General features: G+C 72.2%; 53 protein-coding genes (1 of these 53 only partly in view). 12 read left to right on the top strand and 41 right to left on the bottom strand.

Annotated features, from left to right (window positions below; genetic code table 11):
* Positions 1-526 precede the first annotated feature (526 nt).
* From trpC to hisI, 6 genes are all read right to left on the bottom strand, one after another.
* Complete coding sequence (trpC, locus tag ABZ135_RS13735; RefSeq protein WP_356695141.1) at positions 527-1,336, bottom strand: indole-3-glycerol phosphate synthase TrpC; 810 nt, start codon at positions 1,334-1,336, stop codon at positions 527-529.
* A 133-nt stretch (positions 1,337-1,469) separates the two neighbouring features.
* Entirely contained in the window at positions 1,470-2,033 is a 564-nt protein-coding gene (locus ABZ135_RS13740; protein WP_356695143.1) for a DUF2752 domain-containing protein, read from the bottom strand.
* Between the two features lie 77 nt (positions 2,034-2,110).
* Positions 2,111-2,371: an HGxxPAAW family protein gene (locus ABZ135_RS13745; protein ID WP_356695145.1), complete on the bottom strand. Its 261-nt coding sequence runs from the start codon at positions 2,369-2,371 to the stop codon at positions 2,111-2,113.
* Between the two features lie 117 nt (positions 2,372-2,488).
* Positions 2,489-3,142, bottom strand: coding sequence for a TIGR02234 family membrane protein (locus tag ABZ135_RS13750; protein WP_356695146.1), 654 nt, complete (start codon positions 3,140-3,142; stop codon positions 2,489-2,491).
* 80 nt (positions 3,143-3,222) lie between these two features.
* Positions 3,223-4,716 carry an anthranilate synthase component I gene (locus ABZ135_RS13755; RefSeq protein WP_356695148.1) on the bottom strand — a complete coding sequence of 498 codons (1,494 nt, stop codon included), beginning with the start codon at positions 4,714-4,716 and terminating at the stop codon, positions 3,223-3,225.
* A gap of 11 nt (positions 4,717-4,727) precedes the next feature.
* Entirely contained in the window at positions 4,728-5,096 is a 369-nt protein-coding gene (gene hisI, locus ABZ135_RS13760; protein ID WP_356695150.1) for a phosphoribosyl-AMP cyclohydrolase, read from the bottom strand.
* A gap of 84 nt (positions 5,097-5,180) precedes the next feature.
* Between hisI and ABZ135_RS13765 the strand changes: the two genes are divergently transcribed.
* Positions 5,181-5,822: a TIGR03085 family metal-binding protein gene (locus ABZ135_RS13765; RefSeq protein ID WP_356695152.1), complete on the top strand. Its 642-nt coding sequence runs from the start codon at positions 5,181-5,183 to the stop codon at positions 5,820-5,822.
* Between the two features lie 74 nt (positions 5,823-5,896).
* Here the strand turns inward: ABZ135_RS13765 and ABZ135_RS13770 are convergent, their stop codons facing one another.
* From ABZ135_RS13770 to hisD, 10 genes are all read right to left on the bottom strand, one after another.
* Positions 5,897-7,219 (bottom strand): MFS transporter, encoded by a 1,323-nt coding sequence (locus tag ABZ135_RS13770; RefSeq protein WP_356695154.1) that lies wholly within the window; start codon positions 7,217-7,219, stop codon positions 5,897-5,899.
* Positions 7,216-7,815: a helix-turn-helix domain-containing protein gene (locus ABZ135_RS13775; RefSeq protein ID WP_356695156.1), complete on the bottom strand. Its 600-nt coding sequence runs from the start codon at positions 7,813-7,815 to the stop codon at positions 7,216-7,218. Before ABZ135_RS13775 ends, ABZ135_RS13770 begins: the two co-directional genes overlap by 4 nt.
* A gap of 119 nt (positions 7,816-7,934) precedes the next feature.
* Positions 7,935-8,690, bottom strand: coding sequence for an imidazole glycerol phosphate synthase subunit HisF (hisF, locus tag ABZ135_RS13780; protein WP_356695158.1), 756 nt, complete (start codon positions 8,688-8,690; stop codon positions 7,935-7,937).
* A complete protein-coding gene (locus tag ABZ135_RS13785; protein ID WP_356695160.1) occupies positions 8,687-9,115 on the bottom strand; it encodes a RidA family protein in 429 nt (142 codons plus the stop codon). The genes hisF and ABZ135_RS13785 overlap by 4 nt, the downstream gene beginning before the upstream one ends.
* Positions 9,112-9,843 carry a bifunctional 1-(5-phosphoribosyl)-5-((5-phosphoribosylamino)methylideneamino)imidazole-4-carboxamide isomerase/phosphoribosylanthranilate isomerase PriA gene (gene priA, locus ABZ135_RS13790; RefSeq protein ID WP_356695162.1) on the bottom strand — a complete coding sequence of 244 codons (732 nt, stop codon included), beginning with the start codon at positions 9,841-9,843 and terminating at the stop codon, positions 9,112-9,114. Before priA ends, ABZ135_RS13785 begins: the two co-directional genes overlap by 4 nt.
* A complete protein-coding gene (gene hisH / locus ABZ135_RS13795) occupies positions 9,843-10,490 on the bottom strand; it encodes an imidazole glycerol phosphate synthase subunit HisH (protein ID WP_356695164.1) in 648 nt (215 codons plus the stop codon). Before hisH ends, priA begins: the two co-directional genes overlap by 1 nt.
* On the bottom strand, positions 10,487-10,651 hold the full coding sequence (locus ABZ135_RS13800; protein ID WP_356695166.1) for a hypothetical protein: 165 nt from the start codon (positions 10,649-10,651) through the stop codon (positions 10,487-10,489). Before ABZ135_RS13800 ends, hisH begins: the two co-directional genes overlap by 4 nt.
* A gap of 2 nt (positions 10,652-10,653) precedes the next feature.
* Positions 10,654-11,247 carry an imidazoleglycerol-phosphate dehydratase HisB gene (gene hisB / locus ABZ135_RS13805; RefSeq protein WP_030492957.1) on the bottom strand — a complete coding sequence of 198 codons (594 nt, stop codon included), beginning with the start codon at positions 11,245-11,247 and terminating at the stop codon, positions 10,654-10,656.
* Positions 11,244-12,374, bottom strand: a complete 1,131-nt coding sequence (locus ABZ135_RS13810) for a histidinol-phosphate transaminase (protein WP_356695168.1) — start codon at positions 12,372-12,374, stop codon at positions 11,244-11,246. Before ABZ135_RS13810 ends, hisB begins: the two co-directional genes overlap by 4 nt.
* Entirely contained in the window at positions 12,371-13,705 is a 1,335-nt protein-coding gene (gene hisD, locus ABZ135_RS13815; RefSeq protein ID WP_356695170.1) for a histidinol dehydrogenase, read from the bottom strand. The genes ABZ135_RS13810 and hisD overlap by 4 nt, the downstream gene beginning before the upstream one ends.
* 172 nt (positions 13,706-13,877) lie before the next feature.
* Here hisD and ABZ135_RS13820 point away from each other — a divergent pair, with 172 nt between their 5' ends.
* The 4 genes from ABZ135_RS13820 to ybaK all read left to right on the top strand — a co-directional run bounded on the left by ABZ135_RS13820 (position 13,878) and on the right by ybaK (position 17,910).
* On the top strand, positions 13,878-15,479 hold the full coding sequence (locus tag ABZ135_RS13820; protein ID WP_356695172.1) for an oxidoreductase: 1,602 nt from the start codon (positions 13,878-13,880) through the stop codon (positions 15,477-15,479).
* Between the two features lie 134 nt (positions 15,480-15,613).
* Positions 15,614-16,651 carry a hypothetical protein gene (locus tag ABZ135_RS13825; protein ID WP_356695174.1) on the top strand — a complete coding sequence of 346 codons (1,038 nt, stop codon included), beginning with the start codon at positions 15,614-15,616 and terminating at the stop codon, positions 16,649-16,651.
* A gap of 11 nt (positions 16,652-16,662) precedes the next feature.
* Positions 16,663-17,400, top strand: a complete 738-nt coding sequence (locus ABZ135_RS13830; RefSeq protein WP_356695176.1) for an LON peptidase substrate-binding domain-containing protein — start codon at positions 16,663-16,665, stop codon at positions 17,398-17,400.
* A 12-nt stretch (positions 17,401-17,412) separates the two neighbouring features.
* Positions 17,413-17,910, top strand: a complete 498-nt coding sequence (gene ybaK / locus ABZ135_RS13835) for a Cys-tRNA(Pro) deacylase (RefSeq protein ID WP_356695178.1) — start codon at positions 17,413-17,415, stop codon at positions 17,908-17,910.
* A gap of 29 nt (positions 17,911-17,939) precedes the next feature.
* Here the strand turns inward: ybaK and ABZ135_RS13840 are convergent, their stop codons facing one another.
* The 4 genes from ABZ135_RS13840 to ABZ135_RS13855 form a co-directional block, all read right to left on the bottom strand.
* Complete coding sequence (locus ABZ135_RS13840) at positions 17,940-18,572, bottom strand: DUF2567 domain-containing protein (RefSeq protein WP_356695180.1); 633 nt, start codon at positions 18,570-18,572, stop codon at positions 17,940-17,942.
* Positions 18,573-18,606: 34 nt separating this feature from the next.
* A complete protein-coding gene (locus ABZ135_RS13845) occupies positions 18,607-19,335 on the bottom strand; it encodes an ABC transporter permease (protein WP_356695335.1) in 729 nt (242 codons plus the stop codon).
* A gap of 133 nt (positions 19,336-19,468) precedes the next feature.
* A complete protein-coding gene (locus ABZ135_RS13850) occupies positions 19,469-20,440 on the bottom strand; it encodes an ABC transporter ATP-binding protein (protein WP_356695337.1) in 972 nt (323 codons plus the stop codon).
* A gap of 20 nt (positions 20,441-20,460) precedes the next feature.
* Positions 20,461-21,888: an NYN domain-containing protein gene (locus tag ABZ135_RS13855; RefSeq protein ID WP_356695182.1), complete on the bottom strand. Its 1,428-nt coding sequence runs from the start codon at positions 21,886-21,888 to the stop codon at positions 20,461-20,463.
* Between the two features lie 250 nt (positions 21,889-22,138).
* Between ABZ135_RS13855 and ABZ135_RS13860 the strand changes: the two genes are divergently transcribed.
* Positions 22,139-22,309, top strand: a complete 171-nt coding sequence (locus ABZ135_RS13860) for a hypothetical protein (protein ID WP_356695184.1) — start codon at positions 22,139-22,141, stop codon at positions 22,307-22,309.
* Positions 22,310-22,398: 89 nt separating this feature from the next.
* On the opposite strand, the gene dnaE is transcribed toward ABZ135_RS13860, so the two are convergent.
* The gene (gene dnaE, locus ABZ135_RS13865) at positions 22,399-25,938 is read right to left on the bottom strand and encodes a DNA polymerase III subunit alpha (RefSeq protein ID WP_356695186.1); all 3,540 of its coding nucleotides are present in this window, start codon (positions 25,936-25,938) and stop codon (positions 22,399-22,401) included.
* A gap of 180 nt (positions 25,939-26,118) precedes the next feature.
* Between dnaE and ABZ135_RS13870 the strand changes: the two genes are divergently transcribed.
* The 3 genes from ABZ135_RS13870 (at position 26,119) to ABZ135_RS13880 (ending at position 29,157) form a co-directional block, all read left to right on the top strand.
* Entirely contained in the window at positions 26,119-27,444 is a 1,326-nt protein-coding gene (locus ABZ135_RS13870) for a DUF2252 domain-containing protein (RefSeq protein ID WP_356695188.1), read from the top strand.
* 81 nt (positions 27,445-27,525) lie between these two features.
* Positions 27,526-28,266, top strand: a complete 741-nt coding sequence (locus ABZ135_RS13875; protein WP_356695190.1) for a hypothetical protein — start codon at positions 27,526-27,528, stop codon at positions 28,264-28,266.
* A gap of 75 nt (positions 28,267-28,341) precedes the next feature.
* The gene (locus tag ABZ135_RS13880) at positions 28,342-29,157 is read left to right on the top strand and encodes a DsbA family protein (protein ID WP_356695192.1); all 816 of its coding nucleotides are present in this window, start codon (positions 28,342-28,344) and stop codon (positions 29,155-29,157) included.
* 63 nt (positions 29,158-29,220) lie between these two features.
* Here ABZ135_RS13880 and ABZ135_RS13885 read toward each other — a convergent pair whose 3' ends face one another.
* Positions 29,221-30,813 (bottom strand): PQQ-binding-like beta-propeller repeat protein, encoded by a 1,593-nt coding sequence (locus tag ABZ135_RS13885; protein ID WP_356695193.1) that lies wholly within the window; start codon positions 30,811-30,813, stop codon positions 29,221-29,223.
* 160 nt (positions 30,814-30,973) lie between these two features.
* Here ABZ135_RS13885 and ABZ135_RS13890 point away from each other — a divergent pair, with 160 nt between their 5' ends.
* Together ABZ135_RS13890 and ABZ135_RS13895 are read left to right on the top strand one after the other, a co-directional pair.
* The gene (locus ABZ135_RS13890; protein ID WP_356695195.1) at positions 30,974-32,623 is read left to right on the top strand and encodes an alkaline phosphatase D family protein; all 1,650 of its coding nucleotides are present in this window, start codon (positions 30,974-30,976) and stop codon (positions 32,621-32,623) included.
* A gap of 359 nt (positions 32,624-32,982) precedes the next feature.
* Positions 32,983-33,963, top strand: a complete 981-nt coding sequence (locus ABZ135_RS13895) for a zinc metalloprotease (protein WP_356695197.1) — start codon at positions 32,983-32,985, stop codon at positions 33,961-33,963.
* An 83-nt stretch (positions 33,964-34,046) separates the two neighbouring features.
* Here ABZ135_RS13895 and ABZ135_RS13900 read toward each other — a convergent pair whose 3' ends face one another.
* The 6 genes from ABZ135_RS13900 to ABZ135_RS13925 all read right to left on the bottom strand — a co-directional run bounded on the left by ABZ135_RS13900 (position 34,047) and on the right by ABZ135_RS13925 (position 39,288).
* Positions 34,047-34,616, bottom strand: a complete 570-nt coding sequence (locus ABZ135_RS13900; RefSeq protein ID WP_356695199.1) for a dienelactone hydrolase family protein — start codon at positions 34,614-34,616, stop codon at positions 34,047-34,049.
* A 38-nt stretch (positions 34,617-34,654) separates the two neighbouring features.
* Positions 34,655-36,241: a Na+/H+ antiporter gene (locus ABZ135_RS13905; protein WP_356695201.1), complete on the bottom strand. Its 1,587-nt coding sequence runs from the start codon at positions 36,239-36,241 to the stop codon at positions 34,655-34,657.
* Positions 36,242-36,310: 69 nt separating this feature from the next.
* Positions 36,311-36,829: a GNAT family N-acetyltransferase gene (locus ABZ135_RS13910; RefSeq protein ID WP_356695203.1), complete on the bottom strand. Its 519-nt coding sequence runs from the start codon at positions 36,827-36,829 to the stop codon at positions 36,311-36,313.
* The gene (locus tag ABZ135_RS13915) at positions 36,826-37,767 is read right to left on the bottom strand and encodes an RluA family pseudouridine synthase (protein WP_356695205.1); all 942 of its coding nucleotides are present in this window, start codon (positions 37,765-37,767) and stop codon (positions 36,826-36,828) included. The genes ABZ135_RS13910 and ABZ135_RS13915 overlap by 4 nt, the downstream gene beginning before the upstream one ends.
* A 78-nt stretch (positions 37,768-37,845) precedes the next feature.
* A complete protein-coding gene (gene lspA / locus ABZ135_RS13920) occupies positions 37,846-38,412 on the bottom strand; it encodes a signal peptidase II (protein ID WP_356695207.1) in 567 nt (188 codons plus the stop codon).
* Between the two features lie 63 nt (positions 38,413-38,475).
* Positions 38,476-39,288 carry a TraR/DksA C4-type zinc finger protein gene (locus tag ABZ135_RS13925; protein WP_356695209.1) on the bottom strand — a complete coding sequence of 271 codons (813 nt, stop codon included), beginning with the start codon at positions 39,286-39,288 and terminating at the stop codon, positions 38,476-38,478.
* Between the two features lie 550 nt (positions 39,289-39,838).
* On the opposite strand from ABZ135_RS13925, the gene ileS reads away from it, so the two are divergent.
* Complete coding sequence (gene ileS / locus ABZ135_RS13930; RefSeq protein WP_356695211.1) at positions 39,839-42,979, top strand: isoleucine--tRNA ligase; 3,141 nt, start codon at positions 39,839-39,841, stop codon at positions 42,977-42,979.
* A 670-nt stretch (positions 42,980-43,649) separates the two neighbouring features.
* Here the strand turns inward: ileS and ABZ135_RS13935 are convergent.
* The 13 genes from ABZ135_RS13935 to ABZ135_RS13995 form a co-directional block, all read right to left on the bottom strand.
* Positions 43,650-44,711 carry a DivIVA domain-containing protein gene (locus ABZ135_RS13935; RefSeq protein ID WP_356695213.1) on the bottom strand — a complete coding sequence of 354 codons (1,062 nt, stop codon included), beginning with the start codon at positions 44,709-44,711 and terminating at the stop codon, positions 43,650-43,652.
* Between the two features lie 67 nt (positions 44,712-44,778).
* Positions 44,779-45,069, bottom strand: coding sequence for a YggT family protein (locus ABZ135_RS13940; RefSeq protein WP_345489237.1), 291 nt, complete (start codon positions 45,067-45,069; stop codon positions 44,779-44,781).
* 82 nt (positions 45,070-45,151) lie between these two features.
* Entirely contained in the window at positions 45,152-45,772 is a 621-nt protein-coding gene (sepF, locus tag ABZ135_RS13945; protein WP_265861641.1) for a cell division protein SepF, read from the bottom strand.
* 137 nt (positions 45,773-45,909) lie between these two features.
* Positions 45,910-46,629, bottom strand: coding sequence for a YggS family pyridoxal phosphate-dependent enzyme (locus ABZ135_RS13950; RefSeq protein WP_356695216.1), 720 nt, complete (start codon positions 46,627-46,629; stop codon positions 45,910-45,912).
* 8 nt (positions 46,630-46,637) lie between these two features.
* The gene (gene pgeF / locus ABZ135_RS13955) at positions 46,638-47,366 is read right to left on the bottom strand and encodes a peptidoglycan editing factor PgeF (RefSeq protein WP_356695218.1); all 729 of its coding nucleotides are present in this window, start codon (positions 47,364-47,366) and stop codon (positions 46,638-46,640) included.
* Complete coding sequence (gene ftsZ / locus ABZ135_RS13960) at positions 47,363-48,577, bottom strand: cell division protein FtsZ (protein ID WP_356695220.1); 1,215 nt, start codon at positions 48,575-48,577, stop codon at positions 47,363-47,365. The genes pgeF and ftsZ overlap by 4 nt, the downstream gene beginning before the upstream one ends.
* Positions 48,578-48,857: 280 nt before the next feature.
* Entirely contained in the window at positions 48,858-49,655 is a 798-nt protein-coding gene (locus ABZ135_RS13965) for an FtsQ-type POTRA domain-containing protein (protein WP_356695222.1), read from the bottom strand.
* Between the two features lie 27 nt (positions 49,656-49,682).
* A complete protein-coding gene (murG, locus tag ABZ135_RS13970; protein ID WP_356695224.1) occupies positions 49,683-50,777 on the bottom strand; it encodes an undecaprenyldiphospho-muramoylpentapeptide beta-N-acetylglucosaminyltransferase in 1,095 nt (364 codons plus the stop codon).
* 6 nt (positions 50,778-50,783) lie between these two features.
* Positions 50,784-52,124: a putative lipid II flippase FtsW gene (ftsW, locus tag ABZ135_RS13975; RefSeq protein WP_356695226.1), complete on the bottom strand. Its 1,341-nt coding sequence runs from the start codon at positions 52,122-52,124 to the stop codon at positions 50,784-50,786.
* Positions 52,125-52,179: 55 nt separating this feature from the next.
* Entirely contained in the window at positions 52,180-53,601 is a 1,422-nt protein-coding gene (gene murD, locus ABZ135_RS13980; protein ID WP_356695228.1) for a UDP-N-acetylmuramoyl-L-alanine--D-glutamate ligase, read from the bottom strand.
* A complete protein-coding gene (mraY, locus tag ABZ135_RS13985) occupies positions 53,598-54,668 on the bottom strand; it encodes a phospho-N-acetylmuramoyl-pentapeptide-transferase (RefSeq protein ID WP_352078048.1) in 1,071 nt (356 codons plus the stop codon). Before mraY ends, murD begins: the two co-directional genes overlap by 4 nt.
* The gene (gene murF, locus ABZ135_RS13990; RefSeq protein ID WP_356695231.1) at positions 54,665-56,107 is read right to left on the bottom strand and encodes a UDP-N-acetylmuramoyl-tripeptide--D-alanyl-D-alanine ligase; all 1,443 of its coding nucleotides are present in this window, start codon (positions 56,105-56,107) and stop codon (positions 54,665-54,667) included. Before murF ends, mraY begins: the two co-directional genes overlap by 4 nt.
* Before the next feature lie 4 nt (positions 56,108-56,111).
* Positions 56,112-57,282 carry the 3' portion of a UDP-N-acetylmuramoyl-L-alanyl-D-glutamate--2,6-diaminopimelate ligase gene (locus ABZ135_RS13995; protein ID WP_356695233.1) on the bottom strand. It continues 428 nt past the right edge of the window, so 1,171 of the gene's 1,599 nt are visible here — the last part of the coding sequence; the start codon falls outside the window, past its right edge; its stop codon occupies positions 56,112-56,114.

The raw sequence follows: 57,282 nt of genomic DNA on the forward strand, positions 1-57,282 counted from the left end.
GCGCGCGTCGCCTGTACGTCCGCAGGCCCCCGCCCCCATGTGGGCAATCGTCCCGCAGGGCGGTGCCCGCCCTCGCGCCGGTGCGGGCCTGTGGCCCGCCCGTGTGGGCAATCGTCCCGCAGGGCGGGACGGGTGGGCACACGGGACGGCGCCCATGCGGGCGCGTTCCGCACCTGTTCCTAGCCGCACCACGACGGCACCGCACTCGCGGTGCGGGTCAAAGCAACAGGAGCCTAGGCCCGGCAAGGGGCGCCGTCCGTTGTGCCCACCCGTTCCGCCCCAGCGGAACGAATGCCCACAACGGGAGGCGACGGGCGGGCCGCAGGCCCACGCGGGCGCCGGGGCGCTACGGAGAAGACGTCAGGAGACGCGCGCTTGGCGCGGGCGCCATCGCATGCCGTTGACCTGACCCGGCTCGTCGCCGATCACGTACCGCACGCGACGCCCGTGCACCCGGCGCGCCGGCGCGCGGCAGCCGCGGGGGCGGCAGCCACGGGCGAGGCGGGCGGCGATGGGCATGGTGCGGTCAGCTCCGGCCGTGCCGGAGGGCCGGGTGGGCGCCGGCGGCGACGAGGTCGGCGACGGCGGCCTTGGGGTCGCGCCCGGTGACCAGCGACTCGCCCACCAGGACCGCGTCGGCCCCGGCGTTGGCGTAGGCGATCAGGTCGTGCGGGCCGCGGATGCCGGACTCGGCGATCTTGACGATGCCGGCCGGGATCTCGGGGGCGACGCGCTCGAAGGTGGAGCGGTCCACCTTGAGGGTCTTCAGGTTACGGGCGTTGACGCCGATGACACGGGCGCCCGCCTCGACGGCCCGCTCGACCTCTTCCTCGTCGTGGACCTCGACCAGCGGCGTCAGACCGATGGACTGGGCCCGCTCGATGAGGGAGACCAGGGCCTCCTGCTCCAGGGCGGCGACGATGAGCAGCGCGAGGTCCGCGCCGTACGCCCGCGCCTCCCAGAGCTGGTACGCGGTGACGATGAAGTCCTTGCGCAGGACCGGGATGTCGACCCGGGCGCGCACGGCCTCCAGGTCGGCGAGCGAGCCGCCGAAGCGGCGCTGCTCGGTGAGGACGGAGATGACGGCGGCACCGCCCGCCTCGTAGTCGGCGGCGAGGCCGGCCGGATCGGCGATGGCGGCGAGCGCGCCCTTGGACGGGCTGGAGCGCTTGACCTCGCAGATCACCTTGACGCCGTCGCCGCGCAGTGCGGCGACGCCGTCCTTGGCCTGCGGGGCCTTGGCGGCGCGCTCCTTGAGCTCGTCGAGGGAGACCCGCGCCTGCCGCTCTGCGAGGTCGGCGCGCACGCCTTCGATGATCTCGTCGAGCACACTCACGCGAGAGGCCCCCTTCCGGGACTGGTGACGGTGTTGTTCAGCCATGTCGATGGTATCCGCAGGTGGGCTCCCAACCCGCATCGGTTGGAGCCGCGTCCCATTTACTGGGACTTCCCGGCGGGGTCGGGCGAGGTCAGGGGGCCAGCGCGGAGCCGAAGGGAAGGTTCCGTACGAGGGTGAAGACGGCCAGGACGGCGCCGATCCCCCACCACCAGGCCGTGGGGATCACGAACCGCATCGGCACGCCGCGGACGGCGCGAACCAGCCAGAGGACCATGACGACCGCGAAGATCCCGTAGCCGACGACGGCGAGCGCGTTGGACCCGAGGGCGGCGCCGAGGTCGCCGTGGGCGAAGGCGTGGGCGCTGCGCAGGCCGCCGCAGCCGGGGCAGTAGACGCCGGTGAAGCGCAGGAGGGGGCAGACGGGGTAGTGGCCGGGCTCGTTGGGGTCGACGGTCCCGACGTACGCGAAGGCGGCGGCGACGCCGGCGAGGGCGCCGAGCGGGGCGAGCAGCCGTCGGGCGAGCGGCTTGGGCGGCGGCGGGGTAGTGCCGTACGGCTCCTGGTGGGGGGCCTGGTACGAGTGCTGGTACGGGTCCTGGTGCGGGGCCGCCCGGTGCGGGCCGGAGGCGGGCCCCCAGGGGGCCGGGAGGGTCTTCGGGTCGGGCACGGCTCCCGCCGTCGGGTTCGGGTCCACCCGGTGATTCTCGCCGCTGACGCGCGAAGGCGCAGCCCCGTGTCGCGGGGCTGCGCCTTCGGGGTGACGCGGGGGTGTCAGGCGCGGGCCTTCTCGAGCGCGCGGCTGGTCGCGGCCTCGCGGGCGGCGGCGACGGCGGCCGACTCCTTCGGCATGCCGAGGCCCGCGATCTTCATCGCACCGCCGACGACACCGCCGAGGAGGGTGACGCCGATACCGGCCCAGAAACCGGGCACGTTGGCCGCCACCATGAAGACTCCGGCGATGCAGAAGCCGATGAAGGAGATGATGACACCGGTCCAGGCGGCCGGGGTGTGTCCGTGGGCGCTGCCCGCCATGAGTTGCTCCTCGTTGGTGTTGCTCGGTGGTGACGACTCATTCTTCCGCACATGCGGGCGCGGCGATGAATCGGGGTGCCCGAACGGTCACGCGTCGCGACCGGTGCGGGGAGCACGCTACCCGTGCGTCGGGTCCTCGCCGCGGTCGAGGGCCTTCCACAGGTCCTCGGGGCGGTCGGGGTCGACGGGCGCGGGGCGGCGCGCGGCGCGGGGGGCGCCGGAGCGCTCGTAGCGTCCGCCCATGGCGGGCCAGGAGGTGCCGAAGCGGAGCGCGAAGAGCCCGGCGGCGAGGATCAGGAGGGCGCCGGCGGCGGTGACGTACGGCCAGGCGGTGTGGCTGAGGCCGCCGACGACGGCGGAGGTGTTGCCGCTGATGCGGGCGGCCTCGGCGTTCAGGGCGGCGCTGTCGGAGGCGCCGAGGACGGCGGCGACGGCCGCTCCGGCGCCGCTGAGGGCGAGCAGGGCGGCGACCAGGGTGCGGCCGGCGCGGCGGACGGCGAAGACGGCGACGAGCGCGGCGAGGCCGACGATGGCGAGCGCGGTCGGCACGCCGGTGACGGCGCCGCCGTCGGCTTCCACCGGGACGGTGCCGCCGCCGACGGAAGCGGTGCCCTCGGCCCAGATCTGGCCGGCGGAGAGCAGTACGACGGTGGCTCCGAGGGCGCCGAGCAGCAGGGCCGCGGCCAGGCTGCGGCGGGCGCCGGAGGGGGCGGCGCCGCCCGTTCGGGCGGCTCGGGGCTGGGGTACGGGTACGGCACTCACGTACCCCACTATCCCCTACCGGCCCAAAAGCCGGTCATCCGGTCGTCGTGACCCGGTCGAGGTGGCCCGTCATGGCCCTCCGGTCGCGGTCACCCGGCCGTGGTCATCCGGTTCGCCGTGTGGACGGCCCGGAGGACGGCCGCCGCCTTGTTGCGGCACTCGTTGTCCTCGGCGAGCGGGTCGGAGTCGGCGACGACGCCTGCGCCCGCCTGCACGTACGCGGTGCCGTCGCGCAGCAGCGCCGTACGGATGGCGATGGCGGTGTCGGAGTCGCCGGCGAAGTCGAGGTAGCCGACGCAGCCGCCGTACAGGCCGCGGCGGGAGGGTTCGAGCTCCTCGATGATCTGCATCGCGCGCGGCTTGGGCGCCCCGGAGAGGGTGCCGGCGGGGAAGCAGGCGGTGAGGACGTCGAAGGCGGTCTTCCCCTCGGCGACCTTGCCGGTCACGGTGGAGACGATGTGCATGACGTGCGAGTAGCGCTCGATCGACATGAAGTCGACGACCTCGACGGAGCCCGGCTCGCAGACCCGGCCGAGGTCGTTGCGGCCGAGGTCGACGAGCATGAGGTGCTCGGCGCGCTCCTTGGGGTCGGCGAGCAGTTCCTCGGCGAGGTCGTGGTCCTCCTGCGGGGTCGCGCCGCGGTGCCGGGTGCCGGCGATCGGGTGGAGCATCGCGTGCCCGTCCTCGACCTTGACCAGGGCCTCGGGCGAGGAGCCGACGACGTCGAAGCCGTTCTCGAAGCGGAAGAGGTACATGTACGGGGAGGGGTTGGTGGCCCGCAGCACCCGGTAGACGTCGAGGGCGGAGGCGGTGCAGGGGGTCTCGAACCGCTGCGAGGGCACGACCTGGAACGCCTCGCCGGCCCGGATGCGCTCCTTGATGTCCTCGACGGCGTCCTGGTAGGCCGGGCCGCCCCACAGCGCGGAGAACTCCGGCAGCTCGGAGGCGGGCAGGGCGGCGGGGACGGTCGCGACGGGGCGGGCCAGGTCGGCCTCCATCGCGTCGAGGCGGGCGACGGCGTCCGCGTACGCCTCGTCGACCCCGGTGTCCAGGTCGTTGTGGTTGATCGCGTTGGCGATCAGCAGGACCGTGCCGTCCCAGTGGTCGAGGACGGCGAGGTCGCTGGTGAGCAGCATGGTGAGCTCGGGCAGCCTCAGGTCGTCGCGGCCGTGCTCGCCGATGCGCTCCAGACGGCGGACGATGTCGTAGCCGAGGTAGCCGACCATGCCGCCGGTGAACGGCGGCATGCCGGAGGCCAGGTCACGGGGAGTGTGGAGGGCCTCGACGGTGGCGCGCAGGGCGGCGAGCGGGTCGCCGTCGACGGGGACGCCGACGGGCGGGGTGCCGAGCCAGTGCGCCGCGCCGTCCCGCACCGTCAGGGTGGCGTCGCTGCGGACGCCGATGAAGGAGTAGCGGGACCAGGAGCGGCCGTTCTCCGCGGATTCGAGGAGGAAGGTGCCGGGGCGTTCGGCGGCGAGCTTGCGGTAGAGCCCGACCGGGGTGTCGCCGTCCGCGAGGAGTCTGCGGCTGACGGGGATGACGCGGCGGTCGGCCGCCAGCTTGCGGAAGGTCTCGAGATCCATGGCGCCAGACCCTACTCGGCCGCGAGGAGGACGTCGGCGTCGAAGCAGGTGCGTGCCCCGGTGTGGCAGGCGGCGCCGACCTGGTCGACCTTGACGAGCACGGTGTCGGCGTCGCAGTCGAGGGCGACCGACTTGACGTGCTGGACGTGACCGGAGGTGTCGCCCTTGACCCAGTACTCCTGGCGGCTGCGGGACCAGTAGGTGCAGCGGCCGGTGGTGAGGGTGCGGTGGAGCGCCTCGTCGTCCATCCAGCCCAGCATGAGCACCTCGCCGGTGTCGTACTGCTGGGCGATGGCGGGGACGAGGCCGTCCGCGCCGCGCTTGAGGCGCGCGGCGATGGCCGGGTCGAGGTCGCTGGGGGTCCGGGGCGTGCTGCTCATGGCGCCATTGTGCCGTGAGCGGGGACGGTGTCCGGCGGTGCGTCCACTGGGCGGACCGGCGGAGATCGCCGTACGCTGGCGACCATGTCGACCCATGCCAAGCGTGAACGGCTTCTGCTCGCCGATCTGTTGGAGGCGGCCGGTCCGGACGCTCCGACGCTCTGCGAGGGGTGGCGGACCCGGGACCTGGCGGCCCATGTGGTGGTGCGGGAGCGCCGCCCGGACGCGGCGGCCGGCGCCGTCGTTCCCGTGCCGGCGCTGAAGGCGCGGCTCGACCGGGTGCAGGAGGAGTTCGCCGGGAAGCCGTACGAGGAGCTGATCCAGCTCATCCGTACGGGTCCGCCGCGGCTGTCCCCGTTCACGATCAAGCAGGTGGACGAGGGCGCGAACGTCGTCGAGTTCTACGTCCACGCCGAGGACGTGCGCCGGGCACAGCCGGACTGGTCGCCGCGCGAGCTGGACCCGGTCTTCGCCGACACGCTGTGGTCGCGCCTGGAGAAGTCCGCGCGTCTCCTCGGCCGCAAGGCACCGGTGGGCCTGGTGCTGCGCCGCCCGAACGGCCAGACGGTGGTGGCGCACCGCGGCACGCCGGTGGTGACGGTGTCCGGCGAGCCGGGCGAGCTGACGATGTTCCTCTTCGGGCGGCAGGACGCGGCCAAGGTGGAGCTGGACGGGGAGCAGGAGGCCGTGGAGAAGCTGCACACGGCGAAGCAGCTCGGGATCTGAGCGGGCTTTCCGCTCGGGGCGGCCGGCGCGGCCGAGGTGGCCCGGGGCGGCCCGGGGCGGCCCGGGGCGCGGGCCTATCCGGGCAGTTCGGCCTTGCGTACGGAGGTGACGACGAGGCCGTAGACGCCGGAGAGGGCGCAGACGGCCGCGCTCACCCCGTACACCGGGCCGGGGCCCCACAGGCCGATCGCGGTGCCCGTGAGCGGGAAGGTGAGCGGGGCGAGACCGAGGGAGCAGAGGCCGGCCACGGCGGTGACGCGGCCGAGGTAGGCGGGGTCGCAGGCGGTCTGGAGTAGCGCGGTGCACAGCGCCCCGGACAGTCCGGCGAACAGGCCGACGGCCAGGGCGAGGCCGACGGCCGCGGGCAGCGGTGCGGCGTGGCCGAGGGCGGCGATCGCGGCGGCGCCGAGGAGCATGGTCCAGCCGCTGACCAGGCCGGCGCGCGGGACGCGGCCGCGGACGGTCAGGACGAGCGAGGCGGCGCCGGCGCCGGTGCCGAAGCCGGCGAGGATCCAGCCGATGCCGGACGCGCCCCAGCCGCGCTGCTCGGCGAGGACGGCGAGGCCCACGTTGAGCGGGCCGACGAAGCCGAGGTCGCTGAGGAGCACGATGACCATCAGAGGGCCGAGGAGGCGGTGGCCCCGCAGGTAGCGCAGCCCGGCGGCGAGGTCGCCGAGCGCGGTGCCGGAGCCGGTGCGGGTGCCGGTGCCGGTGTCGGTATCGGTATCGGTGTCGGTGTCGGTGCCGGTGCCGGAGCCGGTGCCGGTCGACTCGCCGACGGGCAGCGGGCGCAGCCGGAGCGCGCCCAGCAGGGGCAGCGAGAAGGCGAAGAGCAGTCCGGCGAGGCCGAAGGCGGTCGAGGGGCCGCCGACGGCGACCGCGAGGCCGCCCAGCGGGGCGCCGACGACGGCGCCGAGGCGCTGGGCCAGGCCGCGCATGCCCTGGACGCGGGCGAGCTGGTCGCGGGCGGCGATGCGGGGCGGCAGGGCGCCGACGGCGGGCAGGAACAGGGCGTCGACCGCCCCGAAGACGAGGGCGACGGCGGCGAGGACCCACAGGCCGGGCGAGGCGACGAGGAGGGTCGCGGCGAGGCCGAGGACGACGACGCAGCGGACGGCGTCGGATCCGATGACGACCCGCCGCGGACCGAGGCGGTCCGCGACCACTCCCCCGCCGAGCAGGAGCAGCGCCCGGGGCACGGCCGCGACGGCCATGACGAGCCCCGCCTGGCCGGGGCTGCCGCCGCTGACGGCGGCCCAGGCGAGCGCGAGGTGGTAGACGCTGTCCCCCAGGGTGGACGCGGTGTACGCGCCGACCCAGCGCAGCACCCCGGGGTCCCGGTGCGCGGGCCGAACGGCGCGGGAGGGGGCGGCGGTGGCCGGCGGGGTGGCGGTCATGCGCGGTAGGGGAAGCCGTGGAGGTGGACGGCGACGTTCTCGCGGCCCTCGGTGTGGCCGGCGGCCTCGGCGGCGCGGGCGGCCTGGTCGTACTTCCTGACGACGGCGTCCAGCTCCTCGCCCAGGGCGGCGAGCTCGGCGGCGGTGAGGCGGGGCAGCCACTCGGAGCTGACGGCGGCGGAGCGCCACGCGTCGGACCAGGTGAGGCGCTCGTCGAGGAAGCGGCGGTGCATCTGGGTGCGCTGCTCGTCGAGGGTGCGGCCGAAGGCGGCGTTCGCGGCGACGAGCTCGGGGGTGTCGCGGATGTCCTCCTCGCGGATGCTGAAGCCGTAGGAGCTGGGGCGCCACCAGCGCTCGCGGCCGTCGGCAGACTGGGCGGGAGCCTCCTCTACGAGCCCGCCGTCGGCGAGTTTGCGCAGGTGGTAGCTGACGAGGGAGACGGCCTCGTCGACCTGCTCGGCGAGCTGGGACGCGGTGGCGGTGCGGGCGACGAACAGGGCGCGGTAGAGGCGCATGCGCAGCGGGTGCGAGATGGCCTTGAGGGTGCCGAGATCGGTGATCCGGCGGGTCTCGGGTTCGGAAGAGGGCGGGGTCATGCCCTGACCGTAGATACGCAAGAAAACTTGCGCAATAGAAATTGCACAAATAATCCTGCACATCCGGTCCGAGAAGAGGGGCTCCCGGAGGAGCCCCTCAGCACCGGCGGAAGCCGGCCTCAGCGGACCTCGTGGCCCGCTTCCCGCAGCGTCTGCTTGACCTCGCCGATCCGGAGATCACCGAAGTGGAACACCGACGCCGCGAGCACCGCGTCCGCACCCGCCTCGATCGCCGGCGGGAAGTCGGACAGCCGCCCCGCACCGCCGGACGCGATCACCGGCACGGTCACGTGCTTGCGTACGGCCGCGATCATCTCCGTGTCGTAGCCGTCCTTGGTGCCGTCCGCGTCCATCGAGTTGAGCAGGATCTCCCCCGCGCCCAGCTCGGCCGCCCGGTGCGCCCACTCGACGGCGTCGATGCCGGTGCCCTTGCGGCCGCCGTGCGTCGTCACCTCGAAGGAGCCGGTCGCCGTGCGGCGGGCGTCCACGGACAGGACGAGGACCTGGCGGCCGAAGCGCTCGGCGATCTCCTGGATCAGCTCGGGACGGGCGATGGCGGCCGTGTTCACGCCCACCTTGTCCGCCCCGGCCCGCAGCAGCCGGTCGACGTCGTCGGCCGAGCGGACGCCGCCGCCCACGGTCAGCGGGATGAAGACCTGCTCGGCGGTGCGGCGCACCACGTCGTAGGTGGTCTCCCGGTTGCCGGAGGAGGCGGTGATGTCCAGGAAGGTCAGCTCGTCGGCGCCCTCGGCGTCGTACAGCTTGGCCATCTCGACCGGGTCGCCCGCGTCCCGCAGGTTCTGGAAGTTGACGCCCTTGACCACCCGGCCGTTGTCCACGTCCAGGCAGGGGATCACTCGTACGGCGACGCTCATGCCGCGGCACCTCCTTCGCCCGCGGGGCCTTCGCCCTCGGGGCGGTACGCCTCGACCTCGACCTCCACGACCAGGCGCGGGTCGACGAAACCGGAGACGATGATCATCGACGCGGCCGGTCGGACGGCGTCGAACAGCTCCTTGTGGGCGCGGCCGACCTCGTCGACGTCCCGCGCGTGCGTGAGGTACATGCGGGTGCGCACGACGTGCTCGGCGCCCAGGCCCAGCCGCTTGAGGGCCTCGAAGGCCACGTTGAAGGAGTTCACGGTCTGCTCGTACGGCCCGCCGTCGGCGATCTGGCCGCCGATCACGGAGGTGCAGCCGGAGACCAGGACGGTCCCGTTCGGCAGCTCGACCGCGCGGGAGTAGCCGAACTGCTCCTCCCAGGGGGCGCCCGTCACCACCTTGCGTACGGAGTCGCTCATGCGGCGGCCACCGCCTTCAGGGCGTCCTCCAGGGTGAACGCCTTCGCGTACAGCGCCTTGCCGACGATCGCGCCCTCGACGCCCAGCGGGACGAGCCCGGCGATGGCGCGCAGGTCGTCCAGGGAGGACACGCCGCCGGAGGCGACGACCGGCTTGTCGGTGGCCGCGCACACGTTCCGCAGCAGCTCCAGGTTGGGTCCCTGCAGCGTGCCGTCCTTGGCGATGTCGGTGACGACGTAACGGGCGCAGCCCTCGGAGTCGAGGCGGGCCAGCGTCTCGTAGAGGTCGCCGCCGTCGCGGGTCCAGCCGCGGCCCTTCAGCGTGGTGCCGCGCACGTCCAGGCCGACGGCGATCCGGTCGCCGTGCTCGGCGATGACCTTGGCGACCCACTCGGGGGTCTCCAGGGCGGCGGTGCCCAGGTTGACCCGGGTGCAGCCGGTGGCGAGGGCGGCGGCCAGCGAGGCGTCGTCGCGGATGCCGCCGGACAGCTCGACCTTGATGTCCATCGCCTCGGTGACCTGGCGGACCAGCTCCCGGTTGTCGCCGGTGCCGAAGGCGGCGTCCAGGTCGACCAGGTGCAGCCACTCGGCGCCGGAGCGCTGCCAGGCGAGGGCGGCGTCCAGCGGGGAGCCGTAGGACGTCTCGGTGCCGGACTCGCCGTGCACGAGACGGACCGCCTGGCCGTCCCGGACGTCCACGGCGGGGAGCAGTTCAAGCGTGCGGGACATCAGAGCGTTCCGATCCAGTTGGTGAGGAGCTGGGCGCCGGCGTCGCCGGACTTCTCGGGGTGGAACTGGGTCGCCCACAGGGCGCCGTTCTCCACCGCGGCGACGAACGGCTCGCCGTGCGTGGCCCAGGTGACCTTGGGCGCGCGGAGGTTGGGGTTGCCGACCTCCAGGGTCCAGTCGCGCACCCCGTAGGAGTGCACGAAGTAGAACCGGGCGTCGGCGTCCAGGCCCGCGAAGAGCTCGGTGTCGGCGGGCGCGTCGACCGTGTTCCAGCCCATGTGGGGCACGACCGGGGCCTTCAGCGGCTCGACCGTGCCGGGCCACTCGTCGAGGCCCTCGGTCTCCACGCCGTGCTCGATGCCCCGGGCGAAGAGGATCTGCATGCCGACGCAGATGCCCATGACGGGCCGGCCGCCGGAGAGGCGGCGGCCGACGATCCAGTCGCCGCGGGCGTCCTTGAGGCCCCGCATGCAGGCGGAGAAGGCGCCGACGCCGGGGACGAGGAGCCCGTCGGCGTTCATCGCCTTGTCGTAGTCGCGGGTGATCTCGACGTCGGCGCCGACCCGGGCGAGGGCGCGCTCGGCGGAGCGCACGTTCCCGAAGCCGTAGTCGAAGACGACGACCTTCTTCGGTGCGGCCGCGCTCATGACCACACGTCCAGACGCAGGACGCCGGCCGACAGGCACATGGCGGCACCGATGGAGAGCAGCACGATCAGGCCCTTGGGCATCTGCTGCTTGACGAAGGAGTAGATGCCGCCGAGCAGGAAGAGCCCGACGACGATCAGGACGGTGGAGAGTCCGTTCACGGTTACAGCGCGCCCTTCGTCGACGGGAGGATGCCGGCGGCGCGCGGGTCGCGCTCGGAGGCGTAGCGCAGGGCGCGGGCGAGGGCCTTGAACTGGCACTCGACGATGTGGTGCGCGTTGCGCCCGTAGGGGACGTGGACGTGCAGGGCGATCTGCGCCTGGGCGACGAAGGACTCCAGGATGTGCCGGGTCATCGTCGTGTCGTAGGAGCCGATCATCGGCGCCATGTTCTCGGGCTCGGTGTGCACCAGGTACGGGCGGCCGGAGAGGTCGACGGTGACCTGGGCGAGCGACTCGTCCAGCGGGACGGTGCAGTTGCCGAAGCGGTAGATGCCGACCTTGTCGCCGAGCGCCTGCTTGAAGGCGGCGCCGAGGGCGAGGGCGGTGTCCTCGATCGTGTGGTGCGAGTCGATGTGGAGGTCGCCGTCGGTCTTCACGGTCAGGTCGAACAGACCGTGCCGCCCGAGCTGGTCCAGCATGTGGTCGTAGAAGCCGACCCCGGTCGACACGTCGACCTTTCCGGTGCCGTCGAGGTCGATCTCGACGACGACGGAGGTCTCCTTGGTGGTGCGCTCAACGCGGCCTACGCGGCTCATGCGTTCTGCTCCTTCTTCAGCTCACGAACCGCGTCGAGGAACGCGTCGTTCTCTTCGGGGGTGCCGGCGGTGACCCGCAGCCAGCCCGGTACGCCGTTGTCCCGGACCAGGACGCCCCGGTCGAGGATCTTCTGCCATGCCTCGTGGGAGCCGCGGGCTCCGTCGAAGCGTCCGAACTGGACGAAGTTGGCGTCGGACTCGGTGACCTCGTAGCCGATGGCGCGCAGCTCGGCCACCAGCCGGTCGCGCTCGGCCTTGAGCTGCTCGACGTACCCGAGGAGGGTGTCGGTGTGCTCCAGGGCGGCGAGCGCGGTGGCCTGGGTGACGGCGGAGAGGTGGTACGGGAGGCGGACCAACTGCACGGCGTCGACGACGGCGGGGTGGGCGGCCAGGTAGCCCAGGCGCAGTCCGGCGGCGCCGAACGCCTTGGACATGGTCCGGGAGATCACCAGGTGCGGCCGGCCCTCGATGAGGGGCAGCAGCGACTCCCGGTGGCTGAACTCCACGTATGCCTCGTCGACGACGACCAGCGAGGGCTTGGCGGCCTGGGCGGCCTCGTACAGCGCGAGGACGGTCTCGGCCTCGACCGCCGTCCCCGTGGGGTTGTTGGGCGAGGTGATGAAGACGACGTCGGGCCGGTTCTCGGCGATCGCCCGCCGCGCCGCCGCCACGTCGATGGTGAAGTCCTCGTTGCGCGGGCCGGAGATCCAGCCGGTGCCGGTGCCGCGGGCGATCAGGGCGTGCATCGAGTACGAGGGCTCGAAGCCGATCGCGGTACGGCCGGGGCCGCCGAAGGTCTGCAGCAGTTGCTGGAGCACCTCGTTGGAGCCGTTGGCGGCCCACACGTTGCCGCGCTCGACCGGGTGCTTTCCGGTACGGGTGAGGTAGCGGGCGAGCTCGGTGCGCAGCTCGACCGCGTCCCGGTCGGGGTAACGGTTGAGGCCGCGGGCGGCCTCGGCGACCCGCTCCGCGATCCGGGCCACGAGCGGCTCGGGCAGCGGGTAGGGGTTCTCGTTGGTGTTGAGCTGGACGGGCACGTCGAGCTGGGGCGCGCCGTAGGGCGACTTGCCCTTCAGCTCGTCGCGGATCGGGAGGTCGTCGATCCGGAGGGTGTCGTTCGAGGTCACTTGCTCTCCGGCACCTTCCACCCGAACCGGGCCTTGACGGCGGCGCCGTGCGCGGGCAGGTCCTCGGCCTCGGCGAGGGTGACCACGTGGTGGGCGACCTCGGCGAGCGCGTCGCGCGTGTAGTCCACGATGTGGACACCGCGCAGGAAGGACTGCACGGACAGGCCCGAGGAGTGGCAGGCGCAGCCGCCGGTGGGCAGCACGTGGTTGGAGCCCGCGCAGTAGTCGCCGAGGGAGACCGGCGCCCAGGGGCCGACGAAGATCGCGCCCGCGTTGCGGACCCGGTCGGCGACGGCGGCGGCGTCGGCGGTCTGGATCTCCAGGTGCTCGGCGCCGTAGGCGTCGACGACCTTGAGGCCGTCGTCCGGGCCGGCGACGAGGACGATCGCGGACTGGCGGCCGGAGAGGGCGGGGACGATCCGGTCGTCGACGTGCTTGGAGACGGCGACCTGGGCCTTCAGCTCGGCCTCGACGGCCTCGGCGAGCTCCTCGGAGTCGGTGACGAGGACCGAGGCGGCCATCGGGTCGTGCTCGGCCTGGCTGATGAGGTCGGCGGCGATGTGCACGGGGTCGGCGGTCGAGTCCGCGAGGACGGCGATCTCGGTCGGGCCGGCCTCGGCGTCGATGCCGATACGGCCCTTGAGGAGGCGCTTGGCGGCGGCGACGTAGATGTTGCCGGGACCGGTGACCAGGTTGACCGGGGCGCAGCCGTCGGGGCCCTCGGTGCCGTAGGCGAACATGGCGATCGCCTGGGCGCCGCCGGCGGCGTAGACCTCGTCGACGCCGAGCAGGGCGCAGGCGGCCAGGATCGTCGGGTGCGGCAGGCCGCCGAACTCCCTCTGCGGCGGGGAGGAGACGGCCAGGCCCTCGACACCGGCCTCCTGGGCCGGGACGACGTTCATCACGACGGAGGACGGGTAGACGGCACGCCCGCCCGGCACGTAGAGACCGACGCGCTCGACCGGGATCCACTTCTCGGTGACCGTGCCGCCGGGCACGACCTGGGTGGTGTGGGTGGTGCGGCGCTGTTCCCGGTGGACCAGGCGGGCCCGGCGGATCGACTCCTCCAGGGCGGCGCGGACGGCCGGGTCGAGCTCGTCGAGGGCGCGGGTCAGCTCCTCGGCGGGGACGCGCAGGCTCGGGACGCGGACGCCGTCGAACTTCTCCCCGTAGTCGATCACCGCGGCCGCGCCATGATGCCGTACGCCCTCGCAGATCGGCCGCACCTTCTCCAGGGCGGCTTCCACGTCGAACTCGGCACGGGGCAGCAGGTCACGCAGGGCGGAACCCTCAGGGAGGGCGTCGCCGCGCAGATCGATTCGAGAGATCACGGGTCAATTCTCTCAGACGGCCAGGAACGTCCGTCGTCCGTATCACTGGCTGATACGGGCCACTCTGGCGTCTTGTCGCCACTCCTGACCGTTAGCGTTCAGTCCGTCACTCAGCGGGAAGAACGGCTGTACGAATCCGGGAAACGGAGTCGTGGAAAGCGAGGGGGCGGCAGTGACCGAGCCGCGCGAGGACGACGGGATGCCGGAGGGCCTGACCGGGCCCGAGCGGGAGATGTGGACGGCGTTTCAGGTGGGCGACGGCTGCGATCTGCGGGAGGGGGTGGCGGAGCGGGACGATCCGTTCGCGGTGGGCACGCCGTGGGGCCCCGAGCGCAGCGTGCGGGCCGAGATCGTGGCCCTGCTGCTGCTCGACGGGCCGCCGGCGCGGGCCGGGCGCGTCGCGGCGCTGAAGCTGCGCGGGGCGCGGATCACGGGGGTGCTCAACCTGGCGGGCGGCACGATAGGGCCGTATGTGGAGCTGAACGGCTGCCGCTTCGACGGCGAGGTGGCGCTGCCGGAGGCCCGCTTCGGCACGCTGCGGATGGTCGAGTGCCTCATCCCCCGTCTGGAGGCGGCCCGGCTGCACACGGAGGGCGACCTCCACCTGCCGCGCTGCCGGGTCGAGCGGGGCATCCGGCTCACCGACGCCCAGATAGGCACGGATCTGCTGATCAACCAGATCCAGGTGTGGCCCGACCGGCGCGGCCGGGCGATCACGGCGGACGGCCTGTCGGTCGCCCAGGACCTCCAGGCCGAGCTGATCGAGACGTACGGGGAGGTGAGCCTGCGCGGGGCGAAGGTCGGTGTGTCGCTCAGCCTGCGCGGCAGCGTGCTCCGCGGCGCCCAGCAGCGCCGCGCGCTGAACGCGCCGCAGCTCACCGTGGAGCGCACCCTCTATCTGAACGCGGCGTGGGTGTACGAGACGTCGGGGAACACGACGGCCACCCCGCCGTACGGGGTGACGCCGTCCCAGGGCGCCCGGCGCAAGCCGGTCGAGTGCCACGGCGGGGTGCGGCTTGACGACGGCCGCTTCGGTGACTCGGTGGACCTGCAGTACGCCCGGTTCCTGCTGGACGGCTCGCGCCGCGAGGAGGTGTCGCTGCGCCGGATCGTGACCCCGGAGCTGCGGTTCAACGGGGAGCGCCCCGAGGAGGGCCGGGTGGTGCTCAACGGGGCGAAGGTGGTGACGCTGATCGACCTGTCCACGAGCTGGCCGGGCCCGGGCGGGCTCGCGATGAACGGCTTCATCTACGAGACCCTCGTGCCCTACGGGCACTTCCCGCTGGCCCGGCGCCTGGAGTGGGTGGCGGCGGCCACCCCGGAGTACGCGCCGGAGCCGTACGAGCGGCTGGCCGCGGTGCTGCGCAGCAGCGGGGAGGACGCCGACGCGCGCGAGGTGCTGCTCGCCAAGCAGCGGCGGCGCCGGGAGACGCTGCCGCTGGCCGGGAAGCTGTGGGGCTACGTCCAGGACCTGGCCGTGGCGTACGGCTACCGGCCGGGCCGGGCGGCCCTGTGGATGGCGATCCTGTGGGCGGCGGGCGCGGTGGCGTTCTCCCACAGCGCGCCGGAGCCGCTGAAACCGGGCGAGACCCCGGAGTGGAACGCGACGCTGTACGCGCTCGATCTGCTGCTTCCGGTGATCGACCTCGGGCAGGTCGGGCACTGGCGGCTCCAGGGCTTCTGGCAGTGGGCGTCGACCGCGCTGATCCTTTTGGGCTGGGTCCTGGCCACGACGGTGGCGGCCGGGGCTTCGCGTCTGCTCAGACGCGGGTGACGCGGGACGGGGGTCGCGTTCGGCACCGTCTCACCCCTTTCTTTACGCTGTCTTGACCCCCGTCAGCACAACCTTCCGGCCGCCACCAAAGCTTCACAGCCCTCCACTGGCGCCGCCCTCACCTGCGGTTTTGAATGTTTCGCACGATGTCACTGCTCCGCGCCCTGATCGGCACCGCCCGTATGGTCCGGCACAGCCCGCGGCTCTCCGCAGGGCTCCCGCCGGACGACGACGTGCTGCTCGACGCGCCGGACGAGCGGCTGGCGCCGGCCCTGGTCGCCGCCGCGCTCGGTGACCCGGAGCCGACCGCCAAGCTGCTCGCCACCACCCGGGACGCCGCCGAGTGGGAGGACCGGGACCGCTATGTGACCCGGCTGAGCGCCTTCGCGTACCGCAGGGACGACTGGCTGGGCCACTGGCTCGCGGTGACGCCGCACGACCCGGACGCCCTGCTCGTGAAGGCGCAGTTGGCGGTCCGCAGGGCGTGGGAGTCGCCGGCCAGGGCCGAGCGGCTGCGCGACCTCGGGCCGCTGATCGAGGCCGCGGCCGAGGCGGCGCCGCGCGACCCGGTGCCGTGGCGGCTCGCCCTGGACCAGGCGCGCGGCACGCACGCGGGGCACACCGCCTTCGAGGCGCTGTGGGAGCAGGCCGTGCGGCGCGCCCCGAACCATTACGGCAGCCATGTCGCCGCCCTCAAATACCTGTCGGCGCAGTGGTACGGCTCGCACCGCGAGTGCTTCGACTTCGCCGAGCAGGCCGCGGAGGACGCGCTGCCGGGCTCGCTCGTCCAGGCGCTGCCGGTGCGGGCGGCCTTCTCGCAACTGCTGGCCGGGCCCGCGCCCGGTCAGGCGGTGGGCGGCGACCGGATCGACGCGGCGGCGGACCGGGCGCTCGCGCTGTCGGCCGAGTACCCGGCCGGCGACCTGTGGCCGGCGGAGGTGCGCAATCTGCTGGTCCACGTCCTGGTGGAGCGGGGCCGCTGGCACGACGCCCTCGCCGAGTTCGCGCGGATCGGACCGCAGGCGACCACGTTCCCGTGGACGCTGGTGGCCGAGGACCCGCTGCGCGCCTTCCTCGACGCCCGCGCCGGTGCCGTACGGGAGGTGGCCCGCCGCACCCGGCTGCGCGACGGGTCCGGAACCGGCGACGGGAGCCGGCCCCACGGCCATTAGGCTTGGCGGCTGTGACCACCGCCCGTCTGCCTCTCTTCCCGCTCAACACGGTGCTGTTCCCGGGCCTCGTGCTGCCCCTGAACGTCTTCGAGGAGCGTTATCGCGCCATGATGCGGGCGCTGCTCGCGACGGACGAGTCCGAGCCGCGGCGCTTCGCCGTCGTGGCGATCCGCGACGGCCGTGAGGTCGCCCCGACGGCCCCGGGCCTGCCGGACCAGACGGCCCTGCCGGAGAAGGGCCCGGCGGCCGGCTTCGGACCGGACCCGATCCAGGCATTCCACCGGGTCGGCTGCGTGGCCGACGCCGCGTCGATCCGGGAGCGCGCGAACGGCGGCTTCGAGGTGATGGCCACCGGCACCACCCGGGTGAAGCTGCTCTCCGTCGACGCGAGCGGCCCCTTCCTCACCGCCGAGGTCGAGGAGATCCCGGAGGAGCAGGGCGACGAGGCGGGCACCCTCGCCGAGGGCGTGCTGCGCGCCTTCCGCGCGTACCAGAAGCGCCTCGCGGGCGCCCGGGAGCGCTCCCTGACCACCAGCGAACTGCCGGACGACCCCTCGGTCGTCTCGTACCTGGTCGCCGCGGCGGCGGTGCTCGACACCCCGTCCAAGCAGCGGCTGCTCCAGGCACCGGACACGGCGACGCGGCTGCGCGAGGAACTGACCCTGCTGCGCTCCGAGACGGCGGTCATCCGGCATCTGCCGTCCCTGCCGGCCGTGGACCTGACCCGCGCCCCGACCAGTCCGAACTGACCCGAGGAAACCGTGGCGAAGAAGCAGAAGAAGCCCACCGGCGGCACCCCGGCGACCGTCGCCCTGACCACCGCCGGCACGCCCTACACGCTGCACTCCTACGACCACGACCCGTCGACCCCCTCCTACGGCGAGGAGGCGGCCGAGGCGCTCGGCGTCTCCCCCGACCGGGTGTTCAAGACGCTGGTGGCGGACGTGGACGGCGAGCTGACCGTGGCGGTGGTCCCGGTCGCGGGCCAGCTCGACCTCAAGGCCCTGGCCGCGGCGGTCGGCGGCAAGAAGGCGGCGATGGCCGACCCCGTCGCGGCGGAACGGACCACCGGCTACGTCCGCGGCGGCATCTCGCCGCTGGGCCAGCGCAAGCGCCTGCGCACGGTCCTGGACTCCTCGGCCGCCACGCACCCGACGATCTGCATCTCGGCCGGCCGCCGGGGCCTGGAGGTCGAGCTGGCTCCCCAGGACCTGGCGGCCCTCACGGACGCGGTGGTGGCCCCGATCGGCCGGGGCTAGGCCGAAGAAGCACGGGAGCGGGCCCGGGGTCAGATCTGCGGGCTCGGCATCGGCGGCCAGGGCCCGTCCTCGGGCTCCGGGTCGCGCGGGCCGAAGACGGCCGTCAGGGCGAGGTGCACGATCATCGCGGCGACCGGCCAGGCCAGCACCGCCGCGGCCGCCATGTTCAGGTCCAGCGGCGCCTCGAAGAGGACGTCGGGCCCGACCGCCTTGGCGTGGGCGACGACATCGCGTTCCGGGCCGAGCCAGGCGCCGACGCCCCAGCCCAGCAGCGAGCCGAGCACGCCGCCCACCGCGAGTCCGATGACGAGGGCGATGCCGCCGTGGCGGTGGATCAGGAAGACCAGGGCCGCGGCCAGCGCCCCGAAGCCGAGACCGAGCAGGACAAACGTTCCGTCCATGCCGATGGCCGCCTCGCCCTCGCCGTCGCGCAGGAAGACCGCCTTGCCGTCGGAGACGAGCACGACCCTCGGCGCGAGCCACATCCACAGCAGTCCCAGCAGGGCTCCGGCCACCGCCGACACGACGGTCACGACGGCGGCCTGCCGCAGTTCGGTGGCCGTGCTGGGGGCGCCGTCCGGTGCGGGCAGCGCCGGATCGGGCGCGGGCCAGGCGGAGTCGTGCGGCGGTGGCTGGTGCGGCGGAGTCAGAGGTGCGGTCACCACGCCATCGTGCCAGGTGCGGCTGTGTGCCGCCTCAGCGGACCGCCGCCCTTCGGTACGCCCATGTCGCCACCGCCAGCGACACCACCCCGACCGCCCCGCACACCGCGAGGTCGACGCAGACCGCCGCCCAGTCCGGATGGGGGTCGAAGGTACGGGCCAGGGCCTCGACCCCGTAGGTGGAGGGCAGCAGGTCCCGGGCCCAGCCGATCGGGGCGGGCAGCCGTTCGGCGGGGAGCACGCCGAGCAGCAGCGCCGCCGACATGCCGAGCTGGCCGAGGAGGGTGGCGAGCTCCTGACGCGGCGCCAGCAGGCCGAGCGCCGCGCCGAGCCCGGCGAGCGCCGCGCCGGACAGCGGCACGACGGCCGCCAGGATCCACAGGTGTCCGAGCGGCAGTCCGAAGAGCACCGAGCCGATGACCGCGGTGATCACGGTGCCCGGCACGGTGAAGGAGGCGTACGCCCCGGCCGCTCCCAGGACCACGGCCGCCGGCGGCACCGGCAGGGTGGCGTAGTGGTCGAGGCCGCCGCCGGCCCGCAACTGCCCGAAGTACTGGGCGAGCAGGTTGAGGGCGACGAAGGCGACGACGAGGACGGCGGAGCCGGCGACGACGGCCCGCGCCTCCGCGCCGCCGTCGACGACGCCCCGCATCAGGACCATGATCCCGACGGACTGGAAGGTCGCGACGAAGAGCAGCGGGATGCGGGACACCCGGGCGCGGGAGAGCTGGGCGCGGTAGACCGCGGCGAGCGCGGGCAGCAGCCGGGCGCGCGGGGCGAGGGGCGCGGCGCCTTCCGCGGCCCGGTCCCGGACCGGCTCGCCGGCGACCGCGGCCCCCGGGGCCTCGGCGGGCAGGGTGCTCAACTCGTCCAGCTCCTGACGTTCGACCTGTGGATCACGCCTTCACCAGTCCCCGGGTGTCGCCGCCGAGCGCCAGGTACACGTCCTCCAGGCTCGGTGTCGCCAGGGTGAAGTCGTCGAGGGCCGCGAACGCCGCGCCTCCGGTCACGGCCGCGACGGCGGCCCGCGCCTCGTCGGGGGCGAGCCTCAGCACCCAGCGGCGGCCGGACTCCTGGGCGGAGGTGCGCAGGGCGGCGACCTCGGGGACGTCGAGGGGGGCGCGTTCGCGCCAGACGAGCTCGACCCGTACGTCTCCGGCGACGCGTTCCTTGAGTCCCGCGGGGGTGTCGCAGGCGATGACCCGGCCGCGGTCGAGGACGGCGACCCGGTCGAGGACGGTCTCGGCCTCGATGACGTTGTGGGTGACGAGCAGCACGGTGGTGCCGTGCTCGGCGCGGCGCCGGTCGACGGCGGCCCAGACGGCCCGGCGGGCGAGGGGGTCCATGCCGGTGGTGGGTTCGTCGAGGACGAGGAGGGGCCGTTCGCCGACGAGGGCGGCGGCGACGCAGGCGAGCCGCCGCTGGCCGCCGGAGAGCTTCTTCAGCGGGCGGGCGGCGAGGTCGGTGAGGCCGAGCTCGTCGAGGACGGCGTCGCGGGCGGCGCGGGCCTCACGGGCGCCGAGGCCGCGCAGCCGGCCGGTGGTCTCGGCGGCGAGGGCGACGGTCAGCTCGTCGAGGGCGGTGGACTCCTGCCCGAGGTAGGCGAGCAGCCGGGAGGCGCGTTCGGGGTGGCGCACGATGTCGTGGCCGAGGAGGTGGACGGTGCCGGAGTCGGGCCGCATGAGTCCGGTGAGCTGGCGGACGAGGGTGGACTTGCCGGCGCCGTTGGGGCCGAGCAGGCCGAAGATCTCGCCGCCGCCCACATCGAGGCTGATCCCGTCGGTGGCCCGGACCTCGGGGGTCGCGGGCGCTCCGCGTCTGCCGCGTGTGGCGGGGTACGTCTTCACCAGGTCCCGCACCGCGCACACCGTACTCACAAGGGAGGAGCCTACGGGGTGCCCCGGCTCTCCTCGGGCGCGGGGGCGTGTTGGACGGCGGCGTGGACGTCGATCTCGCGCCAGAATCCGGCGCGGATCGCGTAGCGGTCGTGCTCGTCGATCTGGTCGTCCTTGTGGGCGAGCAGGCCGAAGCGGGCGGCGTAGCGCAGGAGCTCGCCGTCGATGCGGTGGGGGATGCGGGGGTACATGGTGGCGAGCTTGGGGACGTGGCCGGGCTCGGGGAGCCGGTCGAGCCAGCGGCGGGCGAAGACCTGGCCGACCTCGTAGGGGTCGCCGCCGACGGTGGTGATGTCCTCCTCGCGGTCGGCCCAGCGCTGTTCGGCGCTGGTGAGCTGGGCGAGGGTGGGCAGGGAGGCGGTCTCGGCGGGTTCCCCGAGGGCGGCCGGGGGGCGGTCGATCCAGCCCTTGTCGGAGGACCAGCGCAGGGTGGCGCCGGCGGGGTGCGGCTGGCCGGCGGGGGCGGCGGGGCCGCGGAGGGCGGCGAGGTCCTTGGGGGTGGGCACGTTTCGCCCGTGTCCGTGTCCGTGTCCATGTCCGGTTCCGTCGCCGGTGCCGCTCCCCTGACCGGCTCCGTCACCGGGGCCGTGGCCGGGTGCGTGTCCCGGTGCGGGGACGGTCGCGCCGTCGGCCCCTTCGCCCGCGCGGGGGGCGGTCGCCCGGCCCTGGCCGTGGGGCGCGGCGGGCTCCCGGTGGGGGCCGTGGGCGGAGCGGTCGTGGCCGCCGTTGTGGGCGCTGTTGTGGGCGGCGGCCGCGGCGGCGCGCTCGGCGGAGGCGGCGAGCGCGGATTCGGGCAGGGGCGCGGAGAGGATCGCGGCGATCTCGGGGCGGGGCGCGGGCGGCGGGGCGCACAGGCCGGTGAGGTCCTTGGCGCGGACGGCCCGGGTGATCCAGGTGCGGTCGAGGACGCGGCGTTCGTCGGCCTCGGCGACGAGGTCCTCGGACTGGTTGTAGTCGCCGTCGGCGGCCTGGACGGCCCACAGGTGGACGGCGACGCCGTGTTCCTTGGCGGACATGAGGCCGGGCAGCAGGTCGCCGTCGCCGGTGACGAGGACGATGTCGGAGCAGGCGCGGTTTCTGGCCAGTTCGGTGAGTTCGGTGTGCATGGCGGCGTCGACGCCCTTCTGGGCCCAGCGTCCCTCGCTGCGGGTGAGGGCGCCGAGCCGGACGGTGACCCGGGGCATCACCCGCAGGCGGCGGTGTTCGGGCTGGGGCACCCGGTCGGGGGCGCCGTCGAACCAGTAGATCCGCAGGAGGGGCTGCTGGGTGTCGGCCTCGGCGCGTTCGCGGAGCTGCTGGATGAGCGCGGCGTGGTCGACCGTGATCCGGGAGCGGGCCGGCTCCCCGGCGAGGAGGCTGGCGGCGGCGCCCAGCAGATAGCCGGCGTCCACCAGGACGACGCATCGGTCCACGTGTTCCACCCTCTTTCGGGAACCTCGTCGGCTCTTTCGGGAACCTCTTCGGGAACCTCGGGATCGGAAGTGCTCCGGGTTCCCCCGAGTCTGCCCGACCCGCGTGTGCTTGAGGTCCGGAACTGGATCATCGGCGTGGCGGATCTCACGCGGGGGCGGCCCTCACCGTCCGTAATGATCCAAAATGCGGCGCTTCCGGTGGTGTGTGAGTCTGACAGCGGCCCTGGCCCCCAGATCCCCACGAGGAGGCATCATCACCATGGCCAAGAACCGTAAGCAGGACCGCAGTCAGCGCGCCTCGGCGGCCGAGCGCGGCGAGCAGAGCGCCCGGTCGACCGCGATGGAGTCCCAGGCCGAGCAGCGCGCCACCCAGGTGACCCCGGGCGACATGGCACGGAAGGGCCGTCAGAAGCGCTTCGGCCACAACTGACGCACCCACGGCAACAGGGGCGCGCCCGTGACGACGGGCGCGCCCCTAGCGCGTGCGGCGCGTGCGGCGGATGGAGGCCGCCGGCCGGGTCAGCCGGCCAGGCAGGAGGGTCCGAGGAGGACCTTGAGGTCGCCGAAGAGGGCCGGGTCGGGCTGGACGCGGTGCCGGTCGAGCCGCAGCACGGTGGTCGAGCGCGGGCCCTGGAGCTTGATGCGGACCTCGGTGTTGCCCTTGTGGTGCTGGAGGATCTCGCCGAGCCGGCTGATCATCGGCGGGGTCACCTTGACCGTGGGGATGGTGAGGACGACCGGCGCGTTGGTCCCCGCGTTGGACAGGTCCGGGACCATCAGCTCCATGGCGACGAGCCGGGGGACGTCCTCGCGCTTGTCGAGGCGGCCCTTGACGAAGACGACGGCGTCCTCGACGAGCTGGGTGGACACGAGCTGGTACGTGGCCGGGAAGAACATGCACTCGATGGAGCCGGCCAGGTCCTCGACGGTGGCGATGGCCCAGGCGTTGCCCTGCTTGGTCATCTTCCGCTGGAGGCCGGAGATGATGCCGCCGATGGTGACGACGGCGCCGTCGGCGTGCTCGCCGCCGGTGAGCTGGGAGATGCCGGCGTCGGTCTTGTCGGACAGGACGTGTTCGAGGCCGAAGAGCGGGTGGTCGGAGACGTAGAGGCCGAGCATCTCGCGCTCCTGGGCGAGGAGGTAGGACTTCTCCCACTCGACGTCGGAGAACTCCACGTCGAGGCCGAAGCCCGGCTCGCTGCTGTCCTCGTCGCCCATGCCGCCGAAGAGGTCGAACTGTCCCTCGGCCTCCTTGCGCTTGACGGCGACCACGGTGTCGATCATGGGCTCGTGCTGGGCGACGAGGCCCTTGCGGGTGTGGCCCATGGTGTCGAAGGCGCCGGCCTTGATCAGCGACTCGACGGTCCGCTTGTTGCAGACGACCGCCTCGACCTTGTCGAGGAAGTCGGGGAAGGAGCTGTACTTCCCCTTGCTCTTGCGGGTCTTGATGATCGACTCGACGACGTTGGAGCCGACGTTGCGGACGGCGGTGAGGCCGAAGAGGATCACGTCGTCGCCCTGGGCGGCGAAGTTCGCCTCGGACTCGTTGACGTTGGGCGGGAGCACCTTGATGCCCATGCGGCGGCACTCGTTCAGGTAGACGGCGGACTTGTCCTTGTCGTCCTTGACCGAGGTGAGCAGCGCCGCCATGTACTCGGCGGGGTGGTTGGCCTTGAGGTAGGCGGTCCAGTAGGAGACGAGGCCGTACGCGGCGGAGTGGGCCTTGTTGAAGGCGTAGCCGGCGAAGGGGACCAGGACGTCCCAGAGCGCCTTGATGGCCTCGTCGCTGTAGCCGTTCTTCTTGGCTCCGGCCTGGAAGATGGTGAAGTTCTTGGCCAGCTCGTCGGGCTTCTTCTTGCCCATGACGCGGCGGAGGATGTCGGCCTCGCCGAGCGAGTAGCCGGCGATGATCTGGGCGGCCTTCTGCACCTGCTCCTGGTAGACGATCAGGCCGTAGGTGACGTCCAGGACCTCCTTGAGCGGCTCCTCCAGCTCGGGGTGGATCGGGGTGATCTCCTGCTGGCCGTTCTTGCGCAGCGCGTAGTTCGTGTGCGAGTTCATGCCCATCGGGCCCGGGCGGTAGAGCGCGGACACGGCGGAGATGTCTTCGAAGTTGTCCGGCTTCATCAGCCGGAGCAGGGAGCGCATGGGGCCGCCGTCGAACTGGAACACGCCGAGGGTGTCGCCGCGCTGGAGCAGTTCGAAGGTCGTGGGGTCGTCGAGCGGGAGGGCGAGGAGATCGATGTCGATCCCCTTGTTGGACTTCACCATCTTGACGGCGTCGTCCATGATCGTCAGGTTGCGCAGGCCGAGGAAGTCCATCTTGAGCAGGCCGAGCGACTCGCAGCTCGGGTAGTCCCACTGGGTGATGGTGACGCCGTCGGTGTGCCTCACCCAGACGGGGACGTGCTCGGTGATGGTCTCGCTGGACATGATCACGCCGGCGGCGTGGACGCCCATCTGGCGGACCAGGCCCTCGACGCCCTTGGCGGTGTCGATGACCTTCTTGACGTCCGGCTCGTTCTCGTACATCGCCCGGACCTCGCCCGCCTCGCTGTAGCGCGGGTGGGAGGGGTTGGTGATGCCGTCGAGGTCGATGCCCTTGCCGAGGACGTCGGCGGGCATGGCCTTGGTGATCCGGTCGCCCATGGCGTACGGGTAGCCGAGGACGCGGGCGGAGTCCTTGATCGCGTTCTTGGCCTTGATCTTGCCGTACGTGCCGATCATGGCGACCTTGTCGGCGCCGTACTTCTCGGTCACGTACCGGATCACCTCGACGCGCCGGCGCTCGTCGAAGTCGATGTCGACATCGGGCATGGAGATGCGCTCGGGGTTGAGGAAGCGCTCGAAGATCAGGCCGTGCGGGATCGGGTCGAGGTCGGTGATGCCGAGGGCGTACGCGACGATGGAGCCGGCCGCGGAGCCTCGGCCGGGGCCCACGGCGATGCCCTGCTTCTTCGCCCACATGATGAAGTCGGCGACGACGAGGAAGTAGCCGGGGAAGCCCATCGAGATGATGGTGTCCATCTCGTACTCGACCTGCTTCATGCGGTCGTCGGGGATGCCGTCCGGGAAGCGGCGGTGCATGCCCCGCATGGTCTCCTCGCGGAACCAGCTCACCTCGGTGTAGCCCTCGGGGATGTCGAACTTCGGCATGAGGTTCTTGGCCTCGAACATGCCGTCGGTGCTGACCTGCTCGGCGACCAGGAGGGTGTTGCGGCAGCCCTCCTGCCAGGCGTCCGAGGAGTCGATGGCGTACATCTCCTCCGTGGACTTCAGGTAGTAGCCGGTGCCGTCGAACTTGAAGCGGTCGGGGTCCGAGAGGTTCTTGCCGGTCTGGATGCACAGCAGGGCGTCGTGGGCGGTGGCCTCGTGCGCGTAGGTGTAGTGCGAGTCGTTGGTGACCAGCGGCGGGATGCCGAGCTTCTTGCCGATCTCCAGGAGCCCGTCGCGGACCCGGCGCTCGATCTCGATGCCGTGGTCCATCAGCTCCAGGAAGTAGCGGTCCTTGCCGAAGATGTCCTGGTACTCGGAGGCGGACTTCAGGGCCTCGTCGAACTGGCCGAGGCGCAGCCGGGTCTGGAGCTCGCCGGAGGGGCAGCCGGTGGAGGCGATCAGGCCCTCGGACCACTGGGAGATGGTCTCCTTGTCCATCCGGGGCCACTTCTGGAGCCAGCCCTCCTTGTACGCGTCGGAGGAGAGCCGGAAGAGGTTGTGCAGACCGGTCGCGTTCGCCGCCCAGATCGTCTTGTGGGTGTAACCACCCGAGCCGGAGACGTCGTCCTTCTTCTGGTGCGGCTGGCCCCACTGGATCTTCCGCTTGGTACGGCGGGACTCCGGGGCGACATATGCCTCGATGCCGATGATCGGCGTCACGCCGGCCTTCTTGGCGGAGTGGAAGAAGTCGTAGGCGCCGTGGAGGTTGCCGTGGTCGGACATGGCGATATGGGTCATGCCCATCTCGTTGCACGCGTTGAACATGTCCTTGAGCCGCGCGGCACCGTCCAGCAGGGAGTACTGGGTGTGGACGTGGAGGTGCGTGAAGGGCGGCTTGGTCACGGGGGATGCCTCCGAACGGATTCCTGGGGGGACAGCGTGGAAGTCTACGTCGCTCGGCCGACAGGGACCGGGCACGGAGCGGTACGGTCGCGCGTTGGGAGACAGGGAACACCTGTCCCATTTGTCATGCACCTATTTTGAGCCACGCCCGCACGCGTCCCGCACCAGGAGGCTTCTTCGATGTCGGTCCCCCAGCCCACCGCCGCCGAGCGCGGTGAGCAGATCCTCGCCGTCTTCGACACCGCCTTCGGCGAGCTGCTCGCCGCCGACCCGGCGGCCTTCAAGGTCAAGTTCCGCAAGATGGCCGGCTCCGCCTTCGCCTTCTACCGGGGCACGGCCTGTCTGTTCTACAAGGACCTGGAGCACGAGGCCCACGGCGGGCCGTATCTGGACGAGCGGACCGGACGGGTGTGGATCCACGGCGATCTGCACGCCGAGAACTTCGGCACGTACATGGACGCCACCGGCCGGCTGATCTTCAACGTCAACGACTTCGACGAGGCGTACGTCGGCCCCTTCACCTGGGACCTCAAGCGGCTGTCCGCCTCCCTGGCGCTGATCGGCTACGCCAAGGCGCTCAGCGACGAGCAGATCACCCACCTGGTCCGGATCTACGCCGCCTCCTACCGGGAGCGGATCCACGCCCTGGCGACCGGGGCGAAGAACGACGAGCTTCCGCCGTTCACGCTGGACACGGCCGAGGGCGCGCTGCTCGGCGCGCTGCGCCAGGCCCGCTCGCTGACCCGCTTCGGGCTGCTCGCGTCGATGACGGAGATCCGCGACTACGAGCGCCGCTTCACGGCGGGCGGCGGCGCGATCGAGCTGGACGCGGCCGCCCGCTACAAGGTGCTCGCCGCCTTCGACGGCTACCTGGAGACGCTGCCGGAGTCGAGCCTGGCCCGCCCGGACTCGTACCGGGTCAAGGACGTCGTGGGGCGGCGCGGCATCGGCATAGGCTCGGCCGGCCTGCCCTCGTACAACATCCTTCTGGAGGGCAACAGCGACGCCCTGGAGAACGATGTCGTCATCTATCTGAAGCAGGCGCAGACTCCGGCGGTCTCCCGCCATGTGACGGACGCGGCGGTGCGCGGCTACTTCCACCACGAGGGGCACCGCACGGTGATCTCGCAGCGGGCGCTCCAGGCGCACGCCGACCCGTGGCTGGGCTGGACGGAGCTGGACGGCGCGGGGCAGCTCGTCGCGGAGGTCTCGCCGTACGCGGTGGACCTGGACTGGTCGGACATCGACGACCCGCAGGACATCGCGGCCACGGTCGCCGACCTGGGCCGGGCGACGGCGACGATGCACGCGGCGGCGGACGACTCGAGCGGCCACTCGCTGGTGCCGTTCTCCACGGAGCGGGCCATCGACGCGGCGATCGCGGCCGACGAGCAGGGCTTCGCCGAGCTCCTGGTGGACTTCGCGCACGCGTACGGCGCACGCGCGCGTGCCGACCACCAGATCTTCGTGGACCTCTTCCGCAACGGCCGGATCCCGGGACTCTGAGGTGCCTGTGAGGCGCCCGGGGTGCCTCACAGCTCGCCCTTAGGGACGTCTTACGGCCGGGCATGGCACACTTCCACGGCGATGGACATGGCAGGAATCAAGCTGAGAGCCCTCCGGGCGGCGTTCTTCACGGCACTGGTCGTGACGCTGTCCGTGGCCTCGCACGTCCTGCTCTCCGGCGTGCCGCTGCCGCTCGCGACGGTCGTCCCGGTCGCGGCGGCCGTCTTCGCCGCGGCGTACGCGCTGGCCGGCCGTGAGCGCGGCTTCGGCCCGATCGCCGGGCTGCTCGTGCCGCTGGAGCTGGCCGCCGACACGTTCTTCACCAGCGGGCAGGTGGCCTGTTACGGGCCCGCCGGCGGACCGGTCGCCGGTTCGCTGCGCTCGGTGGGCCTGGACGTGGACGCGCTGTGCGGCGGTGCCGTGGGCGCTCCCCTGCCGGGCGTGGCGGCCGCCGGGAGCGGCACCGCGTCCTCCCTGCTGACCTCGCCCGATCCGGCCGTGCCCTGGCTGCTGCTCGCCGCGCATGTGGCGGTCGGGCTCTCGGCGGCCGCGTGGCTGCGCGGCGGGGAGCGGGCGCTGGCCCGGTTGCTGCGGGCGGCGGTCGCCTGCGCGTTCCTGCCGCTGCTGCTCGTGGCGGCCCTCGTCCGCGTCTCGGGCACCGCGCCCCGGGGTGCCGGACGCGTCGCCGACCGGCCGCGCCGGTCGCGTACCCGGCTGCTCGTGCACTGTGTGGGACGGCGGGGACCGCCGTGGGGTGCGAGCCCGTGGCGTCCGGCTCCGGCCACGACGCCCGCACGCGCCCTCGCCCCCGCCCTGGTCTGAGCCGGCACCCGCCGCGGGCCGGGCCGGACGGCAGTCCCCTTTCTTCCTTCCTCCTCAGTCACGGAGAGCACGACCATGAGCAAGCGCAACAGCCAGGCCAACAAGGCGGCAGCCCGCGAGCGGCTGCGCATCGAGCGGGAGCGGCAGGCCAAGAAGGAGAAGGTCCGCCGCCAGTTGGTCGTCGCCGCGACGGCGGTCGGCGTCCTGGCCGTCGCCGGCGGCGTCGGCTACGCCGTCGTCCAGGCCAACAAGCCGTCCGCGTGGGAGACGGCGGCGGACGCGAAGAACGTCACGGCCCCGAAGAACACCGAGGGCGAGAACGGCACCACCGTCGTCATCGGCAAGCCCGAGGCCAAGAAGACCCTGGAGATCTACGAGGACTCGCGCTGCCCGGTGTGCGCGACCTTCGAGCAGAACGTGGGCGCCACGGTCGACAAGGACGTCACCGACGGCAAGTACAAGATCAAGTACGTGGGCGCGACCTTCATCGACAACGCCGACCAGGGAGAGGGCTCGAAGAACGCCCTCTCCGCGCTGGGCGCCGCGCTGAACGTGAGCCCCGATGCCTTCCTGAAGTACAAGGCGGCGCTGTACTCGACGAAGTTCCACCCGGAGGAGAGCCAGGACAAGTTCGCCAAGGACTCCTACCTCCTGGAGGTGGCGGACTCGGTCCCGGCCCTGAAGGGCAACGCGGAGTTCCGGAAGGACGTCGAGAGCGGCACCTTCGACGCCTGGGCGATGAAGATGTCGAAGGCATTCGACGCGAGCGGGGTCGGGGCGACGCCGACCCTGAAGATGGACGGGAAGAAGCTGACCGCCGAGGGCAGCGACAACCCGCCGCTGACGGTGGACGAGTTCAACACGGCCCTGACGAAGGCCCTGAAGGGCTGACCGGGAACGGCCCCCGGGGACCGACCGGGGACCGATCGGGGACCGACCGGGGACCGGCCCGGGTCAGGGGGCGAAGGACAGCAGCCGCGGGGAGGGCCGGTCGTCGTCGCCGCTCACCGTCGAGGGGGCGACGAGGAACCGGCCCTTCACGTAGGCCAGGGTCCCGGCGAAGGTGTCGTACTCCTGCTTCCGCGCCGCCGCCGGGTGCTGGAGCAGGAGGACCGCCTTCTCCGCTCCGGGACCGATCCGCCGGAGCTGTCCGGGCCGGCTCGGGGTCGCCCCCTCGTAGACGACGACCGCGGGTCCGGCGGCGAGCACCGGGTGCAGGCGGCGCCCGGTGTTCTCCTGGACGCCCCAGCGGAGCTTGCCGGTGGTGAGGTCGTACGCGCCGAGCTTGCCCTCGGTGCCGAGGAAGACGGTGTCGGGGCCGACCACGGCGCCGGGGCAGTTCTGCACCCCCTCGCCCGCGTCGCCCGCGTCGGCGCAGTGCTTGAAGCCCTTCCCCCGGGGGTCGACGGTGCCGCGCACCCGGCCGTCGGGGTGGAGGGCGACCACCCGCCAGTCGTCGGCGAACACCACCTTGTCGAGGGTGGTGATCACGACGGGTTCGGTCGAGAGCACCTTGTCGATCTTCCGGCCGCGCGGGGTGTCGTGGCGCCACAGGACCCGGCCGGAGGCGGGGTCGAGCGACCGCACGCGGCCGTATCCCTTCTCGGCGGCGCCGAGGGCGCAGATGTCGATCACGAGCAGCCGCCGGCCGCCGGCCACGTCGTCCGGATAACAGCCGCCCGGATCCTCCTTGAGGATGTCGTAGAGCTTGGTGCCGTCGCCCATCCGGTAGGCGGCGGCCTTCATGCCCTGCACGACCGCGACCGTGTCCCCGCTGATCGCGGCGTGGACGATGATCGTGCTGTCCATGCTGCCGGTCTGGACGAGTTCCTTGTGCCAGCCCTGGCGGCCGGTGCGCAGATCGATCATCCGCATCTGGTCGCAGCGGCTGCCCCGCTCGGAGTCGCGATTGCGGTGGACGACGACGACGCGTCCGTCGGCGGTGGTGTCGACGGGGACCTCGCAGACCGGGTGGGGCAGGGGGATGCTCCACACCTCGGCGCCGTCGGTGAGGCGGTAGGCGGTGACCTTCTTGTAGACCGCCTGGACGACGGTGTCGCCGACGACCCAGAAGTTGTGGGCGAGGGTGCTGCCCCGGGGCAGGTCGGCCGGGTCCTGGGCGATCCAGGCCGCCGCCTCCCCCGGCTTCCGGGCCGCCGCGAGCTCCGCGGCGGTCGGGATCCGCTCCGCCTGCGGGACCGGGGCGGTGGTCCGTGACGGGCGGGCCTCGCCGGGGCTCGCGGTGGCCGACGGGCCGGGCTTGGCGTCGGTACGGCGCTGGTCCGCCGCACGCTCCTTCAGGAGGTACGCGCCGCCGGCCGCGACGAGCAGCAGGGCGAGTACGGCGGCGAGCAGCGGGACGGGGCCCGGGCGCCGCCGACGGGGTGGCTGCGCATCGGGGCCGGGGCCGGGGGCGGCACCGAAGCCGGGGTCGAAGCCCGGGCCGGGCACGGGGCCGATGCCGGGGCCTGGTTGCCCGGAGGCGTACGGATTGCCGGGCACCGGCCCCTGCCGCGGATCGTGGTCGTACCAGGGCTGATGGGTCATCGGATGTGCTCCCCCCGCTGCCGATGAAGGATCTGGTGGACAGTCACATTAACCAGGACGGCTCCGCCATGGCGGCCTGTCCGAAACCCGCCGGGAAGAGTTGGCGAACTTTGCGCACTCCTCTGCCCGTTCGTCATACCAGTGGGTAATCTGACGGCCCGTGACCAGTCGTAAGCTCATATCCGCCCCCAGTCGCCGTACCGTCGTGAAGGCCGCCGCCGTGACGGCCGTCGTGACCCCGGCTCTGGTGGCCACCGCCCCGACCGCGCTCGCGGACACCGGGGCCCCGCAGTTCCTCCACGGCGTCGCCTCGGGCGACCCGCTTCCCGACGGCGTCCTGCTGTGGACGCGCGTCACCCCCACCCCCGACGCCCTGCCCGGTTCCGGTCTGGGCCCCGACGCCGAGGTCGGCTGGGAGCTGGCCGAGGACCGCTCCTTCACCCGGACCGTGGCGAGCGGCACCGCCGTCGCCACCGCGGCCTCGGACCACACCGTGAAGGTGGACGTCCGGGGCCTGCGCCCGGCCACGTCCTACTGGTTCCGGTTCACCGCGGGCGGGACCGTCTCCGCCGAGGGCCGCACCCGCACCGCGCCCGCCGCCGACACCGCCGCGCCCGGCGTCCGCTTCGGCGTGGTGTCCTGCGCCAACTGGGAGGCGGGCTACTTCTCCGCCTACCGCCACCTGGCCGCCCGCACGGACCTGGACGCGGTGCTGCATCTCGGCGACTACGTCTACGAGTACGGGACCGGCTCCTACCCGGACGCGAAGTACACCGTCCGGCGGCACCAGCCGGCCCACGAGACCGTCTCGCTGGCCGACTACCGCCTGCGGCACGCGACGTACAAGACGGACGCCGACCTCCAGGCGCTGCACGCGGCCCATCCGGTCGTCGCGATCTGGGACGACCACGAGATCGCCAACGACGCCTGGTCGGGCGGGGCCGAGAACCACACGCCGGGTGCCGAGGGCGCCTGGGCGGACCGGGTGGCGGCGGCCAAGCAGGCGTACTTCGAGTGGATGCCGGTGCGCACCTCGACCGAGGGCACGGTCTACCGGCGGCTGCGTTTCGGCCGGCTGGCCGATCTGCATCTACTCGACCTGCGCTCCTTCCGCTCCCAGCAGTCGGGGGTGGGCAGCGGCGCGGTGGACGACCCGGAACGCACCCTCACCGGGCGGGCGCAACTGGACTGGCTGAAGTCGGGCCTGGCCGCCTCGGACGCGACCTGGCAGTTGGTCGGCACCTCGGTGATGATCTCGCCGGTGGCGTTCGGCGCGCTCCCGGCGGACCTCCTCGGCCCGCTGGCCGAGCTCCTGGGGCTGCCCCGGGAGGGCATCGCCATCAACGTCGACCAGTGGGACGGCTACACGGACGACCGCAAGGAGCTGCTGCGGCACCTGACGGAGCGGGGCATCCGGAACACCGTGTTCCTGACCGGTGACATCCACATGGCCTGGGCCAACGACGTGCCGGTGAAGGCGTCGACGTATCCGGTGTCGGCCTCGGCGGCGACGGAGTTCGTGGTGACCTCGGTGACCTCGGACAACCTGGACGACCTGCTGCACGTGGCGCCGGGCACGGTCTCGGTGGTGGCGGCGGGGGCGATCAAGGCCGCCAACCGGCACGTGAAGTGGGTGGACATGGACCACCACGGCTACGGCGTGCTCGACGTGACCGCGGAGCGCTCGCAGATGGACTACTACACGGTCTCGGACCGGGCGGACCGGTTCGCGACGGCGGCCTGGGCGCGCTCCTATCGCACGCTCAGCGGAACGCAGCGTGTCGAGCGGGTGTACCAGCCGGTCCACTGACGGACACCGTCGCACGGTCATCGGACACCTCTCGGTCATCCGTACGACGATTTTCAGCCATGATCTCTTCTGTTAACAGAAGATCACACGGCTACGGCGGGTGGTGAGTTCGGGGCATCGAATCCGGACACACCGCCCGCCTTCGTCGCTTCTTCTGTTACGTGCATGTCTCAAACTCCGGAACCTGCGCAAGTTTTTCTTCCCGATGCACCGTTTTGCCCGACGGATGATTGGGCTTGATCGATCCTCAACGGAGCCTGACATGGACGCGTAATGTCCCCGCGGTGGCGAGGAAGTACCTCTCCACAACCCCCCGCGAGGAGTCACCCGTGCGTGCTCTTGTCCGTATATCGCCGCGTATGACACGTCGTCTGCTCGGCACCGCCGTCATGGCCGGAACCCTGGCCCTGGCCCCGCTCTCCGCCCCGGTCGCGGCCCCGTCGACCACCACCCTCGCCGCCGCCGAGGAGTGCGTGGACAGCCACGACGCCCACGACCACGACCACGAGGCCCTCTCCGGCGCCCGCAAGGCCAAGGGCGGCGCCACCAAGGCGGAGCCCAACGAGGTCACCGCCACCCAGGCCAAGGCCATGGACGAGGACCTGAAGAAGAGACTGGCCGAAGCCCGCGTCTCGGGCCGCGCCACGGCCGCCGCCGGCACCACCGCGGCCACCATCCCCGTCTACTTCCACGTCATCCACAGCGGGACGACGGGCAAGCTGTCCGCCACGGACATCAACAACCAGATGGCCGTCCTCAACTCCGCCTTCGGCGGCCAGGGCACCGGCAACGTGAACTCGGGCTTCCAGTTCAGCCTGGCCGGCACCACCTACACGGACAACCCCACCTGGTACAACCTGGCCTCCGGCTCCACCGCCGAGAAGCAGATGAAGCAGACCCTCCGCCAGGGCGGCGCCAACGCGCTGAACATCTACACCGCCAACCTCAGCGGCGGCCTGCTCGGCTGGGCGACCTTCCCGTCCTCGTACCAGTCCAACCCGACCATGGACGGCGTGGTCCTGCTCGACGCCTCCCTGCCCGGCGGCTCGGCGGCCAACTACAACCAGGGCGACACCGCCACCCACGAGGTCGGCCACTGGATGGGCCTCTACCACACCTTCCAGGGCGGCTGCAACGGCAACGGCGACTACGTCACCGACACCCCGGCCGAGAAGAGCCCGGCCTACGAGTGCCCGACCGGCCGTGACTCCTGCGCCTCCAAGACCGGTGCGGACCCGATCCACAACTTCATGGACTACACGTACGACGCCTGCATGTACCAGTTCACCACGGGCCAGGTGACCCGCATGAACGAGCACTGGACCGCGTACCGCGCCTGACGCACGTCCGGACACCACAGGTGTGGCCCCCGGGGAATCCCCCGGGGGCCACACCCCTGTGCGTCCGCGGCCCGGCCGGCGCCCTACAGGCTGTCGAGGAAGGCGAGCGCCACCGCCCAGGTCCGCTCGGCCGCCTCCGCGTCCCAGTCCGGCAGCTCCGGATCGGTGTACAGGTGCCCGGCGCCCCGGTAGCGGTAGACCTCCACGTCCGCACCGGCCTTGCGCATCTGGAGGTACCAGGAGGACAGCCACTCGTCCGTCTCGAACGGATCGGGCTCGGCCACGTGCAGTTGCACCGGCAGGTCGTCCACCGAGGCCGACTCCGCGATGTCCGAGGTGCCGTGGATCAGCAGCAGCCCCCGCGCCTTCTCGTCGCCCAGCGCCAGGGTCTGCGCCACCGAGGCGCCGAACGAGAAGCCCATGTAGACCAGTCCGCGCTCGGAGTACGGCGCCGCGGCCATGACCGCCCGCCGCAGCAGCTCGTCCTTGCCGATCCCGTCCCGCAGCGCCATGCCCTCCTCGACCGTCGTGACCGTCCGGCCGTCGAAGAGGTCCGGCGTCCACACCTGGTGCCCGGCGGCCCGCAGCTTCTCGGCCGCGGCCTCCACCGCGGGGGTCAGGCCGTACGCCGAGTGGAAAAGCATGATGTCCATGCGGCCCATCCTGCCACCCGGCCGGAACGCCACCGCTCTCAGCGCATGCTGCGCACATCCAAGTGGCGCAGCACCCGGTCCACCACCTCCGGGTCGGCCCCGGGCTCGCTGCGCGCCGCGAGCACCGCGTGCCGGGCCGCCGACATCATCTCCTTCTGGATCCGCTGGACCGCCTTCACCCGCTCCACGCGCTGCGCGAACGCGGCCCGCCGCTCCTCGTCCAGCACGTCCGGGCTGATCCTCGCCCCGATGTCGAAGGCCCCGCGCTGGAGCCGCTCGGCCACCTCCTCCGGCAGCTCCTCCACCTCCTCGATCTCCTTCAGCCGGTGCTTGGCCGCCTTCGCCGCGCGCAGCGCCAGCTCCCGCTCGAAGGCCCGCTCGGCGTCCGTGTCGGCCTGCACGCCCAGCCTGCGCACCAGCCAGGGCAGGGTGAGTCCCTGCACCACCAGCGTGGCGATGATCACGCAGAACGCGATGAAGATCAGCTCGTCGCGGCCGGGGAAGGGCGAGCCGTCCTCCGTCCGCAGCGGGATCGCGAGCGCCAGCGCCACCGAGGCCACCCCGCGCATCCCCGACCACCACATGACGACGGTCTCCCGCCAGCTCACCGGGATCTCCTCGGCGTAGTCGCGCCGGGTGTGCAGCCGCTTCGCCAGCCAGGTCGCGGGCAGCAGCCACAGGAGCCGGACCCCGACCACCACGCCGACGACGGCCGCGCCCCAGCCGAGCATCTCCCCGCCGCGGTCGTCGGCGACGCCGAAGACATGGATCAGCTCCAGGCCGATGAGCCCGAAGGCGATGCCGGTCACGAGGGTGTCGACGATCTCCCAGAACGTCTGCCCGGCCAGCCGCCCCATCACGTCGTCGGCGTCGATCGCGTACTCGGCGAGGAAGAGGGCCGTGACGAGGACCGCGAGGACTCCGGAGCCGTGCAGTTCCTCGGCGAGGACGTAGGAGACGAACGGGACGAGGAGGGTGAGCCCGGTCTGCAGGGTGGCGTCGCCGACGAAGCCCATCAGCTTGTTCGTGACCCAGCCGAGGACGAGCCCGACCACGACGGCCACGACGGCGGACAGCACGAGCTGCCCGAGCGCCTTCGGCCAGGAGAACTCCCCGCTGACCACGGCGCTGATCGCCACGTGGTAGAGCACGATCGCGGTGACGTCGTTGAACAGCCCCTCCCCCTCCAGGATCGACACGAGCCGCCGGGGCAGCCCGAGGGAGCCGGCCACGGCGGTCGCGGCGACCGGGTCGGGCGGCGCCACCAGGGCGCCGAGGGCCAGCGCGGCGGCCAGCGGGATGCCCGGCACCAGCGCGTTCGCGACCGTGCCGACGGCGGCCGTGGTGACGAAGACCAGGGCCACCGCGAGCAGGAAGATGGGCCGTCTGTTCGCCGCGAACTGCCGCCACGAGGTGCGCTGCACGGAGGCGTAGAGCAGCGGCGGCAGCACCAGCGGGAGGATGTACTCGGGCGGGATGTCGACGTTCGGCACGAACGGCAGGAAGGCCAGCACCATCCCGACGAGGGTCATCAGGACCGGCGCCGGCAGCCCGAGCCGCTCCCCGAGCGGAACGGTCAGCACGGCGCCGAGCAGCAGCAAGAACAACAGGGCCAATTGATCCACGGTCCTACCCTGTCATGCAGGTCCGTTTTGACCACAGTTGACCCCGTGGAGTCCGTGGTACGGGGTGGGTCAGAGGGCCCTTCGCATGGCGCGGTGCGGCATGCCCGCGTCCGGGAACTCGGGGCCGTACGCCTCGTAGCCGAGCCGCTCGTAGAAGCCGAGGGCCTGCGTCTGGGCGTGCAGGTCGACGGCGGCGAGCCCGCGCTCGCGGGCCGCGTCCTCGATGGCCCGCACGAGGGCGGCGCCCACGCCGAGGCCGCGGGCGGCCCGGGTCACCGCGAGCCGGCCGAGGGAGCCCACCGAGGCGTCGGCGCCGGTCTTGCCGACCGCGTCCGCCCCGTGCAGGAGCCGCCCGGTGCCCAGCGGCACGCCGTCCGCGCGGACCGCGAGCACGTGCACGGCGGTCGTGTCGTACGTGTCGTACTCGATCTCCTGGGGAACGCCCTGCTCCTCGACGAAGACCGCGCGGCGCACCGCGAAGCAGGCGTCCCGGTCGGCGGGCTCCAGCGCCTCGCGGACCTCGTACGCCACGGTTCCGGCGGCCTCGGCGGACCCGGCGGCCTCGGCGTCCGTACCGAGCGTGGTCATCGGCTCTCCGACGCGATCCGGTCGAGGGCGGTCTGCAGGTCCGCCGGGTAGGTGCTGGAGAACTCGACCCACTGGCCGTCGCCGGGGTGCTCGAAGCCGAGCCGCACGGCGTGCAGCCACTGCCGGGTCAGACCGAGGCGCTTGGCCATGGTCGGGTCGGCGCCGTAGGTGAGGTCGCCGACACAGGGGTGGCGGTGGGCGGACATGTGCACCCGGATCTGGTGGGTGCGGCCCGTCTCCAGCTTGATGTCGAGCAGCGAGGCCGCCCGGTACGCCTCGATCAGGTCGTAGTGGGTCACGGACGGCTTGCCCTCGGCGGTCACGGCCCACTTGTAGTCGTGGTTCGGGTGCCGGCCGATGGGCGCGTCGATGGTGCCGCTCAGCGGGTCCGGGTGGCCCTGCACCAGGGCGTGGTAGCGCTTGTCGACCGTGCGCTCCTTGAACTGGCGCTTCAGCGACGTGTAGGCGTACTCCGACTTCGCCACCACCATCAGGCCGGACGTGCCGACGTCGAGGCGGTGCACGATGCCCTGGCGCTCGGCGGCGCCGGAGGTGGAGATCCGGTAGCCGGCGGCGGCGAGGCCGCCGATCACCGTGGTGCCGGTCCAGCCGGGGCTGGGGTGGGCGGCCACCCCGATCGGCTTCATGATCACGACGATGTCGTCGTCGTCGTGGACGATCTCCATGCCCTCCACGGGCTCGGCCACGACCTGCACCGGCGCGGGGGCGCCGGGCATCTCGACCTCGAGCCACGCGCCACCGCTGACCCGCTCGGACTTGCCGACGACGGCGCCGTCGACCAGGACCTTGCCTGCGGCGGCCAGCTCGGCCGCCTTCGTACGGGAGAAACCGAACATGCGGGAGATGGCGGCGTCGACGCGCTCACCCTCCAGGCCGTCGGGAACGGGCAGCGTGCGGATCTCGGGACTCGTGCTCACCCGTCGAGTATGCCTTGTGTCGGCGGTGCTCCGTCCGTGAGCTCGGTCCCTGTGGACAACTCGGGCCCGCGCGGGAGGTCAGTCCTTGTGGACGGTGCCGTCGGGGTCCAGACCGCGGAAGGAGAGGATCACGATCAGGATGCCGCCGCAGACGATCGCCGAGTCGGCCAGGTTGAAGACGGCGAAGTGGGCGGGCGCGATGAAGTCGACGACCGCCCCTTCGAAGACGCCGGGCGAGCGGAAGACGCGGTCGGTCAGGTTGCCGAGCGCGCCGCCGAGCAGCAGACCGAGGGCGATGGCCCAGGGCAGGCTGTAGAGCTTGCGGGACAGCCGGATGATCACCACGATCACCACGGCGGCGATGCAGGTGAAGATGATCGTGAATGCCTCGCCCATGCCGAAGGCGGCGCCCGGGTTGCGGATCGCCTCGAAGCGCAGCAGGTCGCCGATCACCTTGATCGGCTCGCGCCCCTCCAGCTTCTCCACCACGAGCATCTTGCTGCCGAGGTCGAGGAGGTAGGCGACGAGGGCCACGACGAACAGCGCGGCGATCTTCCGCTTGCCCTTCGGCCGCTCCTCGGGAACGGCCGTCTCGTCGGCTCCCTCTGAATCCGGCGTACCGATGACGCTCTCCGCCTCTGCCACGTGAGTCCCTCAACCTAGGTGCCTGACTGTGCCCCGAGGGTACGGCACAGCCGTGCGCCGGGGTCAGCCCCGGCGCTCCTGCTTCTGCTTGTCCTCCACGCAGAGGGTGGCCCGGGGGAACGCCTGCATCCTCGCCTTGCCGATGGGCTTCCCGCAGACCTCGCACAGGCCGTACGTGCCCGCGTCGAGCCGCTCCAGGGCGTGCTCGGTCTGCTCCAGCATCTCGCGGGCGTTCGCGGCCAGGGCCAGCTCGTGCTCACGCGTGATGTTCTTGGTGCCGGTGTCGGCCTGGTCGTCGCCGGCGCCGTCGCCGGAGTCGCGCATCAGGCCGGTCAGCTCCTGCTGGGAGTGGGCGAGCTCGCTGCGCAGCCGGATCACCTCCGACTGGAGCCCGCTGCGGGCCTCGGCGACCTCCTCGGGCGTCCAGGGGTCCTCGCCCGGGCGTACGGCGAGCTCGCCGGCGCGTGCCGGGGGCACCGCGACGTCGGTCTCGGCCGTCGTGACGCCACCCGCGGTCTTCTTCGCTGCCACCGTCCTGGCTCCTGTCTTCTCGGTCACGGTCTTCCCGGCCCCGGCGGTCTTCCCGCCCGTGGCGGACTTCTTCTTCCCCGGGGTCGTCGCCTCCACCGGTTCGGCGACGACCGTCCCGTCGACGACCGCCTCCATGGCGACCGTCTTTCCGTCGGCCCTCTTCTTGGCGGCCGTCTTCTTCGCGGGCGCCTTTTTCGCCGGTGCCTTCTTCGCGGGCGCCTTCGCGGCCGCGGCCTTCTTGGCCACGGCCTTTTTCGCGGGCGCGGACTTCTTCGCGGCCGGTGCCTTCGCGACCGCCGTCTTCGTGGCCGTCGTCTCCTTCGCGGCGGTCTTCTTCGCCACCATGTCGCGGCCCCTTACACATTTTGTGATCTTGCTCGCGAATCGTGCTGGGACGATAAATCGGCCCAGAGCCCGCGGCAACGGGGCACGCCGCCCATTCCGCCCGCCCCGGCGCCCTGCGGGACGAGCCTGCCTCGGTTGTGCCCAGCTCCCCGGCCGGTTATCCGCGCCGGACCTCCCCCACTTGGCCGTGCCGGAAGTCCGCCGCGCCCGTGTGGCCATTCGGGTCACCGGTAAAACGGTCGGCCGACCCCGCCCGGGCCCCGTACACTGGGCGGAGCGAAAGGCTTGGATGGGGACGAGTAGCGTCGTACGCAGCCATGAGCGACCCGGGGACGGTGAGAGCCCGGGGGCGAGCCCGATGTGAAGCATCACCCCGGAGCTGCCGGAAGAAAGCCGCGGCCGTCGATGCGGACGCGGTGACTAGACCCGGCGTCGCGACCCCAATGAGGGGGCTCAGGGCGTCCGCGCCCGGGGCCAAGGAGGGTGGTACCGCGGGAGCCGTGCTCTCGTCCCTCCGACGGAACGAGGAACATCCGCCGGAGGAAGATCGATGTCTTCGCAGTACCGCCAGGTGCCCGCCCAGGTAGACCTGCCCGCGCTCGAGCACGCCGTGCTCGATTTCTGGCACGAGAACAAGGTCTTCGCCAAGACGCTGGAGCAGTCCGAGGGACGCCCGGAGTGGGTCTTCTACGAGGGCCCGCCGACCGCCAACGGCATGCCCGGCGCCCACCACATCGAGGCCCGCGTCTTCAAGGACGTCTTCCCCCGCTTCCGGACCATGCGCGGCTACCACGTCGCCCGCAAGGCCGGCTGGGACTGCCACGGCCTGCCGGTCGAGCTCGCCGTCGAGAAGGAGCTCGGCTTCTCCGGCAAGAAGGACATCGAGGCGTACGGCATCGCCGAGTTCAACGCCAAGTGCCGCGAGTCCGTGACCCGCCACACCGACGCCTTCGCCGAGCTGACGACCCGGATGGGCTACTGGGTCGACCTCGACGACGCCTACCGGACGATGGACCCCGCGTACATCGAGTCCGTGTGGTGGTCGCTCAAGCAGATCTTCGACAAGGGCCTGCTCGTCCAGGACCACCGCGTCGCCCCCTGGTGCCCGCGCTGCGGCACCGGCCTGTCCGACCACGAGCTCGCGCAGGGCTACGAGACGGTCGTCGACCCCTCGGTCTACGTCCGCTTCCCGCTGACCTCCGGCCCGCTCGCCGGCAAGGCCGCGCTCCTGGTCTGGACGACCACCCCGTGGACGCTGGTGTCCAACACGGCGGTCGCCGCCCACCCCGAGGTGACCTACGTGGTCGCCACGGACGGTGACGAGCGGCTGGTCGTCGCCGAGCCGCTGCTCGACAAGGCGCTCGGCGAGGGCTGGGTCACCACCGGTGAGTCCTTCACCGGCAAGGACATGGAGCGCTGGACCTACCAGCGCCCCTTCGAGCTGGTCCCCTTCGACGCCCCGGCGCACTACGTGGTCAACGCCGAGTACGTGACGACCGAGGACGGCACGGGTCTGGTCCACCAGTCCCCCGCCTTCGGTGAGGACGACCTCAAAGTCTGCCGCTCCTACGGCCTGCCGGTCGTGAACCCGGTCCGCCCCGACGGCACCTTCGAGGAGGACGTGCCGCTGGTCGGCGGCGTCTTCTTCAAGAAGGCCGACGAGAAGCTCACCGCCGACCTGGACGCGCGCGGCCTGCTCTTCCGGCACATCGCGTACGAGCACAGCTACCCGCACTGCTGGCGCTGCCACACGGCGCTGCTGTACTACGCGCAGCCGTCCTGGTACATCCGTACGACCGCCGTCAAGGACCGCCTTCTCCAGGAGAACGAGAAGACGAACTGGTTCCCGGAGTCGGTCAAGCACGGCCGCTTCGGCGACTGGCTGAACAACAACATCGACTGGGCGCTGTCCCGCAACCGCTACTGGGGCACCCCGCTGCCGATCTGGCGCTGCGAGGAGGGCCACCTCACGTGCGTCGGCTCGCGCGCCGAGCTGACCGAGCTGACCGGCACGGACCAGTCGGGCCTCGACCCGCACCGCCCGTACATCGACGACGTGACCTTCGGCTGCCCCACGGAGGGCTGCGCGCTGGAGGCCGTCCGCGTGCCGGAGGTCATCGACGCCTGGTACGACTCGGGCTCGATGCCGTTCGCGCAGTACGGGTACCCGTACCAGAACAAGGAGCTGTTCGAGAGCCGCTACCCGGCGCAGTTCATCTCCGAGGCCATCGACCAGACCCGTGGCTGGTTCTACACGCTGATGGCCGTGGGCACGCTGGTCTTCGACAAGTCCTCGTACGAGAACGTGGTCTGCCTCGGCCACATCCTCGCCGAGGACGGCCGCAAGATGTCCAAGCACCTGGGCAACATCCTCCAGCCGATCCCGCTGATGGACCAGCACGGCGCGGACGCGGTCCGCTGGTTCATGGCGGCCGGCGGCTCGCCGTGGGCGGCGCGCCGGGTGGGTCACGGCACGATCCAGGAGGTCGTCCGCAAGACCCTCCTCACGTACTGGAACACGGTCGCCTTCCAGGCGCTGTACGCCCGGACGTCCGGCTGGGCGCCGTCCGCCGCCGACCCGGCGCCGGCCGACCGCTCGGTCCTCGACCGGTGGCTGCTGTCCGAGCTGCACACGCTGGTCGCCGACGTCACGGAGGCGATGGAGGCGTACGACACCCAGCGCGCCGGCAAGCTGCTGTCCGCGTTCGTCGACGACCTGTCCAACTGGTACGTCCGCCGTTCCCGCCGCCGCTTCTGGCAGGGCGACGCCTCCGCGCTGCGCACCCTGCACGACGTGGTCGAGACGGTCACGCGCCTGATGGCCCCGCTCACCCCGTTCATCACCGAGCGGGTGTGGCAGGACCTGGTGGTCCCCGTGACCCCGGGCGCCCCCGAGTCCGTCCACCTGTCCTCGTGGCCGGAGACGGACGCCTCCCTCGTCGACCCGGTGCTGTCCGAGCAGATGCTGCTGGTCCGCCGCCTGGTCGAGCTGGGCCGGGCGACGCGTGCCGAGTCCGGTGTGAAGACCCGTCAGCCGCTCTCCCGGGCGCTGGTGGCGGCGAGCGGCTTCGCGGACCTCTCCGAGGAGCTCCAGGCACAGATCACGGAGGAGCTGAACGTCTCCTCCCTGGCCTCCCTGTCGGAGGTCGGCGGCAGCCTGGTCGACACGACCGCGAAGGCCAACTTCCGGGCCCTGGGCAAGCGTTTCGGCAAGGGCGTCCAGGACGTGGCGAAGGCGGTCGCGGCGGCCGACGCGGCGGCGCTGTCCCTGGCGCTGCGCGGTGGCGAGGCGACGCTGGAGGTGAACGGCGAGACGATCACCCTCACGCCCGAGGAGGTCATCATCACGGAGACCCCGCGGGAGGGCTGGTCGGTCGCCTCCGACTCGGGCGCGACGGTCGCGCTCGACCTGGAGATCACCCCGGAGCTCCGCCGGGCGGGCCTGGCTCGTGACGCGATCCGCCTGATCCAGGAGGCCCGCAAGAACAGCGGCCTGGACGTGGCGGACCGCATCGCCCTGCGCTGGACCGCCACCTCCCCGGAGACGACGGAGGCCCTCACCACCCACGCGGCCCTCATCGCCGACGAGGTCCTGGCCACGGACTTCGCGGAGGGCCCGGCCGACGACACCTTCGGCACGCCCTTCGAGGACGAGTCCCTGACCCTCACCTTCCGCCTCCGCAAGGCGTAGCCCCCCTCCCAACGAAGGGCCCGGCCCCCACGGGACACCGGGCCCTTCGCCGTGCCGCCCGCGAACGGGCATCGCCCTGGTGCCGGCCCTCCGCCGCACCGCCCATGAACGGGCACGGCCCTGGTGCGTTGTGCCCACCCGTTCCGCCCCAGCGGAACGAATGCCCACAACGGTCGCCCCTCCCCCGGCCCGGGTCGCGCCGCTGCGGCGCGAAGCCGCCGCCGGTCGCGGGTGCGCGGACCCGCCGGCCGAAGGCCGGGACGCGCCCTCGCGGCACGAAGCCGCTGCCCGCCCTGGCCCCGCCGGGGCCTCGCCCCCGCGCCCACCAGCCTGGGCCGAAGCCGCCACTCCCGCCCGTCGCGCCCCCGCGACGCAAAACCCCCGCCCTCCGGGCAGCCGGGCCCCGGCGCGAAGCCGCCGCCCCGCCCCGGGCGCGCCGGGGCCTCGTCCCCGCGCCCCCGCCGCCCGGGGTCCGGGGCGGCGCCCCGGTTCGGGGAGGGGCGGGGTGGGGGAGGAGCCCGCCGCAGGCGTCGCCCGGGCCGCACCCACGGCGCCCCAGCCCGCCCTCTCCCCCCGCACGCAAAAGGGCCGGGCCCTGGGTTACCCCAGGGCCCGGCCCTTGAGACTGCCGACGACGGCTACGCGCTCAGCACGCGCTGGGCCGCCGGCCTCAGTTGTCGTCCTCGTCGATGAGGAAGCCGCGCATCGGCGCCGGCGCCTGCTGCATCGGCTGCGGCGCCTGCGGGCGGACCGGAGCCATCGGCTGGGTCATCGCCGGGGACATCTGCTGCTGGCCACCGTACGACGGGGCACCGCCCATCGTGCCGTTGCCGCCGAACGACGGCGCACCCGCGCCCGCCGAGGCCATCGACGGGGACGGCGGCAGGGAGGCGGTCGCCGGCGTGCGCGGCGGAGCCAGCGAGTCGTCGGCCTGGGTCTCGAGCTGACGCAACTGCGACTCCAGGTACGACTTCAGGCGAGTCCGGTACTCACGCTCGAAGCCCCGCAGGTCCTCGACCTTGCGCTCGAGCGTGGCGCGGGCGGACTCCAGGGAGCCCATCGCGACGCGGTGCTTCTCCTGCGCGTCCCGCTCCAGGGCGTCGGCCTTGGCGCGGGCGTCCCGCTCCAGGCCCTCGGCGCGCGAGCGCGCCTCGCCGACGATCTTGTTGGCCTCGGAACGGGCCTCCGCGATCGCCTGGTCGGCGGTCTGCTGCGCCAGCGAGAGCACGCGCGCGGCGCTGTCGCCGCCCGGGCCCTGGGCCGGCTGCATCTGCTGCATCGGCTGCTGCTGCTGGGGGTGACCCATGGGGCCGCCCTGCATCGGGCCGGGACCCATCGGGCCGCCCTGCATGGGGCCGGGGCCCATGGGCCCGCCCTGCATGGGGCCCGCGGGAAGCTGCGGGGCACCGGACGGGAGCTGCGGCGGACCCATCTGCGGGGGCTGCTGCTGGACCGGCGGTCCGGATATGGCGGCGGGCACGGGAGCGCCGGGACCGACGGGACGATCCTGCGGCTCCGGCGGCTTGCGCATGCCCTGCTGCTGCTGGTTCTGCGCGGCGGCACGGGTCGCCGCGGCCAGCTTGGCGCGCAGGTCCTCGTTCTCGCGGAGCAGACGAGTCAGTTCGGCTTCGACCTCATCGAGGAAGGCATCGACCTCGTCCTCGTCATAGCCTTCTCGAAGGCGGACGGTCGTGAACTGCTTGTTCCGCACATCCTCGGGAGTCAGCGGCATCTCTTCTTCACCTCTACGTAGTCGTCGGCAGTCGGCAAGACCGTATCGTCCACATCCACCTCCACCATCACCTCGCGAAGCTGCTCACGATGGAGATCAGGATGTAGACGATGATCATCAGAACGAAGAAGGACAGGTCGAGTGCCACGCCCCCGAGACGCAGCGGCGGGATGAGCCGCCGCAGAAGCTTGAGCGGTGGATCGGTGACAGTGTAGGTGGCCTCCAGAACGACCACCATCGCCTTACCGGGTTGCCATGAACGGGCGAACTGGAAGACGTAGTCCATGACCAGCCGGAAGATCAGCAGGACCAGGAAGCACATCAGCGCGATGTAGATCACCTGCAGTGCGACACCCATCCCGCGCTTCCCTCTCCCCTGGCTCTCGTGCTCTCACTTGTCCGGCCGCCCTCGCGGCCGGGCCGTTCTCGATCTCGTGTTCTCAGCTCTGGTTGAAGAATCCGCCCTCTGCGATCCGGGCCTTGTCCTCCGCCGTGACATCGACGTTAGCAGGCGACAACAGGAACACCTTCTGCGTCACGCGCTCAATGCTGCCATGGAGCCCGAAGACGAGTCCGGCGGCAAAGTCGACAAGTCGCTTCGCGTCGGTGTCGTCCATCTCCGTGAGATTCATGATCACGGGGGTGCCCTCGCGGAAGTGTTCCCCGATGGTACGGGCCTCGTTGTAGGTCCGCGGGTGCAGCGTGGTGATGCGGTAAGGCTCCCGCTCGGACACGACCTTGGGCATGATCACCGGTGCGTTCTTCTCCAGGCTCGGACGTTCGGGTGTGATGGATGCCACGGGGGCAATTCGGGCAGGACGTCCGCTTTCCGCGTGTACGGGCACAGACTGGGCGACGGGTTCGCGCGGCGCGGGCGGCTGGACCACCCGTACCGGCTCCTCGCGCTCGATCTGCCGAGGGGGCTGGTGGCGCCGGTCGCGCTCGGGCTCCGGTTCCAGCTCGGGTTCGAAGTCGTCGTCGGGATCGAATCCACGGCCGTCGTAGCCATCGTCCTCCACGAGGCCGAGGTAGACCGCCATCTTGCGCATCGCGCCGGCCATTCTCTGCATCCTCCGCTCTGTGGTGGATCGCCCTTACCGAATGTCGCAGTGTCACCAAGTGCCCGCGATCCACGGGTCCGTCCGCCCCTCGGCGGAATGACCATATTTTCTGCTGTGGTCCGACTTGCTTCGCGACGTTACCCGAGCTTCGGGCGGACGCCGAGCACCGCCGTACCGATGCGCACATGTGTCGCTCCGGCCGCCACGGCCTCCTCGAGGTCCGCGCTCATCCCTGCTGACACCATGTTCGCAGCCGGACGGGTCGCGCGCAGGACAGTCGACAAATCCATCAGCCGCTCGAAGGCGGCCTGTTGCCGGCCCGCGTACGGACCGGCGAGCGGCGCGACGGTCATGAGGCCGTCGAGCCGCAGTCCGGGAGCGGCCTCCACGGCCGCCGCCAACTCCTCGATCCCGTCCGGCGCGACCCCGCCCCGGTCGCCGCGCTCGCCGGACTCGGCGTCGAGGGCGACCTGGATCAGGCAGCCGAGCTCCCGCTCCGCCTTCTCCGCGGCCGCGGAAAGAGAGGAAACGAGCTTCAAACGGTCGACGGACTGCACCACATCGGCATAACCCACCACGGATCGGACCTTGTTGGTCTGCAACTGACCCACGAAGTGCCAGGTCAGATCGAGATCCGCGCAGGCGGCGGCCTTGGGGGCCGCGTCCTGGTCCCGGTTCTCCGCCACGTGGCGGACGCCGAGTTCGTGCAGCAGTCGCACATCGCTCGCGGGGTAGGTCTTGGTGACCACGATGAGGGTCACCTCCTCCCGCGCGCGCCCGGCGGCGGCGCACGCGGCGGCGATGCGCTCCTCCACCCGGGCGAGGTTCTCGGCGAGTTCCGACTTGCGGTCCGTCATATCTCTTCTCAGTCCAACCAGACATATCCCGCGAGTCGCCCCGTGGTGCGGTCGCGTCGGTACGAGTAGTGGTCGCGGGACTCCAGGGTGCAGACCCCGGCGTCCCCGACGTCCCGGACGCCGAGCCGTTCGAGCTGGGCGCGCACTCCGGCGGCGACGTCCACGGCCGGGGTGCCCCACGAGGTCTCGGCGTGGGCGGCCGGTTCGGCCGCGGCCACCTCGGCCCGCATCGCCTCCGGCACCTCGTAGCAGCGCCCGCAGACGGAGGGCCCGGTGCGGGCGGTGACGCGGGAGGGGTCGGCGCCCAGGTCGGCCATCGCCTTCAGGGCGGCGGGCACGACCCCGGCCACCATCCCCGGCCGCCCGGCGTGGACCGCGGCGGCGACCCCGGCGACGGGGTCGGCGAGCAGGACGGGGACGCAGTCCGCGGTGAGGACCGCGAGGGCGAGGCCCCGGCGGGCGGTGACGAGCGCGTCGACGGAGGGGATGTCGGGGGTGGTCCAGGGGCCGTCGACCACCGCGACGTCCGCGCCGTGCACCTGGTTCATCCAGACCACGCGCTCCGGGTCGAGCCCGAGTCCGGCCGCCGCCCGCGCCCGGTTCGTCCGTACGGCCGCGGGGTCGTCGCCCACCGCGCCGCCGAGGTTGAGCTCCTCGTACGGAACGGCGCTCACCCCGCCCCACCGGTCGGTGAAGGCGAAGTGGGCGCCGCTCGTGTCGTAACGCTGCCCTATCACTTCAAGAAGTCCGGGACATCCAGCTCTTCGGCCTGGGTGTCCGGGTACGGACGGGCCGGCGGGACCACCGGCGGGGTGACGGGCGGCAGCGGGGTCTCGCCGGCGGCCGGCGCCGGGTCGGCGGGCGCCGCGGGCTCCTCGCGCGGGGCCACCGTGCCGAGGCCGCCGAGCGGGCGGGAGGTCTCGGTGGCGCGGGGGGCCGGGGCGGGCTCCTCGCGCTTGGCGGAGACCGAGCCGATGATGTTGTCGCGGCGGGCCGGCGGCTGGCCGCCGTCGAAGCCGGCGGCGATGACGGTGACCCGGACCTCGTCGCCCAGGGCGTCGTCGATGACGGCGCCGAAGATGATGTTCGCCTCGGGGTGGGCGGCCTCGCTCACCAACTGGGCGGCCTCGTTGATCTCGAAGAGGCCGAGGTCGCTGCCGCCGGAGATGGAGAGCAGCACGCCGCGGGCGCCGTCGATGGACGCCTCCAGGAGCGGCGAGGAGATCGCCATCTCGGCCGCCGCCACCGCGCGGTCGTCGCCGCGGGCGGAGCCGATGCCCATGAGGGCGGAACCGGCCTCGGACATGACCGACTTGACGTCGGCGAAGTCGAGGTTGATGAGGCCCGGGGTGGTGATGAGGTCGGTGATGCCCTGGACGCCGGAGAGCAGGACCTGGTCCGCGGACTTGAAGGCGTCCAGGACCGAGACCTGGCGGTCCGAGATGGACAGCAGCCGGTCGTTGGGGATGACGATGAGGGTGTCGACCTCTTCGCGGAGCTCGGCGATGCCGTCCTCCGCCTGGTTGGCGCGACGGCGGCCCTCGAAGGTGAACGGCCGGGTGACCACACCGATCGTGAGGGCGCCGAGCGAGCGCGCGATGTTGGCGACGACGGGCGCGCCGCCGGTGCCGGTGCCGCCACCTTCGCCGGCGGTGACGAAGACCATGTCGGCCCCCTTGAGGACCTCCTCGATCTCCTCGCGGTGGTCCTCTGCCGCCTTGCGACCGACTGCCGGGTTGGCCCCGGCCCCGAGGCCGCGGGTGAGTTCACGGCCGACGTCGAGCTTGACGTCGGCGTCGCTCATCAACAGCGCCTGGGCGTCGGTGTTGATGGCGATGAACTCGACGCCCTTGAGACCGACCTCGATCATTCGGTTGATGGCATTGACACCACCGCCGCCGACACCGATGACCTTGATGACTGCGAGGTAGTTCTGCGGTGCTGCCACGTCGAAGGCCTCTCGCCTCGAGTTACGTGTCGCCGCTTCGCGGTGGTAAGCGCGCCGCGACGACGGATGCCGATTGGGACGGTCCGAAACGCCGACCCAAACCCTAACGTTGAAGTTTAGGGTTACCAGTGTCTCTGTTCGCTGGACTCTTCCGAACAGGACACTAAGTCGACAAGTGGCGCACGTTCAACGAACACGCCGAACCTCCCGTTTTTCTTTTCACCCTATGTGATCACCCGTAGCGCTGGCCAACCAGGGTCCTGGCCAGCGGTGATGGGCGTCAACTTCGTGACGACGCGGGCGCGGTGGGGGCACTTACATCGAAGTGCCCCGCTTTGGGAGTCGCTTTTATGAGAGCGGTGAGAACGCGCGCCTTCACGGGCCCGTCCTCGCCGCTGCCCCAGAAGACGGTGCGGCCCTTGCCGAGCTCCAGAGTGATGGAGTCGAAGGACGTGATCCGGACGACACGGACGTCCTGGGCGATTTTCTCCGGGAGTTCGCCCGTCACGCCTACGGCGACCCGCAGCAGCCGCTCGGCGTCGAAGCGGCGCAGGCTCGGCGAGGCGGCCACGTCGAGGACGAGCAGCGGGACGCCGCGCGGGGCGGTGGGCACGGTGGCGAACCGCACACCGCCGGAGTCCACTTCGGTGAACTTTCCGCCCTTTTCGAGCAGCAGGACGGGCTGTCGTTCCGTCACTTTCAGACCGATTCCGTGCGGCCAGGACCGTACGACGTCCACGGTGGCGATCCGCGGAAGCTCCTCGCGCAGCCGGGCCTCGATGGCGTCGGTGTCGACGGAGACGAGCGGCGCGCCGAGCGGTACGGCCGCGACCCGCTCGACCTCGTCCCGGGTGAGCACCTCCGTACCGGTGGTGCTCACCTTCTCGACCCGGAACCAGGAGGAGCCGTAGAGCGCCCAGAGGCCGCCGGCCACCAGGGCGAGGGCGGCGAAGCCGATCAGGAGCGCGCGCGGGCCGGGCACCCGGAGCTTCCGGGTGCCCGGTCGGGACGGCCGCCGGTCCGGTCCCGTGGACCTGCCGCTCGCGCTCTTCTGCTCGGTCGCCGGTCCCACCGCCACAGTGGCCTCTCCTGCCTGTCGCCGCCGCTACGCCTGCCGGCGGGCGGCGATCGCCTCGTACACCATGCCGACGAGCAGGTCGTCGGCGTCCCGGCGGCCGAACTCGGCGGCGGCGCGGGACATCTCGTACAGCCGGTGCGGATCGGCCAGTACGGGCAGGACGTTGGTCTGCACCCACTGCGGCGACAGTTCCGCGTCGTCGACGAGGAGCCCGCCGCCGGCCTTGACCACCGGCTGGGCGTTGAGCCGCTGCTCGCCGTTGCCGATGGGCAGCGGGACGTAGGCGGCCGGGAGCCCGACGGCGGACAGCTCGGCGACGGTCATCGCGCCCGCGCGGCAGAGCATCATGTCGGCGGCGGCGTACGCGAGGTCCATCCGGTCCACGTACGGTACCGGCACGTACGGCGGCATCCCGGGCATGTTGTCGACACGCGGCAGTTCGTTCTTCGGGCCGACCGCGTGCAGGATCTGGATGCCGGAGCGCTGGAGCACGGGGGCGATCTGCTGGACGACCTCGTTGAGCCGGCGTGCGCCCTGGGAGCCGCCGGAGACCAGCAGGGTCGGCAGGTTCGGGTCGAGGCCGAAGGCGGCCCGCGCCTCGGGGCGCACGCGGGCGCGGTCGAGGGTGGCGATGGTGTGGCGCAGCGGGATGCCGATGTAACGGGCGTTCCGCAGCTTGGAGTCCGGGGTGGCGACGGCGACCCCGGCCGCGTACCGCGAGCCGATCTTGTTGGCCAGGCCGGGCCGGGCGTTGGCCTCGTGGACCACGATCGGCACGCCGAGGCGCTTGGCGGCGAGATAGCCGGGCAGCGCCACGTAGCCGCCGAAGCCGACCACGCAGTCCGCCTTGGTGCGCTCGAGGACCTGCTCGGCCGCCTTGATGGTGCCGCGCAGCCGCCCGGGGACGGTGATCAGCTCGGGCGTGGGTTTGCGGGGCAGCGGTACGGCGGGGATGAGCGCAAGCTCGTAGCCCCGCTCGGGCACCAGCCGGGTCTCCAGGCCGCGCTCCGTGCCCAGCGCCGTGATCCCCACGGTCGGGTCCTGCCTGCGCAGGGCGTCCGCGAGTGCGAGCGCGGGCTCGATGTGGCCGGCGGTACCTCCGCCGGCGAGGACGACATGCACCGAAATTCACCGCTCTCCGGACGGACGCTTCTTGACGCGCCGTCGCATCGACTTCCATCTCCCCCCGGCCCGCTTGCCCCATCCGGGGCGGCGCAGGGCCAGGGCCGCTTTCGCGGCGGGTTCCTGTCGCGCGAAGGCGATCAGGAGCCCGACGGCGAACATGGTCGGCAGCAGGGCCGATCCTCCGTAGGAGAACAGCGGGAGCGGGACTCCGGCGATCGGCAGCAGACCGAGCACCGCACCGATGTTGACCACGGCCTGCGCCGTGATCCAGGTGGTCACGCCTCCCGCGGCAAACCTGACGAAGGGGTCCTCCGTGCGTCCGGCCACGCGGATACCCGCATAGCCTAGAGCCGCGAAGAGGGCCAGCACCGACAGCGTCCCCGCCAGACCCAGTTCCTCCCCGGTGACGGCGAAGATGAAGTCGGTGTGCGCTTCGGGGAGTTGACCCCATTTTTCCACACTCGCCCCGAGGCCGGAACCGAACCATCCGCCGGAGGCCAGAGCGTAGATTCCGTGCGCGGCCTGCCAGCAGGGGTCCCCCACCCCGCCCGGGTCGCTGGCGCCGATGCAGGCGAAGCGCTTCAGGCGGTGCGGGCTGGTCCTGATCAGCAGCAGGCCGATCACGCCGGCGACGGTGAGGACCCCGACGAAGAGCCGGGTGGGGGCGCCGGCGGTCCACAGCAGTCCGAAGAGGATCGCTGTGAGAATGATCGCCGTGCCCATGTCACCGCCCAGCATGATGAGGCCGAGCAGCAGGAACGTGCCGGGCACCAGCGGCACCAGCATGTGCTTCCACTGGGTCAGGAGTTTCATGTCCTGCTTGCGGGCCAGCAGATCGGCCCCCCACAGGATCAGCGCCAGCTTGCCGAACTCGCTGGGCTGGAGCATGAACGGTCCGCCCAGCGAGATCCAGTTCTGGTTGCCGCCGACCGAGACCCCTATCCCGGGGATCTGGACGAGCACCATGAGGAAGATCGCCCCGACCAGGATCGGGTAGGCCAGCGCCCGGTGCAGTTTCACCGGCATCCGGGAGGCCAGCAGCAGCAGCCCCGCGCCGAGCAGGGCCGCGAAGAACTGCTTGCGGAAGAAGTACGAGGGCACCAGGTCGTAGCGCAGCGCCGTGATCATCGAGGCGGAGTAGACCATCACGAGGCCGAGCGCGGTGATGAGCAGTCCGGCGCCGACGATCACGTAATAGGCCGTCAGCGGCCGGTCCCAGGCCCTTCTGGCCCGCTCGTAGAGCCCCCGCGGCCCGCCCCCGCCCACCTTCCTCGGCGTCACCGGCGCGCGGCCGCCGCCGCGTACGGCGGAGGTCTCCCGCGTCCCGGCGGTTCTGCTCGGCATGGTCCCTGTCCCCTCCGGTCGTGCCCGGCGCGGCCGGACCTCCTCGCTGGTCAGGTCAGGCGCGCCCGGTCGAAGCGAGGGCGCGGACCGCGTCCGCGAACGCCTCGCCCCGCTTGTTGTAGTTGGCGAACATGTCCATCGACGCACAGGCCGGGGCGAGGAGGACCGTGTCTCCCGGCCGGGCGAGCGAGGCCGCCTCCCGGACCGCCGCGGACATCGCCCCAGTGTCGGTCCGGTCGAGGTCCACCACCGGGACCTCGGGGGCGTGTCGCGCCAGGGCTTCGCGGATCAGCGCCCGGTCCCGGCCGATCAGGACGACCCCGCGCAGCCGCTTGGCGGACCTGCTCACGAGCTCGTCGAAGGTCGCGCCCTTGGCGAGGCCGCCGGCGATCCAGACGATCGGGTCGTAGGCCGCCAACGAGGCTTCGGCGGCGTGGGTGTTGGTGGCCTTGGAGTCGTCGACGTAGACGACTCCCTCGATCTCCTCGACCAGTTCGATGCGGTGCGGGTCGGGCCGGAAGGCCCGCAGTCCGTCCCGTACGGCCTTCGGCTCCACGCCGAAGGCGCGGGCGAGGGCGGCCGCGGCGAGCGCGTTGGCGATGTTGTGCGGGGCCGGCGGCTGGACGTCGGAGACCTCGGCCAGCTCCTGGGCGTTCTTCTGCCGGTTCTCCACGAAGGCCCGGTCGACGAGGATGCCCTCGACGACGCCGAGCTCCGAGGGGCCGGGGGTGCCGAGGGTGAAGCCGATGGCCCGGCAGCCCTCCTCGACGTCGGCCTCGCGGACCAGGTCCTCGGTGACCTTGTCGGCCGTGTTGTAGACGCAGGCGACCTGGTTGCCCTCGTAGATCCGGCCCTTGTCGGCGGCGTACGCCTCCATGGAGCCGTGCCAGTCGAGGTGGTCGGGCGCCAGGTTGAGCACGGCGGCCGAGTGGGCGCGCAGGGACGGCGCCCAGTGCAGTTGGTAGCTGGAGAGCTCGACGGCGAGGACGTCGTACTCCTCCTCGCCGAGGACGGCGTCGAGGAGCGAGACGCCGATGTTGCCGACGGCGGCGGTCCTCAGGCCGGCCGCCCGGAGGATGGAGGCGAGCATCCGTACGGTCGTGGTCTTGCCGTTGGTGCCGGTGACCGCGAGCCAGGGCGCCGCGCCCGGGCCGCGCAGCCGCCAGGCCAGCTCGACGTCGCCCCAGATCTCCACGCCCGCCTCGGCGGCGGCCCGGAACAGCGGCTTGTCGGGCTTCCAGCCCGGGGCGGTGACGATGAGTTCGGTGCCGGGCGGCAGGGTGGCGCCGTCGCCGAGGCGGACGGTGATGCCCTCCGCCTCCAGCTCCGCGGCCTGCGCCCGGGAGCGCTCGTCGTCGCCGTCGTTCACGACCGTGACGACCGCGCCCAGGCCGTGCAGGGCGCGGGCGGCGGGGATGCCGCTCACGCCGAGCCCGGCGACGGTGACCTTCTTGCCCTGCCAGTCCAGCTCGCTCACTTTTCGGATGCCCATCCCGCGTAGAAGAGGCCCAGGCCCACGATCACGCACATGCCCTGGATGATCCAGAAGCGGACGACGACCAGGACCTCGGACCACCCCTTGAGTTCGAAGTGGTGCTGGAGGGGCGCCATCCGGAAGACGCGCTTGCCGGTCATCTTGAAGGAGCCGACCTGGATGACCACGGACATCGTGATCATCACGAAGAGGCCGCCCAGGAGGGCCAGCAGCAGCTCCGTACGGGAGCAGATGGCGAGACCGGCGAGGGCGCCGCCGAGGGCCAGCGAGCCGGTGTCGCCCATGAAGATCTTGGCGGGCGAGGTGTTCCACCACAGGAAGCCGAAGCACGCGCCCATCAGCGCGGAGGCGACGACCGCGAGGTCGAGCGGGTCGCGCACCTCGAAGCAGGCGTTCGGGTTGGTCAGGGTCATGGCGTTGGCGCACGACTCCTGGAACTGCCACAGCCCGATGAAGGTGTACGCGCCGAAGACCATCACCGACGCGCCGGTGGCCAGGCCGTCCAGACCGTCCGTCAGGTTCACGCCGTTGGACATGGCCAGGATCATGAAGAGCGCCCAGACCACGAACAGCACCGGGCCGATGGACCAGCCGAAGTCGGTGATGAAGGAGAGCTTCGTGGAGGCCGGGGTGAGACCGCGCAGATCGGCGAACTGCAGCGAGAGCACGGCGAAGGCGATGCCCACGATCAGTTGGCCGGCCATCTTCGCCTTGGCCCGCAGACCGAGCGACCGCTGCTTGACGATCTTGATGTAGTCGTCGAGGAAGCCGACCAGGCCCATACCGGCCATCAGGAACAGCACCAGGACGCCCGAGTACGTCGGGTCCTCGCCGGTGATGACCTTCGCCAGCGCGTACGCGATGAGCGTGGCCAGGATGAAGGAGATGCCGCCCATGGTGGGCGTGCCCTTCTTCGAACCGTGGGTGCGCGGGCCGTCGTCCCGGATGAACTGGCCGTATCCCTTGCGGGCGAGCAGCTTGATGAGCAGCGGGGTGCCGATCAGGGTCAGGAAGAGCCCGATGGCCCCCGCGAAGAGGATCTGCCTCATCGGCCGGCGACCTCGCCCTCGGAGCCCGCGGTGCCCGCGGTCTCGAGCAGTGCCAGGGCGACCCGCTCGAGGCCGACCGACCTGGATGCCTTCACCAGGACGATGTCCCCCGGGCGCAGCTCACTGCGCAACAGGTCGACCGCCGCCTGCGCGTCGGACACGTGCACCGACTCCTCACCCCACGAACCCTCGTTATAGGCGCCCAGTTGCAGCCAGGCAGCTTCCCTGTCCCCGACCGCGACGAGCTTGCTGACGTTGAGCCGGACGGCGAGCCGTCCGACCGCGTCGTGCTCGGCGAGCGAGTCGTCCCCGAGCTCGGCCATCTTGCCGAGCACCGCCCACGTGCGGGCCCCCTTGGCCTGTGCAGACCTGCCCATGGCCGCGAGCGCGCGCAGGGCGGCTCGCATGGACTCGGGGTTCGCGTTGTAGGCGTCGTTGACGATCGTCACGCCGTCCGGACGCTCGGTGACCTCCATGCGCCAGCGCGACAGGGTGCCCGCGTCGGAGAGCGCGGTGGCGATCTCCTCGACGGGCATGCCCAGCTCATGGGCGACGGCGGCCGCGGCGAGCGCGTTCGACACGTGGTGCTCACCGTACAGGCGCAAGGTCACGTCGCTGCACCCGGTGGGTGTGTGAAGCCTGAAAGAGGGCTGTCCGTTCTCTGTGAGCCGGACATTCTCGGCACGTACGTCCGCCTCCTCGGCCTCGCCGAAGAGGGTGACCCGAGCCTTGGTACGGCTCTCCATGGCCCGCACCAGGGGGTCGTCGGCGTTGAGGATCGCGACGCCGCCGTCCTCGGCGGCCGGCAGGGACTCGACCATCTCGCCCTTGGCCTGGGCGATCTGCTCGCGGCCGCCGAACTCGCCGATGTGCGCGGAGCCCACGTTGAGGACGAGGCCGATGCGCGGCGGGGTGAGGCCGGTGAGGTAGCGGATATGGCCGATTCCGCGCGCCCCCATCTCCAGGACGAGGTGCCGGGTCTCGGCGGTGGCCGTGAGCGCGGTCAGCGGCAGGCCGATCTCGTTGTTGAGGGATCCGGGCGTCCACACGGTGGGCGCGTGCCGCTGCAGGACCTGGGCGATCAGGTCCTTGGTCGAGGTCTTGCCGGCCGAGCCGGTGAGCGCGACGACGTCGGTGCCGAGGCGTTCGACGACCGCGCGGGCGAGGGCCCCGAGCGCCGTCTGGACGTCCTCGACGACGATCGCGGGCACGCCGACGGGGCGGGCGGCCAGCACGGCCACCGCGCCCGCCCCGACGGCGCGCTCCGCGTACGCGTGGCCGTCGACGTGCTCGCCGGCGAAGGCGGCGAAGAGGCTGCCGGGGGTCACCTGGCGGGAGTCGATGACGACGTCACCGGTGACCTGGACGGCCGGATCCGGTATGTCGTGCGGCTGCCCGCCGACGATTTCGGCGATCTCGGCGAGGGAGAGGGCGATCACTGCTTCATCCCTGACTGTTCTCGTGACGGTGTTCGTCCTGCTGAGCGGCTTGCTCGGCGGCCTGGTGCGCCTGGCCGGCCAGGATCGCCTCGCGCAGGACCTGGCGGTCGTCGAAGGGGCGGACCTCTCCGGCGGCCTCCTGGCCCTGCTCGTGGCCCTTGCCGGCGACCAGGACGGTGTCGCCGGGCCGGGCCCGGGCGACGGCCGCGGCGATGGCGGCGGCCCGGTCGGCGTCGACCAGGACCTCGCCGCGCTCGGCGGCCGGCACCTCGGCGGCGCCCGCGAGCATCGCGGTGAGGATCGCGAGCGGGTCCTCGGAGCGGGGGTTGTCGGAGGTGAGGACGGCGGTGTCGGCGAGCCGGGCCGCGGCGGCGCCCATGGGGCCGCGCTTGGTGGTGTCGCGGTCGCCGCCGCAGCCGATGACCACGTGCAGCCTGCCGCGGGTCACCTCGCGCAGCGAGCGCAGGACCGATTCGACGGCGTCCGTCTTGTGCGCGTAGTCGACGACCGCGAGGTACGGCTGGCCGGCGTCGACCCGCTCCAGACGGCCGGGGACACCGGGGACGGCGGCGACGCCGTCGGCGGCGGTCTGCGGGTCGACGCCCGCGAGGGCGAGGGTGACGATCGCGGCGAGGGTGTTGGCCACGTTGAACGGGCCGGGCAGGGGCGCGGTGGCCCGGATCCGCTCGTCGTTCGGGCCGACGACGGTGAACGTGGAGTCGGCGGCGCCGAGACGGACGTCCTCGGCGCGCCAGTCGGCGTCCGGGTCACCGGCGGCGGAGAAGGTGACGACCGGGACGGTCGCCTCCTTGGCGAGCCGGCGGCCGTACTCGTCGTCGAGGTTCACCACGCCGCGTTTGCTGCGCTCGGGGGTGAAGAGCCGCGCCTTGGCCTGGAAGTAGTCCTCCATGTCGGAGTGGAACTCCATGTGCTCCGGGCTCAGGTTGTTGAAGACGGCGACGTCGAAGACGCAGCCGTCGACCCGGCCGAGCACCAGGGCGTGGCTGGAGACCTCCATCGCGACGGCCTCGACGCCGCGTTCGCGCATGACGGCGAACAGGGCCTGGAGGTCGGTGGCTTCGGGGGTGGTCCGCTCGGACTTGATGCGCTCGTCGCCGATGCGCATCTCGACCGTGCCGACGAGTCCGGTGTGCTTGCCGGCGCCGCGCAGTCCG

Origin of the sequence: Streptomyces sp. NPDC006339, assembly GCF_040612775.1 — a bacterium.
GTDB lineage: Bacteria > Actinomycetota > Actinomycetes > Streptomycetales > Streptomycetaceae > Streptomyces.

Bases quoted from the DNA above. Each gene is read 5' to 3' on its own strand.
- ABZ135_RS13925 (WP_356695209.1), bottom strand. From the start codon at position 39,288: ATGGTGGCGAAGAAGACCGCCGCGAAGGAGACGACGGCCACGAAGACG.
- ABZ135_RS13775 (WP_356695156.1), bottom strand. From the start codon at position 7,815: ATGACCCCGCCCTCTTCCGAACCCGAGACCCGCCGGATCACCGATCTC.
- ABZ135_RS13745 (WP_356695145.1), bottom strand. From the start codon at position 2,371: ATGGCGGGCAGCGCCCACGGACACACCCCGGCCGCCTGGACCGGTGTC.
- mraY (WP_352078048.1), bottom strand. From the start codon at position 54,668: ATGAGGCAGATCCTCTTCGCGGGGGCCATCGGGCTCTTCCTGACCCTG.
- ileS (WP_356695211.1), top strand. From the start codon at position 39,839: ATGTCTTCGCAGTACCGCCAGGTGCCCGCCCAGGTAGACCTGCCCGCG.
- ABZ135_RS13870 (WP_356695188.1), top strand. From the start codon at position 26,119: ATGTCGGTCCCCCAGCCCACCGCCGCCGAGCGCGGTGAGCAGATCCTC.
- hisF (WP_356695158.1), bottom strand. From the start codon at position 8,690: ATGAGCGTCGCCGTACGAGTGATCCCCTGCCTGGACGTGGACAACGGC.
- ABZ135_RS13880 (WP_356695192.1), top strand. From the start codon at position 28,342: ATGAGCAAGCGCAACAGCCAGGCCAACAAGGCGGCAGCCCGCGAGCGG.
- ABZ135_RS13900 (WP_356695199.1), bottom strand. From the start codon at position 34,616: ATGGACATCATGCTTTTCCACTCGGCGTACGGCCTGACCCCCGCGGTG.
- sepF (WP_265861641.1), bottom strand. From the start codon at position 45,772: ATGGCCGGCGCGATGCGCAAGATGGCGGTCTACCTCGGCCTCGTGGAG.
- ABZ135_RS13910 (WP_356695203.1), bottom strand. From the start codon at position 36,829: ATGACCACGCTCGGTACGGACGCCGAGGCCGCCGGGTCCGCCGAGGCC.
- hisB (WP_030492957.1), bottom strand. From the start codon at position 11,247: ATGAGCCGCGTAGGCCGCGTTGAGCGCACCACCAAGGAGACCTCCGTC.
- ABZ135_RS13860 (WP_356695184.1), top strand. From the start codon at position 22,139: ATGGCCAAGAACCGTAAGCAGGACCGCAGTCAGCGCGCCTCGGCGGCC.
- ABZ135_RS13770 (WP_356695154.1), bottom strand. From the start codon at position 7,219: ATGACCGCCACCCCGCCGGCCACCGCCGCCCCCTCCCGCGCCGTTCGG.
- ABZ135_RS13755 (WP_356695148.1), bottom strand. From the start codon at position 4,716: ATGGATCTCGAGACCTTCCGCAAGCTGGCGGCCGACCGCCGCGTCATC.
- hisI (WP_356695150.1), bottom strand. From the start codon at position 5,096: ATGAGCAGCACGCCCCGGACCCCCAGCGACCTCGACCCGGCCATCGCC.
- ABZ135_RS13765 (WP_356695152.1), top strand. From the start codon at position 5,181: ATGTCGACCCATGCCAAGCGTGAACGGCTTCTGCTCGCCGATCTGTTG.
- ABZ135_RS13950 (WP_356695216.1), bottom strand. From the start codon at position 46,629: ATGACGGACCGCAAGTCGGAACTCGCCGAGAACCTCGCCCGGGTGGAG.
- ABZ135_RS13885 (WP_356695193.1), bottom strand. From the start codon at position 30,813: ATGACCCATCAGCCCTGGTACGACCACGATCCGCGGCAGGGGCCGGTG.
- ABZ135_RS13825 (WP_356695174.1), top strand. From the start codon at position 15,614: ATGTTTCGCACGATGTCACTGCTCCGCGCCCTGATCGGCACCGCCCGT.
- ABZ135_RS13875 (WP_356695190.1), top strand. From the start codon at position 27,526: ATGGACATGGCAGGAATCAAGCTGAGAGCCCTCCGGGCGGCGTTCTTC.
- ABZ135_RS13935 (WP_356695213.1), bottom strand. From the start codon at position 44,711: ATGCCGCTGACTCCCGAGGATGTGCGGAACAAGCAGTTCACGACCGTC.
- ABZ135_RS13895 (WP_356695197.1), top strand. From the start codon at position 32,983: ATGACACGTCGTCTGCTCGGCACCGCCGTCATGGCCGGAACCCTGGCC.
- hisH (WP_356695164.1), bottom strand. From the start codon at position 10,490: ATGAGCGCGGCCGCACCGAAGAAGGTCGTCGTCTTCGACTACGGCTTC.
- ABZ135_RS13940 (WP_345489237.1), bottom strand. From the start codon at position 45,069: ATGGGTGTCGCACTGCAGGTGATCTACATCGCGCTGATGTGCTTCCTG.
- ftsW (WP_356695226.1), bottom strand. From the start codon at position 52,124: ATGCCGAGCAGAACCGCCGGGACGCGGGAGACCTCCGCCGTACGCGGC.
- ABZ135_RS13785 (WP_356695160.1), bottom strand. From the start codon at position 9,115: ATGAGCGACTCCGTACGCAAGGTGGTGACGGGCGCCCCCTGGGAGGAG.
- priA (WP_356695162.1), bottom strand. From the start codon at position 9,843: ATGTCCCGCACGCTTGAACTGCTCCCCGCCGTGGACGTCCGGGACGGC.